Annotated in this window: 41 protein-coding genes, 9 pseudogenes and 1 riboswitch; of the genes and pseudogenes, 27 read left to right on the top strand and 23 right to left on the bottom strand. The window is 41.3% G+C overall.

Annotated elements, in window-relative coordinates; genetic code table 11:
- Positions 1-111 precede the first annotated feature (111 nt).
- The 18 genes and pseudogenes from E4T82_RS09870 to E4T82_RS09785 form a co-directional block, all read right to left on the bottom strand.
- Positions 112-963, bottom strand: a pseudogene (locus tag E4T82_RS09870) (site-specific integrase); the annotation flags it as partial.
- 10 nt (positions 964-973) lie between these two features.
- Positions 974-1,159: a DUF3173 domain-containing protein gene (locus E4T82_RS09865; RefSeq protein WP_135182654.1), complete on the bottom strand. Its 186-nt coding sequence runs from the start codon at positions 1,157-1,159 to the stop codon at positions 974-976.
- Positions 1,160-1,182: 23 nt separating this feature from the next.
- A pseudogene (locus tag E4T82_RS09860) lies at positions 1,183-1,305 on the bottom strand (phage tail tip lysozyme); the annotation flags it as partial.
- Positions 1,306-1,452: 147 nt separating this feature from the next.
- The gene (gene ltrA / locus E4T82_RS09855; protein ID WP_135182653.1) at positions 1,453-3,369 is read right to left on the bottom strand and encodes a group II intron reverse transcriptase/maturase; all 1,917 of its coding nucleotides are present in this window, start codon (positions 3,367-3,369) and stop codon (positions 1,453-1,455) included.
- A gap of 725 nt (positions 3,370-4,094) precedes the next feature.
- Positions 4,095-5,000, bottom strand: a pseudogene (locus tag E4T82_RS09845) (CHAP domain-containing protein); the annotation flags it as partial.
- Between the two features lie 297 nt (positions 5,001-5,297).
- Positions 5,298-7,175: pseudogene (locus E4T82_RS09835) on the bottom strand (conjugal transfer protein).
- A gap of 12 nt (positions 7,176-7,187) precedes the next feature.
- Positions 7,188-9,695: pseudogene (locus tag E4T82_RS09830) on the bottom strand (ATP-binding protein).
- A gap of 10 nt (positions 9,696-9,705) precedes the next feature.
- On the bottom strand, positions 9,706-10,116 hold the full coding sequence (locus E4T82_RS09825) for a conjugal transfer protein (RefSeq protein WP_135182652.1): 411 nt from the start codon (positions 10,114-10,116) through the stop codon (positions 9,706-9,708).
- Between the two features lie 104 nt (positions 10,117-10,220).
- A complete protein-coding gene (locus tag E4T82_RS13045) occupies positions 10,221-10,346 on the bottom strand; it encodes a hypothetical protein (protein ID WP_265588329.1) in 126 nt (41 codons plus the stop codon).
- 21 nt (positions 10,347-10,367) lie between these two features.
- Positions 10,368-10,898 carry a conjugal transfer protein gene (locus tag E4T82_RS12860; RefSeq protein WP_322783543.1) on the bottom strand — a complete coding sequence of 177 codons (531 nt, stop codon included), beginning with the start codon at positions 10,896-10,898 and terminating at the stop codon, positions 10,368-10,370.
- Between the two features lie 15 nt (positions 10,899-10,913).
- On the bottom strand, positions 10,914-11,351 hold the full coding sequence (locus tag E4T82_RS12855) for a hypothetical protein (RefSeq protein WP_228065140.1): 438 nt from the start codon (positions 11,349-11,351) through the stop codon (positions 10,914-10,916).
- Positions 11,352-11,362: 11 nt separating this feature from the next.
- Positions 11,363-11,923 carry a conjugal transfer protein gene (locus tag E4T82_RS09815; RefSeq protein WP_135182651.1) on the bottom strand — a complete coding sequence of 187 codons (561 nt, stop codon included), beginning with the start codon at positions 11,921-11,923 and terminating at the stop codon, positions 11,363-11,365.
- Entirely contained in the window at positions 11,913-12,149 is a 237-nt protein-coding gene (locus tag E4T82_RS09810) for a hypothetical protein (protein WP_135182650.1), read from the bottom strand. The genes E4T82_RS09815 and E4T82_RS09810 overlap by 11 nt, the downstream gene beginning before the upstream one ends.
- 13 nt (positions 12,150-12,162) lie before the next feature.
- Positions 12,163-12,546 (bottom strand): hypothetical protein, encoded by a 384-nt coding sequence (locus E4T82_RS13105; RefSeq protein ID WP_135182649.1) that lies wholly within the window; start codon positions 12,544-12,546, stop codon positions 12,163-12,165.
- A pseudogene (locus E4T82_RS09800) lies at positions 12,527-13,759 on the bottom strand (replication initiation factor domain-containing protein). Before E4T82_RS09800 ends, E4T82_RS13105 begins: the two are co-directional and overlap by 20 nt.
- Positions 13,760-13,816: 57 nt before the next feature.
- On the bottom strand, positions 13,817-14,071 hold the full coding sequence (locus E4T82_RS09795; protein WP_135182648.1) for a Txe/YoeB family addiction module toxin: 255 nt from the start codon (positions 14,069-14,071) through the stop codon (positions 13,817-13,819).
- Positions 14,064-14,330 (bottom strand): type II toxin-antitoxin system Phd/YefM family antitoxin, encoded by a 267-nt coding sequence (locus E4T82_RS09790; RefSeq protein ID WP_135182647.1) that lies wholly within the window; start codon positions 14,328-14,330, stop codon positions 14,064-14,066. The genes E4T82_RS09795 and E4T82_RS09790 overlap by 8 nt, the downstream gene beginning before the upstream one ends.
- 263 nt (positions 14,331-14,593) lie before the next feature.
- A pseudogene (locus E4T82_RS09785) lies at positions 14,594-16,006 on the bottom strand (FtsK/SpoIIIE domain-containing protein); the annotation flags it as partial.
- Positions 16,007-16,174: 168 nt separating this feature from the next.
- Here E4T82_RS09785 and E4T82_RS09780 point away from each other — a divergent pair.
- The 6 genes from E4T82_RS09780 to E4T82_RS09755 all read left to right on the top strand — a co-directional run bounded on the left by E4T82_RS09780 (position 16,175) and on the right by E4T82_RS09755 (position 20,422).
- Positions 16,175-16,624: a zinc-dependent MarR family transcriptional regulator gene (locus tag E4T82_RS09780; RefSeq protein ID WP_135182646.1), complete on the top strand. Its 450-nt coding sequence runs from the start codon at positions 16,175-16,177 to the stop codon at positions 16,622-16,624.
- Positions 16,621-17,325, top strand: a complete 705-nt coding sequence (locus tag E4T82_RS09775; RefSeq protein ID WP_135182645.1) for a metal ABC transporter ATP-binding protein — start codon at positions 16,621-16,623, stop codon at positions 17,323-17,325. Before E4T82_RS09780 ends, E4T82_RS09775 begins: the two co-directional genes overlap by 4 nt.
- Positions 17,318-18,139: a metal ABC transporter permease gene (locus E4T82_RS09770; protein ID WP_167753611.1), complete on the top strand. Its 822-nt coding sequence runs from the start codon at positions 17,318-17,320 to the stop codon at positions 18,137-18,139. Before E4T82_RS09775 ends, E4T82_RS09770 begins: the two co-directional genes overlap by 8 nt.
- 9 nt (positions 18,140-18,148) lie before the next feature.
- Positions 18,149-19,657, top strand: coding sequence for a zinc ABC transporter substrate-binding protein AdcA (locus E4T82_RS09765; RefSeq protein WP_135182644.1), 1,509 nt, complete (start codon positions 18,149-18,151; stop codon positions 19,655-19,657).
- A gap of 116 nt (positions 19,658-19,773) precedes the next feature.
- Positions 19,774-20,229, top strand: a complete 456-nt coding sequence (locus E4T82_RS09760) for a CopY/TcrY family copper transport repressor (protein WP_135182643.1) — start codon at positions 19,774-19,776, stop codon at positions 20,227-20,229.
- Positions 20,216-20,422, top strand: coding sequence for a heavy-metal-associated domain-containing protein (locus E4T82_RS09755; RefSeq protein WP_135182642.1), 207 nt, complete (start codon positions 20,216-20,218; stop codon positions 20,420-20,422). Before E4T82_RS09760 ends, E4T82_RS09755 begins: the two co-directional genes overlap by 14 nt.
- A 289-nt stretch (positions 20,423-20,711) precedes the next feature.
- Here E4T82_RS09755 and E4T82_RS09750 read toward each other — a convergent pair whose 3' ends face one another.
- The 3 genes from E4T82_RS09750 to tyrS all read right to left on the bottom strand — a co-directional run bounded on the left by E4T82_RS09750 (position 20,712) and on the right by tyrS (position 23,278).
- On the bottom strand, positions 20,712-21,569 hold the full coding sequence (locus E4T82_RS09750) for a methyltransferase domain-containing protein (protein ID WP_135182641.1): 858 nt from the start codon (positions 21,567-21,569) through the stop codon (positions 20,712-20,714).
- Positions 21,569-21,958, bottom strand: coding sequence for an HIT family protein (locus tag E4T82_RS09745; RefSeq protein WP_135182640.1), 390 nt, complete (start codon positions 21,956-21,958; stop codon positions 21,569-21,571). Before E4T82_RS09745 ends, E4T82_RS09750 begins: the two co-directional genes overlap by 1 nt.
- A gap of 63 nt (positions 21,959-22,021) precedes the next feature.
- Positions 22,022-23,278 (bottom strand): tyrosine--tRNA ligase, encoded by a 1,257-nt coding sequence (gene tyrS, locus E4T82_RS09740; protein WP_135182639.1) that lies wholly within the window; start codon positions 23,276-23,278, stop codon positions 22,022-22,024.
- A 125-nt stretch (positions 23,279-23,403) separates the two neighbouring features.
- Between tyrS and pbp1b the strand changes: the two genes are divergently transcribed.
- The 13 genes and pseudogenes from pbp1b (at position 23,404) to E4T82_RS09680 (ending at position 39,938) form a co-directional block, all read left to right on the top strand.
- Complete coding sequence (gene pbp1b, locus E4T82_RS09735; RefSeq protein WP_135182638.1) at positions 23,404-25,785, top strand: penicillin-binding protein PBP1B; 2,382 nt, start codon at positions 23,404-23,406, stop codon at positions 25,783-25,785.
- A gap of 396 nt (positions 25,786-26,181) precedes the next feature.
- A complete protein-coding gene (gene rpoB / locus E4T82_RS09730; protein ID WP_135182637.1) occupies positions 26,182-29,745 on the top strand; it encodes a DNA-directed RNA polymerase subunit beta in 3,564 nt (1,187 codons plus the stop codon).
- Between the two features lie 71 nt (positions 29,746-29,816).
- Complete coding sequence (gene rpoC / locus E4T82_RS09725) at positions 29,817-33,452, top strand: DNA-directed RNA polymerase subunit beta' (RefSeq protein WP_135182636.1); 3,636 nt, start codon at positions 29,817-29,819, stop codon at positions 33,450-33,452.
- A 115-nt stretch (positions 33,453-33,567) separates the two neighbouring features.
- Entirely contained in the window at positions 33,568-33,921 is a 354-nt protein-coding gene (locus E4T82_RS09720; protein WP_135182635.1) for a DUF1033 family protein, read from the top strand.
- A gap of 105 nt (positions 33,922-34,026) precedes the next feature.
- Positions 34,027-34,977 (top strand): annotated as a pseudogene (gene comGA / locus E4T82_RS09715) (competence type IV pilus ATPase ComGA).
- Complete coding sequence (comGB, locus tag E4T82_RS09710; protein ID WP_135182656.1) at positions 34,889-35,926, top strand: competence type IV pilus assembly protein ComGB; 1,038 nt, start codon at positions 34,889-34,891, stop codon at positions 35,924-35,926. Before comGA ends, comGB begins: the two are co-directional and overlap by 89 nt.
- Before the next feature lies 1 nt (position 35,927).
- A complete protein-coding gene (gene comGC / locus E4T82_RS09705; protein ID WP_135182634.1) occupies positions 35,928-36,242 on the top strand; it encodes a competence type IV pilus major pilin ComGC in 315 nt (104 codons plus the stop codon).
- Positions 36,202-36,630, top strand: a complete 429-nt coding sequence (comGD, locus tag E4T82_RS12545; protein ID WP_167753610.1) for a competence type IV pilus minor pilin ComGD — start codon at positions 36,202-36,204, stop codon at positions 36,628-36,630. The genes comGC and comGD overlap by 41 nt, the downstream gene beginning before the upstream one ends.
- Complete coding sequence (gene comGE / locus E4T82_RS09700) at positions 36,602-36,895, top strand: competence type IV pilus minor pilin ComGE (RefSeq protein ID WP_135182633.1); 294 nt, start codon at positions 36,602-36,604, stop codon at positions 36,893-36,895. Before comGD ends, comGE begins: the two co-directional genes overlap by 29 nt.
- Positions 36,882-37,316 carry a competence type IV pilus minor pilin ComGF gene (gene comGF, locus E4T82_RS09695; protein ID WP_135182632.1) on the top strand — a complete coding sequence of 145 codons (435 nt, stop codon included), beginning with the start codon at positions 36,882-36,884 and terminating at the stop codon, positions 37,314-37,316. Before comGE ends, comGF begins: the two co-directional genes overlap by 14 nt.
- Positions 37,317-37,326: 10 nt before the next feature.
- Positions 37,327-37,722 carry a competence type IV pilus minor pilin ComGG gene (comGG, locus tag E4T82_RS09690; RefSeq protein WP_135182631.1) on the top strand — a complete coding sequence of 132 codons (396 nt, stop codon included), beginning with the start codon at positions 37,327-37,329 and terminating at the stop codon, positions 37,720-37,722.
- A gap of 22 nt (positions 37,723-37,744) precedes the next feature.
- Entirely contained in the window at positions 37,745-38,698 is a 954-nt protein-coding gene (locus tag E4T82_RS09685; RefSeq protein WP_135182630.1) for a class I SAM-dependent methyltransferase, read from the top strand.
- A gap of 49 nt (positions 38,699-38,747) precedes the next feature.
- Positions 38,748-39,938 (top strand): acetate kinase, encoded by a 1,191-nt coding sequence (locus E4T82_RS09680; protein WP_135182629.1) that lies wholly within the window; start codon positions 38,748-38,750, stop codon positions 39,936-39,938.
- A 788-nt stretch (positions 39,939-40,726) separates the two neighbouring features.
- Here the strand turns inward: E4T82_RS09680 and E4T82_RS09675 are convergent.
- Positions 40,727-40,924 carry a hypothetical protein gene (locus E4T82_RS09675; protein WP_135182628.1) on the bottom strand — a complete coding sequence of 66 codons (198 nt, stop codon included), beginning with the start codon at positions 40,922-40,924 and terminating at the stop codon, positions 40,727-40,729.
- A 401-nt stretch (positions 40,925-41,325) separates the two neighbouring features.
- Positions 41,326-41,415: riboswitch (THF riboswitch) on the top strand.
- A gap of 37 nt (positions 41,416-41,452) precedes the next feature.
- On the opposite strand from E4T82_RS09675, the gene E4T82_RS09670 reads away from it, so the two are divergent.
- A complete protein-coding gene (locus E4T82_RS09670) occupies positions 41,453-42,016 on the top strand; it encodes a folate family ECF transporter S component (protein ID WP_209304580.1) in 564 nt (187 codons plus the stop codon).
- Between the two features lie 61 nt (positions 42,017-42,077).
- On the opposite strand, the gene pepA is transcribed toward E4T82_RS09670, so the two are convergent.
- Positions 42,078-43,151, bottom strand: a complete 1,074-nt coding sequence (pepA, locus tag E4T82_RS09665; protein ID WP_135182627.1) for a glutamyl aminopeptidase — start codon at positions 43,149-43,151, stop codon at positions 42,078-42,080.
- A 52-nt stretch (positions 43,152-43,203) separates the two neighbouring features.
- Between pepA and E4T82_RS09660 the strand changes: the two genes are divergently transcribed.
- The 7 genes and pseudogenes from E4T82_RS09660 (at position 43,204) to groL (ending at position 48,312) form a co-directional block, all read left to right on the top strand.
- Positions 43,204-43,488: a DUF4651 domain-containing protein gene (locus E4T82_RS09660; protein ID WP_135182626.1), complete on the top strand. Its 285-nt coding sequence runs from the start codon at positions 43,204-43,206 to the stop codon at positions 43,486-43,488.
- Positions 43,485-43,805 (top strand): thioredoxin family protein, encoded by a 321-nt coding sequence (locus E4T82_RS09655; RefSeq protein WP_135182625.1) that lies wholly within the window; start codon positions 43,485-43,487, stop codon positions 43,803-43,805. The genes E4T82_RS09660 and E4T82_RS09655 overlap by 4 nt, the downstream gene beginning before the upstream one ends.
- 3 nt (positions 43,806-43,808) lie before the next feature.
- The gene (gene ytpR / locus E4T82_RS09650) at positions 43,809-44,438 is read left to right on the top strand and encodes a YtpR family tRNA-binding protein (RefSeq protein WP_135182624.1); all 630 of its coding nucleotides are present in this window, start codon (positions 43,809-43,811) and stop codon (positions 44,436-44,438) included.
- A gap of 67 nt (positions 44,439-44,505) precedes the next feature.
- Positions 44,506-44,904: a single-stranded DNA-binding protein gene (locus E4T82_RS09645; RefSeq protein WP_135182623.1), complete on the top strand. Its 399-nt coding sequence runs from the start codon at positions 44,506-44,508 to the stop codon at positions 44,902-44,904.
- Between the two features lie 206 nt (positions 44,905-45,110).
- Positions 45,111-45,584: pseudogene (gene tnpA, locus E4T82_RS09640) on the top strand (IS200/IS605 family transposase).
- Between the two features lie 807 nt (positions 45,585-46,391).
- Positions 46,392-46,676 (top strand): co-chaperone GroES, encoded by a 285-nt coding sequence (gene groES / locus E4T82_RS09635; RefSeq protein ID WP_075105323.1) that lies wholly within the window; start codon positions 46,392-46,394, stop codon positions 46,674-46,676.
- Positions 46,677-46,689: 13 nt separating this feature from the next.
- Positions 46,690-48,312 (top strand): chaperonin GroEL, encoded by a 1,623-nt coding sequence (gene groL, locus E4T82_RS09630; protein WP_135182622.1) that lies wholly within the window; start codon positions 46,690-46,692, stop codon positions 48,310-48,312.
- Positions 48,313-48,820 lie beyond the last annotated feature (508 nt).

The raw sequence follows: 48,820 nt of genomic DNA, 5'->3' as shown, positions 1-48,820 counted from the left end.
GAATAACGAGATTTTTTGGTAGAATGAGTGTGGGACATGTTCATCGTCTTTCTATACTGAGTTGGGGAATTCTAGTATATCAGATGAACATGTCTTTTCTGTTGCACTTTATTTTACAACGCGGGATGAATTTATTCTTTCTCTTTCCTGTATCATTTTGGATAAGATATTAATTGTTTTGTTATCTATTGGTACATATCTTTCAGATGAGTCGTTTTTTGCATTTGTCCATTTCCATGTTGATGTATTATAGCGTTTATGAGTGTGTAGATAATACTCTTCAAAATTTGTGTCGCTATCCAGTAAACCGATTATTTCTCCGTATCTCATACCTGTTTTTGCTATGGAGTATAGAATATAGTTTACGACGGATTCTTCATATTTTAGATTAGATTCTAAATACCTTATTAACTTATGGTAGTCATCCACACTATGAATGTATTTGTCTTCTGGTTTTTGTCCCTCTTTCCCAGCGAATAGCTCTACAGTGCTTGTAAAATCATCAATTACAATTTTATCTGATTGTGCTAACTTGATGGTTTTTCTGATTACTGAGTTTATTCTACTTAGATAGTCGTAGCCAACTGTTTCTCCATAAACATTCATAACCCGTTGATATTCACTTGCCTTAATATCAACAATAGCTCTATCACCAAAAAGACGCTTTAATGTTTCACCATAAATTTGGTAGTTTTTCTTTGTTTCTTGATATAACTTTTTCTTTGGTCGAATTTTTAAATCATACCATGTTTGAAACCAATCATAAAGTGAAGTATATCTATCCAGTGTATATCCTTGTCTTAATTTTTGTTGAATTTCTAATGCCACATTTTGTGCGTCACGTTTCGTCTTAAATCCTGACTGGTGCGCTACAGTTTTTCCTTCATTATCTCTAATTTCAAAAAAGAAGAGACCTGATTTTTGGTCTTTTCTAATGAGTGGATTGAATTGTGGAATATACAAAAGAACCTCCTTAGAATTTTACATGGAGAATTTCTTCAACTACACTGACTGGTACAGCTCCTAATCGTTTGTTGTTATAGAATTGAAATCCCTGATTAACAAGAATCATCTTTGCTTCATGAATCACCTTTCTTGCTGTCCCCTCCTTTAAACCTTGCTTCATAAGGTCATTTTTTGTAATAAGTTGTTTTTCCATTTTTTTATTCTCCATTTCTATTTTTATTTCCCAATCACGTACGTAAATTGACTAGCAGTTGCTTTATCAAAGATTCGGTAAGAAACAATTCCAAGTCCTTTGACGTTTGATTCTGAAATTAAAATAGAACCGTCGGACTTTACCTGCTATAGCGATAGGTAAAACTTTGATACTATCTCCATCTTTTCCCCCGCTCCACACCGTGCGTGCGACTTTCACCGCACACGGCGTTCCATCAATAGTGTATTATCACGATTTTGCTTTATCGTGCTATATTAATATGATTAACTTGATTATTCTAAGTTCAAATTTTCTTTCAATAGTGGTGGATTTCCTACTAGTTCACGCAACTGATTTAATGTGGTCAGTCCTGTACTACTTAAATGCAAAACCTGAAAGAGATTTTTGATAACCTTCTCATTTATTGCGTGAATCAGGCGATGAATATCTCGTCCAACAATGATAAGATTCCTATAAGAGTCATCCTTTGTTTCTGACCAAGGTCTCTTATAGTGACAATGAATATCATCCATATTCAATTCCTGACCAGTTACAGCACATTTCCCTTTTTGAGCTACAAATAAAGAAATTCGATTATCATTGTATTCAACTGTTGCACGCTTATTTATAATCGTGTGTTCTCTCAACCATTTTACTTTCCAAGTTTCAACGGATTCCTGTTGTTTATGAACCAATTTTCTCCCCTCAATAGTATACTTATTCAGATTCTTATTTCTTCCTTTTAGTGTTCTCGTCTTGACATAGCTAATTGGAAGAATTGGATAACCCATTAAGTACCGAATATTTTGAGATTGGAGGTAGGGGAGAACCCCTTTATCTTTTCCCTTATATTCTCCTATTTTTGTCAGACCTTTCGCCTGCAATCGATTTTTAAAAGAGATATAAAGCTGATAATGAATTTCTTCTAAATCCTTACTCACATGTGTTGCCATACTGTAGTAGTTGTGAATGCCGATAACCATACTATTATACTTCTGTATTTCGCGAATAATTGTTTCCTTAACCCCTTTAATTTGTATCAATTTCATCTGTTGTTTCAGTTGATGCTTAATACGTTTCTTGGCTTTCGGTGCTATATGATGAGAAAAACAGACAAAACGATTATTCTTAGAAACCAACTTTAAAGTAATCCCAAGGAATTCACTGCTTTTCTTTCTCAGATTGGTAATTTGAGATTTTTCCTCTAAAATAGGAAGGCTAAGTCGCTCTTTTAGCCACAATTTTACAGCCATAAAGGTTCGTTCTGCTTCGTTTCTATTTCGACAAAAGATTTTAAAATCATCCGCATATCGAACAATGTAAACTTCTTTTAGTGTCGTTGAAGTTCGCAACTTTCTGTACACATGTGACTTGTGTCTTGTTCCCTTGGAATTATATTGAGGAACTAATTCCTTACAATCTCTTTCTTCCCATTGTCGTCCTATCCACCAATCAAATTCATTAAGGTTAATGTTGGCAAGTAGTGGAGATAAGATACCTCCTTGTGGTGTGCCCTTAGTTGGATAGGCCACTTTTCCATTCGGAAGAACGATTGGTGCTTTTAACATTTTTCGAATAATCACTAGAAGTTGTTTATCTCGAATGCCTAATGTCCAGATTTGACGCATTAACTTAGTATGATTCACTTCATCAAAGAAACCTTTGATATCAACATCTACAACATAAGTCATATGACTTCTATTCATACGATACATACAGTCCATAATAGCGTTATCGGCTGACCGTAGAGGTCTAAATCCATAACTATGTTTGTAAAATTTAGCCTCACATATTGGTTCCAACACTTGTAAGACACACTGTTGGGCTACTCTATCCCACATCGAGGAAATACCAAGTGGTCTTCTCTCACCATTTGGCTTAGGAATCTCTACTCTTCTGACCTTTCTAGGTCTATAATGTTGAAATCTTCTTTGAACTTTAGATATAAAGTCTTCTTGGGTTAGCTTTTCTAAATCTTTAATGGTAACACCATCTACTCCTTCGGTTTGACTACCACTATTTCGTTTAATGGTACGATAAGCGAGTAGTATATTCTCGGGAGATATGATAATGTTCATTAAATTCTTAAAGTTGAATCCATTTTGACTTTTGGAATATAAATCGTCAAATATTTCGGTCATACCATAGTATTCCGCATACCGTAGTTTTTGACGTTTTAATAGTTTGTCATCATTTTTTTGTTTCGTCATGGTCTATCACTCCTCTCTTTGGATTTGTGACCTTTTATGTCCTACAAGAATCCATGAAATGATAAAGTTCATAACAATACACTATTGACTAGTGGCTGTTCCTCCAGTGTCATTACAACACCTTCATAGGTCATGCCACCACTCTCACTAGAGATTAAGGAAAGTTATGATTTCCTTTCCAATGTTTCTTTGGTTGTGCAACCTCCACATCTCTAGCTTTCGACGTTCCCTTATCTTTATCAATACTAAACGTAGGCGCCTAGCTATACCCCTTCAACTTTGATATGCCTGTAACATAACAAGGAATTTCATATCGTAGATTCTTACTTTTCCTCAAGTTGAAACAACCTACGTTGCTATACGCATTTCTACGTACTCGCCTTCGGAGCGTACATTCGCTGGTTCGTCAGTGCTCATACACATTCTCACCCTATTTAGTTTTTTATGACTCCCGACCTATCAGATACATATCCCACCTCTGGAACATTTTCGATTCTTAAACGATTAAGAATGACGGTATCTTTCATCCGACTTCATCGAGCTTCACACCCTTATCTTTGCACTAGATAAACGCATGTCGGAGTATTAGAGAAATCGTTTCCGGGCGTTACCCCTTCATTCCAATTTTCAAGATAAGAGTTCTCCATTCTCTCAAATTTTACCTGATTATCAAGTTGATTTTTCAAGAACGTTTCTAACCTTTTCAGTTAGAAACGTCTCGCACCTACAAAACCAACATGCCCGTAAGTTGGGTCTGAACCTGCTAACCCCAGAGAGATACTAAGGGCAGTATGCTCTGTAGGTGTATTCGTAGTTTGATAGCCTGCTTTGTACTGCCACTCACCACCATTTCCCATATATGGGTCAAAGCTTATGCCTAACTCTTTGGCACGATTATAAACAAACCACGTGCATTGTCCCCAAGGATAAGTTGCAGACGTATAGTTAGAGGTATCAATCGCCTTAGTAAGGCTATAGCCATCAGGAACGCCTTCAGCTGTCACCCCACCACCATCACGAGTTGTAGAATTCGTTTTGGTAGGTGCTTTAGGTGTTCCGCCGTACTCATCAATGTAAGTGTCAAGCTTTTCCATAACCTCGGCTCTCTTCTTACCTGTACCAGAAGTATCTGTAAAATAAACACCCCCATTGTTGAAGTATCTAACGTACCTTGAGCATAGGCTTTGGCTTTTTCGTCTTGAATTTTAAAAGTCTCATTCTTATTTTGAATGATAGTTACTTTAGTCAAAGCTGTAATAGCTGTCTCATCATTATAGTTGGTCGCATTGTTTGGATTAGAATCAAATGCTCCGTAACCAAGCATATTAGCCCCTTTTTGAGTGGCGACATAAAGAACTTTCCATCAAAGCAATAGCTACAATTGCTCGAACATCTAAACCAGAAGATTGTGACCATTGTAAAAGCTTGCTCCCATTGATACGGCTTTTATCATAGTTCATGCCTAATGTCGCTAAAAAGCCATCTAGCTGTTCAGATGTAATTCCATATCTATGAGTTAATAGATTGTGGGTGTAGGCATTATCAGTTGACCAATGGTCAACATAGGTTACGCCGTTAACTGTAGAAGAATTAGAGTTAGAATTAGCTCCTATAGTGCCTGCAATAATCATGACTAATAAAAAAGGGAACATCAGAAAACCTAAGAGACTAAGTGCAAAGATTTTTTTCTTCATAACTTTCTCCTTTAATCTTTGATATAAGCCGCAAACATAACTGTTCCAAAACGCCATCTGATATTAATAATTAAATGATTATCTTGTAATAACTTGAGATAGCTTCTTTTTCAGATTCATTTACAGGAAACAAGAGGAGAAAGTCAACAGACCGTCTTCTCTTCTCATAAGCTTGTCCTACTGCATTATCCACCGTCTGCTGTAAGTTTTGTGTATATAGATTCTGATATTCATTTAGCATTCTCCTCTCAATCGTTCCAATTCTTCCATAATATGATTACGACGGTGGATATTGGTGCGTAGCTTATCGTCAGGGGTCATGGTTTTGCGGTAGTTACGGATAAAGGCATTTGACCCTTGATCTTGGTACATAGCTTCCTCATCTTTGTAGCTGTCTAGTTGTGTTTCCAACTTACTTACTTTGCGTTTCTCTTTCCAAGACAGACGCTTTCTACGACGTTCTTCAAACTCTGCTTGTTCAGGTGAAGAAGAATTCTCTGTGAATACCGTTTGTGTGGTGGAAAAGGATTGTTGATAATCGTTCTCCGGGGCTTCCGTTTTGTTTTTAAAATTGGTTTGTTCTTCATCAGAAGTTGGTTTTTGAGACTGTTTATAATAGGTATCTGAATGGTCAGCATTCTTATTATCAGAATAGAAGTCCTTCTGGTTAGGTATATCTGTTGTTGGTTGGTGCTTAGAAAAGAAGTTTTTGACGTGCTTCCCAGAGTTTGCAACAACCCCAGCACCTAACCCAGCACCAGCCAGAAAGAAATTTCCAGATTTTTGAGCCATCTTAAAGGCGTTATTTGTTTGTTGAGGTAATTGGGTAATGCGGTCTTTTCCTTCTGCAAGCATGGAATCAATTTCATTAACTATAATACGAGCACGTGACCCTAAAAGAAGTTCTAAGAGCTCACCTTGTATTTCCATAAAAGCAAATAGATAACTGTCTTAGCTATTACTGAAATCATGAGGGAGAATAGGAGCTTAAAGGTTGATAACGATGAAAAGGATTCGATTACCTTATCAAAACCACTAGTAATCACCTTTTCTATCATTTTTTCAAGGTAGAGAATGACTAGGGTTAATAGCCCTGTAATTGCTGGAAAGGCGAGCCCTCCAAACATGGACTTTAAAGACCCCAAAGAGAATAGCCTGCATCCTAGGAATAAAAGAAACCAGAAGGGCAATCGGAAACAGCAGAATCATGATAAGGACAAGGGCTTGGGCAATGAGGTTCAAGAGTTGAATTAAGACGATTGGAACAGCTAAAATAAAAGCTTCTAACATTTTAAAGAGCACATAGAAGAGTTTGATAGGGATATAATCTGCGACCGCAGAAACCCATCTGTTTTTTTCTTTATCACCATTGGCACCATCTCCTATATCAAGATATTTGTACCTATCGGAGGTAGAAACAGCTTTAAACTTTCCTAAATCGTCAATACTACCAAGAACCCTGGAATCATCAAAAGGTTCCTCTTTTCCTGTTTGACGGTCTTTGTATTTTCCATTTTCTTGTCCAGTGTTAACGAATAGATAGGCTTTATATGAAGTCTCGGCAATATAGCTGTCTGCTACAAAATTTCCAACCGACACGCTTTGGTTTTCTCTATAGGAAACAGAGATGGACGAAACTTTACTGAGAGCAGTTTGAGAAATATTATCAATGGTATTAAGCAAGTAAAGCCCACCAGAGGTTCCTGAAATTGTTCCGAACCAGCTAAATCCTAGGAGGACTACTAAAAGGACATGAAGGGTTTTTCGTGAAAAATTCCCTTTTGAGAAAGCAAATTGAAAAAAGAGATAAAATCCTAATCCCAGTAGAAAGAGGAATGCTAGGGAAGTTTGGGCGATACTTCCTGTGGTTGAACCTGTAAAACCTTGCCAGATGGCTTTAGCACCGTCATAAACGTACTGCTTATAGGTATCATAAAGGTTGATATTTTCTAATAGGCGAATGGTGATGGAAAAGAAACCGACAATCAGATTCAGTAAGAAAAATGGGAAGTTGACATGACCATTACCCAAATTCCCCCAGCTTGTTTCCTCCATATAGGACTTTAAAGCGAAAATGTCAATGCCTTTTAATTTTTCAAATGCTTCTTGCACAGTATCACCTCCTTATACCGCATATTTGTTTTCAAGATTAGAGGACACTGTTGCCTTCATTGGTTTTAAGAGAGGGTCAATGCCGTCAAAGATATTGTAAACGGAAATCATGTTAAGGTTTCCATAAACATCTTTATAAAGACATTGTCCTGAAATCATATTTTTGAGCCATTCTAAGTTTTCCTCATTAGCTGTTAGACCAACATGTTCCAAAATGTCAGGGAGTTCATTGTCTTCTTTAAAGGCGAAGAGTGTTCCAAAACCTGTGGTATCGTCATCACCCTCTGCGTCATGAACAGACTGGGTGATTAAGCACAGGATATTGTTATAAAAACGTCCAACACGACGCATGGACTGAATGACCGCACGACCTTCGGCGGATTTCATAAGCACCCAAGCCTCGTCAAAAAATTCAATGGTATCTTCGTTGCGATTCAATTCCCCAAAGCGGGTGCAGAAAGCTCCTAAGGCAAACATAAGAGCTGTTGAATTGATTTCTTTATCTTCTGGTGTAACATCTTGTTTATTATCCTTGTTATCAGGTAGAGATAGGTCTGCGACCTCTAAAACGGTCACCCGTTTGTCATAAGAAAGCCCTTGGACATTGCCGTTAGAAAAAGCTAATTCCAAGATAGAATTTTCTACGATAGAGGTCAGATACTCTCCGACTTCAAAAACATTATTATCTTGACTGCTAGTCAGCTCCTTAAGCACATGTTTTAGTCCCACAATTTCTCCTGCTTGACGTTGTGCCACAACTTTATTAATAGCCCGTGAAATAGCTGTCATTTGTTTCATAGATACTTGAATGCGCTTGTTAGAAAAGATAAGGTAGTTAAGCATATTTTTTGAAACGGAAACAGCGTCGTCTTTATCCAACATGACAATAGGGTCAAGTGTTCCGTGGTTAGATTTAACCTTACTATCAAGCGTGATAAAGTTAATATTTTGGATATGTTGGGCAAGTTTTGGATAGTGCTTGATAAAATTAGGATTTTGAGCAATTGTCTCAAAATGTTTACGGATTGACCGTTTAGGGTCAACGTACAAACATTTCACATTTGGAAGAGAGGTTAGAAGAAAGATAAGCTCTGCCAAAAAAGATTTCCCTTCCCCAGTCGCTCCTGTAATAAGAATGTGGGGATTTTTGGTTCGTTTTCCTGAAATCCCTTCTTTGTTTCCGACTGTTGCATTAAAGAGTACCATATTTTTTGAACCTTCTTGAGCTTTTTCAAGGTTTTCCCAGCGACCAGTCCAATTATCTACCCGCCAATATGCCCGCCAATCCGATTACCAGAAGATGTATTGGTAAAAGGCATGAGTTCTGCAAATCCTCTAGGTGTGACATAATGTACCCATGTTCTAGTCTTGTTTTGCAAGGGCTGGCTGTAAAGCAAGGATTGGAATAAATAAGGGGTATCGTGACTAGCTTCACTAATTTCAACGTGCATATCTTCAAAGTAGCTAAGAACAACTTGACGACGACGGCGTAGTTGGGATAGGCTAGAAGCAGAGATGATTAAATAGGCTCCGTATTCAATAATCTCTTCTTTTCCACCGACTTTTTTCATAAGGTCTTTTAGAGACATAGAGCCTAAAATAATTTCATCTTGTTGGACAGTGTCGGTGCTTTCGGCTTCATTCATGATATTACGGTAACGAGTATTAGAACGTCCCATACGTCCTTTTAAACTATTCTTATTCATGAACTCTGCCTTAATCCGTAGTTCTACAGGGAAGTTAAACCGTTGGACAAGCTCTCCCAGATAAAAATCGTTAAAAATGACAGGTATTTTCGCAATGGGCAGAATAGTCACAAAAGAAGAACCGTAGGGACTTTCTAGTTTGAGAAAACCATTTAACAAAGTATCTGTTACATTTACTAATGAACGATTAGCAGTCACTTCTTGTTTGAGGTGTGGAATGTAGCGGAGATACTGCATGCGTTGGTAGTAGAAGAGTTCTTCATTGGTCAAGCGTTGGGCACGTAAAGCTGATAGAGCTTGATAGACTGTCGCTTCACTAGCCAGATAGTTTTCATACCAATTGTTAGGAATATCGAGCTGAAACCCTAAGCTATTTGCCAGTAATTCAGTCATTTCTGAGTAGCGCTCAATAGCTAGTTCTTGAACACTTGTCCCTTGGTCTTCTTTGAAAAGATTAACCCCAATCAGCCAGTCAAACTGATAAGGGATTTCCATTTCGGTGGTTAAGCTAGTGATGGATTCCTCTAACAGTTCTTTTCCGAGTTCTTGACTATCTGGGGCAAGGGCTTTTGAGAATTCAGTCATTTTTTTCCAAGAGGTAATCTTTAGGAATCAGAGAAAGTTCAAAGGACTTATTTTTTGTCAATTTTTTAATCAGTTGGGTGATAGTCAGTTTGTGTTTATCTTTCTTCCCTTTATCGGTAATGGTAATAGGGGTGTTGGGGACACGGTAAAATGCCATGACTGCTTTATCAGTTTGCATGGCGAGGTTCTCATGTGTTTTGATAATCGGGTAGAGTAATTTTATAGCCATTTAGCCTCCTTTACAAGTCGGTTTTTTCAAAAATAATGTCGTCATAGGTGTGAACCCGTTCTCCTTGATAGATGGCTCTACGATTAAGACGGAAGTCAATCAGATAACGGATATAATCCAAGAGAAAGATGTGCAGTTTCTTTCCTTGAGGTTCGTATTCAGTATAGGATTTAGCCAACTTATAAGGAATGTACCAGTAAAGATACCACGAAATGGAATGTGTCCATTTACCAAGGGTAGTAAGGATTGGGCTTAGAAGCGTCAGCATGAGGATTAGCACAAGGGCGAAAACCACGAAAAAGGAGAGTTGCATAGGGGTCGCAAAGTACCACAGGCGCTTTCCTTTTTGGGTTTTGATTTCTTGAATCCAGTAGGGGGCATTTATCCCCCTAGCATAATCATAGAGTGGTTCTTTATCCATGGCTTACAACCCTGTTTCAATCCCAAAAAGACGGAGGAACCAGCCTAGAACACTAAGCAGTTATCGTCCGCCACCTGTGAGCGAAGCAATCACCGCATAGAAAATCAATGTAGAAAAGAGTCGCCCCAAGAACTATTTTTCCAAGCCATAAGAATCAGAAGAATAGCTCCAGCTGTGATAAACCAGAAACCATCACCTTGTAGCCATGTTTGAAGATTAGATGAAGTCATAAAATTTCTCCTTTGTTTTTATTATTTTGTATAAGCGTAATTAGTTGGTATTGTGTGATTCAACTGATTCACATAGTAAGATTTTCCCTTCTTAGAAAGGGTTAGGGTGAAGTTTTCAGAATGGGTACTGCCTGATACATCAAACGTTACTTGAGCATAGGCAATGATATTTTCTTTCTCTTCCTTATAGTAGGTGTAGTCCAAAGTCTTAAAGGTCGTATTTTCTAACATGGGTACACCATCAGAAATCAAATCTAAATTGCTTTGGTCAGTAGTATAGTTGATGAAAAAGAGTTCCAAGAACTTGTCGAGCTTTTCTTTGCTTTGGGTTGATAAATGGTCGTCGTTTCCAAGTTCAAGTGTAGTTTTTACCTCATCTGCTTGATTATCGGTCAAGTTTGAGAACCAAGGTAAGCCAGAAACATAGTATCCATTCCCTGTGTTAGTAAATGGGATATTAAAATCGATACTTAGCTTTTTCTCAACATTATCTTTCTCTTCTTTGACCAGCTGGATATAATGAACTTCATAGGTGGCCACATTGGCTTCTATCTTTAGTAGTCGAGACTAGTTTAGTTTACTTGGTGTTTTGGTTTGACCTTGTGAAAGAATATTAGGTTCGGCTCCATAAAATTCAAGAAGCTTTTTGGCTTGTGTTGCTTGACCATCAGAATCTTCTGGAATGGTGAAGTAGTAATAGACAAAATCATTGAGATAATACTGGAGGCGATTATCAACCGTTGGCGTCGTTGAAGCAGTAGGCGTAGTTTTCTTGGCTTTTGACACAGCATTTTCAAGGTTTGTCACTTTACTAGATAAAGTCATGGCTTGAATGCTACCTAAGAGCCCCACAAGCAAAACAAAAGCCAACCCTGATAGAACAGTAAGATTAACTGTTTTCTTATTAGCCTTCAGAAGCCTTGGACGTCCTTTCTTTTTAGGACGCCTAGTGTAATGCCCTAGGAAGTATTTGAATTGGTCACAGAATTGTTTTAGTTTAGTCATATGTTCCCTTTCTACTGATTTGCTAGTTCAATCAATTTATTTCCTTTGGCATAGAGTTGCTTATGTAATTTATTGATTTCCCCGTTGATGTAATAATAGCCTGATAGTTCTTTGCGAATAGGTTCAATAAAGCCAGCGGGTAGCTGTTGGGCTTCTTCGGATTTAAGCAGGCTATTCAGCTCGCCAGCTTTTGTCCATGATTCTTTATCGTTGTGCGATTTCATCAGTTCTCCGAGCTCTATTGAGATAGCTTTGATTTTCTTTTCCATTGGTGATAGTGTTGCCATGTGTAATTCCTCCATCAATTCCGGTTGTTTTTCTGAAACAATTTGTCTAAAAAGAGTGACAAGCTGTGTTGTCATATTTCGGTTGAAATCCAAGACTTGACCCTCTAAGGTGAAATAAGCGTGTTGGTAGTGGGGAGAGAAATCACCGTTAATAGTTTCCCGTGCAAAAGCATCTAAGAAATACTCTTTTTCTTCCATCAGGATAATGTAAAGATTCCAAAATTCATTTTTGTCGGGAAGGCAAGTGATTCCTTCATAGATTTTTTTATAACACTCATTCGTCATCTTCCACTAAGTCGTTGTATCCGAGAGCTCTAAAGATAAAATCATCATTAAACCAGAGCCAGTCGTTAATTTCAACTTGCGTTGGTGTGGTTCCTGAAAATAACTCTTCACAAAGGTTAGTTAACTCCTCTATATCGCCTCTTTCTTTTACGGTTGCTAGTGTTCGTGCGCCACCAGACCACGCTTGAAATTGGTCAATACTATTCAACTCTACTTTGTATTCCATAGTGTCGTCCTCCTTATATTACTAATTGTGCATAGCTAGTCATGACTACTAACTCAGCTATCCACCTGACATTTTCAGTCATGTCTTTCACGGTTCTTGTTGTTAGCTCATCAAAAAAAGGCTGTCTCGCTTCTTGACGTGTAGCCTTCTTAATAGCATTTTGTCTGTGGTCATCATTATCAAAGTTTTTATCTCTAAAGTGTTCTACGTACTTTAGTTCAGAGTCTTTCTTGGGTTGAACATAAAGTAGTCCCCAATAGTCAATCAAATCTTTCACTAGGTCAATGTCATAAAAGGAAAGATAGTAATTTTCATAGGTTTGTGGGAAGGCTTTAGTCTGGATAGGTCGATTGAATTTTTCGGGAATATTGAATGGTTTATATCTGTCCGATAACATAGTCAAACGCCACCCGTTTTGTTCACAAATGTCTTCTGCCAGCTTGGTGTGATTATTACTCAAATAGGCTTCGGAGATAATTTCAGAGAGTTCATCAGTTTGATAAACCATATCTGCAATCTTCATTAATTTCAAGGCGCTTGAGACTTGTTTAGTGACCCAATGCTTAGTTTTAGCATAGTCAATTTGACGTGGTCTGGTCACAAATTTAAAGCCTTCTTGTGTTCCTAACAGATTATCCCACTCATTATCATAATGTCCATGCCAATCTTTTACCTCGAAGTAATTGTTTAGGATTCTAGCACCAATTCGGGTCAAATCTTTTTCCGTAGTATACCATTCTTTGAAGACATCAAAGGCCTTGGTATCGTGAAGTTCAATCTCATAACGGTTTTTGTAGTTGTAAACCTCACGGATATAGGCGACAGACACATCTTTGAGAAGAGCTTGCTCGTAATCTTTTTGATAAAAACGAATCATTAAGCTGGATTGCCGACTACCAAAATTCAAGGTCAAACCTTGATTGATAAAGCGATTTTCTACTTTTTTAAGTCCTTCAATAGCTGTGAAAGTGCGTATCTTTTTCATGATGATTTTGTTGTCAAAGATACGAGCTTTTATATCGAATAAATCCAGATTCCCTGATTCTTTGTATAACTCATCAAGAGCAATATCAAATCGAGGAAAGGCTAAGAAATCTTCCAAAGGTCTGTCTTTACATGATGTTTTCTGCAAAGCAAAAAACATCATGTAAAAACGAAAACCAATCCTGACCTTGTTTGAGGAGAATCAATTCTAATTCTCGACAACCACTACCCGTCAAGTCAATAAGTGTTCCAGCCTCTACTTTCTTTTCAGTATCGGAGTAGAGGATACGGATAGAACCGTAAGTCACCATGTGAGAATAACTGTAGAGGCTTTTATCTTCCAGAAAGAAATCAGCTGGTTTAAGTTTTAAGACCTGTTCAATGACAGTCTTAAAGTCCAAAGTTTTGAAACGGATTTTCAACCAGTCCACGGTACTTTCGAGTTTTGTTTCAGATTTTCGGTTAAGAAAATGGGCTAAGTTTTCTTCAAATTCTGGGGTAATGTTTCGTTGTCCTTGTTCAATATTGCGATAGTTAAAGTAACTATAGCCGATAATGGCCGCCATTTTCTTTTGAGTGAATCCTAAATCAAGTCTGATACGTTTTAATTCAATGTTCGTCAGCAATCTTTTTAATCTCCTTTCAGTAAACAAAAAAAGCAATCAATTATCCGTTGATTGCTCTTATTTGTAGTGGTCTCTAAAAGACAAGAAGTAAACTTCATCTTGTTCCACCATATAAACTAATCGGTGTTCATCTGTAATGCGACGAGACCAAGCTCCTGAGTAACGGTATTTTAAAGGTTCGGGTTTTCCGATTCCCTCAAAAGGATTCCGTTTAATATCTTCAATGAGACGATTGACACGTTTAAGCGTCTTTTTATCTTCCTGTTGCCAAGATAGGTAGTCTTTCCAAGCTTGTTCAGTAAAGTTAAACATCTTCCACCTCTAGTAATTGGTGTTGAGCAACTTTCTTTTGCTTAACTTCTTCCATTCCTGATAGAACCTTGTCTGAAAGGTACTCGTTATTCATTAGGCGAATGCTTTCTTGAATACTATCCCAATTTTCTTTGGATAAGACCACAATATTTTCATCGGGGTTTTTATTGACAACCATTAGAGCCTCATATTCATCATTTACCTTCTTCATGTAATTCTTTAAATTATTTCTAAAATTTGAATAGACTACAGCTTCCATTTTATATCACCTCACTTTAGAACTATCCTTATTATAACACTTGACAAGAAATTGTACAAGTGTTTGTTTTCTGTGTTGATACTAGCTAGGCTAGTAGTAGGGACAAGAACAGCCTTTTAAGGACTTGTGTTAGTTTTACCCCCCCTATTAGTATCGGGAGGTTAAGCCCTTTTGGGGCGTGCCTAGGGCACACCCCAAAACGCCCGCTTGTCAGCTCGGTCGGGCAGGTCGGACGGGCGTAGCCCTGACCTTGACCTTCGTGCTTACGCTGGCTCAGGAGGTGTTTCAAAGTGTTGAAGGACAACTTGCTTATAGGGCAAGTCAGCCTGTTCTTTCTCTGTTACAATTTCCTCCAACAAAGCCCTATCTGCTTCATCTAGCAGAATACGGTTATCCTCTCTTCTGAATGTATAGTCCTGTTCTTCTATGTATTTCACAAGGTTTCGTAAGGTTGAAATGGGCACATCAAATTCTTTGGCAAAGTCATTCAGAGGAAGGAGGGGAGATTCTGCTTGTTCAACGGACAAGTCAGATGATGACGGTTGAGTAGTTTCTGTTGTTTCTAATAGTGGGTCATCTAAGACGGGTAGTTTCTTGTATTCCTCAAAGAAAGAAAAGCCTTCCTCAAAGGGAACAGTAGGTGAATAAAATTCTCTAGCCACCTCCCCACCGTTTGCAATATAACCACGACCGAAAATCTCCTCTCCGTCAATTTCATCAATCTTTTTGAAAACTTTATTTGCGTTAGCGTCCCCAAACATCATTTTATTACCAGTATCTTCTAAGTGACCAACAGAAATCCGTTTCATAAATTGGTCACGTAAAGACGTTTTGAGGTATTCTCCGTCAGGACGTTGCATAGCAACAATCATGATGACTCCAGATTGGCGACCTTTTAAAATCAATTCTGTTAGGTATTCGATAAAGTCTCCAGATGACTGGTAATCCCGTTCTAGTTTAGCCGCTAAGGCTGCCAATTCATCAATGACAATAAAACGAGGCTTCAGTCCGTAAGCATAATACTTTTTCCCTGCCTGATAGCCAGAGTGACTAGTCATGTAATCATAACGTTTATCCATTTCCTGCTCAGCACGCTTTAAATAAGCTAACATTTCTTGTTTATCCCAGTAAACCCGCCCTTTAAAGACAGGAATCTGTTTCAATCCAACAAAGTCAGAGCGCTTCGGGTCAAGAATTTCTGCATAACCAATTTGTGCCAAGACCCAAATCAAAATCATCAAGAGAACCGTTTTACCGCCACCCGTTCCACCACCAATCAGCAAGTGTGGGTGTTTATTGAAATCCCAATAGACATCTTTCATTAGATAGATGCTTTTTTCAGTCATCTTAACATCAAAGATAGATAAGCGACCTGAAAATTGGTCAATGGCAATGGTGTAGGACACGTAGCCTTTGGTAAATTGCTTATTCATAAAGTCTCCGTCAAACATAATTTCAAGAGGCTTTTCAAGAGCAATAAAACGGTCTTGGAATCGGCTACCTTGGAGCTGAAAACTAACAGTAACGCTAAAACGGTCACGTTTAACATAGACTTTAGGTAATGTTAATCGTTCAACTATCCCCTTATCAGTCTTGATTTTCTTAACCTTTACTAAGTTATTTTCTAACAGGAAATGTGACACAATTCGCAAGCTATCCAGCCGATTAAAATATATATCAATAATAAAATAGACAAGGTTTCTAAGCCTTGTCTATTTTTTGCCTAAGCGTTCAAATGCACATTTGCTAAATTTAAGGGGAATAAAGTAAAAAATACTTGATTTTTATATATTTTCATGATAAAATTAACTAGTTAATTAATCAGTTAAGGATTGGTATAGGAAATGGAACAATTAGCTCATCAGATTGATCGGAGTTTACATGAGATTATACTGAGTTCAGAGAATCAGTTAGAGATTTTGGTGGGATCTTGCCAGAGCGGGATGCGTCTGACCAATACGCAAGAACATATTTTGATGTTAATTGAAAACAATGCTTTTACGAATAAGGAGATTGCAAAGCAGCTAAATGTGAGTCAGGCGGCGATTACAAAAGCGATTAAGGCTTTGATTGCGCAGGATTTACTGGTGGCAGTTCGAGATAGTCGTGATGCGCGGATTGTACGGTATAGCTTGACAGAATTAGCAAAACCGATTGCCGAGGAGCATGCCCATCACCATGCCCAGACGCTTGCTTCTTATGAGGATTTGGTGGGACAGTATTCAGAAGAGGAGCAGGCGATTATCGGTCATTTTTTGACAGAGTTAGTAAAGAAGATTCGGAAGGAAGTATGAGATATATTACAGTAGAAGATTTATCATTTGTCTATGATCAAGAACCGGTCTTGGAGCATATTCATTATCATCTGGACAGTGGAGAGTTTGTAACTTTGACAGGTGAAAATGGAGCGGCAAAGACGACCTTGATGAAGGCAACATTAGGTATTTTAAAGCCTAAACGGGGAAAGGTGACGATTGCAGAGACGAGTATCAGTGGGAAAAAGTTGAGAATGGCCTATCTGCCTCAGCAGATTGCGAGTTTCAATGCTGGTTTTCCAAGTACGGTCTATGAATTTGTAAAATCTGGGCGCTACCCGCGGCAGGGTTGGTTTCGTAGGTTGACGAGCCACGATGAGGAACACATTCGGACGAGTCTAGAGTCTGTTGGGATGTGGGAGCACAATGATAAGCGGCTCGGTTCCTTGAGCGGTGGTCAGAAGCAACGGGCAGTGATTGCTCGGATGTTTGCTTCAGATCCAGATATTTTTATCTTGGATGAGCCGACAACAGGAATGGATAGTGGGACTAAGGCAGCCTTTTATGAATTGATGCACCACAGTGCGAAAAAGCATGGCAAGTCGGTTTTAATGATTACGCATGATGCAGATGAATTGCGTGACTATGCGGATCGAAACATTTATCTGGTTCGAGATCAAGCGTCTCCTTGGCGTTGTTTCAATGTTCATGACAAAGATGAGGAGGTGACGCATGGTTAATGTGTTTGATTTTTCAATCTTCCATTATGAATTTATGCAGCGGTCCTTCTTGGCGATTATGGCCATGAGTCTGTTTTCTCCAATCTTGGGAATTTTTCTCATTTTACGGCGCCAGAGTTTGATGAGCGATACGCTCAGTCACGTGTCGCTTGCAGGGGTGGCTTTTGGGCTTGTTTTAGGCATTTCACCGACGATTTCCACCATGTTGGTGGTCATTGTAGCGGCCATCTTTTTGGAATACTTGCGGACCTTATATAAGAGCTTTATGGAGATTGGGACGGCGATTCTCATGTCCACAGGTCTAGCGGTGTCCTTGATTGTCATGAGCCGTTCAGGTGGTAAGAGTAGCTTGAGTTTAGAGCAGTATTTATTTGGCTCCATTGTGACGATTAGCCAGGAGCAGGTGATTGCTCTGTTTGCGATTGCGTTGGTAGTGCTGGTTTTGACCTTACTCTTTTTACGACCGATGTATATTTTGACCTTTGATGAAGATACAGCTTTTGTAGATGGATTGCCAGTTCGTGCCATCTCTATTGCCTTTAATGTAGTGACAGGAGTGGCGATTGCGCTGATGATTCCGGCAGCAGGAGCCTTGCTGGTGTCCACGATTATGGTCTTACCAGCCTCTATTGCACTTCGCTTAGGGAAGAGCTTTAAAATGGTGATTGGTATTGGGATGGTGATTGGCTTTGTCGGCATGCTTTCTGGTCTATTCATGTCGTATTATGCGGAAACGCCAGCCAGTGCAAGTATTACCTTAGTTTTTATCAGTATCTTTTTGTTGGTGAATGTGGTTAATAAATTTAAAAAATAGGAGAAAAAGATGAAAAAAATTTTAGCATGTCTTGCGGGCTTATTAGCCTTGTTCTTGGTGGCTTGTGGTTCAGAAAGCACATCAAAAAATAAGAATATTCAGGTGGTGACGACCTTTTATCCAGTCTATGAATTTACCAAGCAAGTGGTAGGGGAAGAAGTAGATGTTTCGCTTCTCGTAAAAGCAGGGACAGAGCCCCATGATTTTGAGCCCTCGGCGAAAAATATCGCAGAAATCCAAGAAGCAGATGTCTTTGTCTATGAAAATGAAAATATGGAAACTTGGGTGCCAGATGTTTTGAAGTCGATTGACGACCAGAAAGTCAAGGTCGTTAAAGCGACGGAGGGCATGTTGCTCTTGCCTGGTGGAGAAGAAGAAGGGGAGCATGAACATGATAAAGAAGGTCATCACCATGATTATGACCCTCATGTCTGGCTCTCTCCAGAACGAGCTATCCGCTTGGTAGCAACTATTCGAGACAGCTTGGTTGCCAAGTATCCAGAGAAAAAAGAAGTGTTCGAAAAGAATGCTGCGGCTTACATCACAAAGCTGGAAATGCTACACGCAAGCTATCAAAAGAGCTTATCGGCTGCTAAGCAGAAATACTTTGTGACCCAGCATACTGCCTTTGCTTATTTGGCCTTGGACTATGGCTTGGAGCAGGTATCGATTACAGGTGTGTCAGCTGATCAAGAGCCGACCCCATCTCGCTTGGCTGAATTAACCAAGTATATCAAACAATATGGAATCAAGTATATTTACTTTGAAGAAAATGCTTCAAAAGCAGTAGCAGAAACCCTGTCAAAAGAAACAGGTGTGGAATTGGCGGTCTTAAATCCATTGGAAAGTCTGACCGATGAAGATGTGGAAAATGGAGCGGATTACATTTCTGTCATGGAAGAAAATCTGAAAGCCTTGGAAAAGACAACGAATCAGGTTGGAGCTGAGATTTTACCAGAAGAGGGGGCAGAAACAGAAAAGACCATCTATGCTGGCTATTTTGAAGATAGTGCTGTCAAAGACCGTACCTTGTCGGATTATGCGGGAGAATGGCAATCTGTCTATCCCTACTTGCTAGATGGCACTCTGGATCAAGTCTTTGATTACAAGGCGAAGTTGAGCGGTAAAATGACGGCAGAAGAATACAAAACATACTATGACAAGGGCTACAAGACCGATGTGGAGCAGATTCGTATTATCGATGATACCATGGAATTTGTGGTCAAGGGACAAGCTGAAAAGCATAGCTACAAGTATGTCGGCTATCAAATTTTGACCTACAAGAAAGGAAATCGCGGGGTGCGCTTCTTGTTTGAAGCAACAGATGCCGATGCAGAACGTTTCAAGTATGTGCAATTTAGTGACCATAATATTGCCCCAACCAAAACAGGACATTTCCATATCTTCTTTGGTGGAGATAGCCAAGAGAAATTGCTTGAAGAGCTTGATAATTGGCCAACCTATTATCCTGATGGAATGACAGGCCTTGACATTGGTCAAGAAATGTTGGCACATTAAAAGGATACAGAAAAAGACTGGACGACAAGGTTCAGTCTTTTCTCGCCTTCTCTGAGTAGGAATAGTTGACAAATTTTGACTACAAGCGTAAACTTTAGAATGAAGGAGGTATCGCTATGGAACAGATGATGTCGGCTGCGGAGTGGCAAGTGATGCGGGTGATTTGGGCGCATCCAGCTTCTACATCCAACCAGATTATTGCGGCCTTACAGGAAGGGTTTGATTGGCAGGCTACAACGATTAAGACACTTTTGGGACGCTTGCGCCAAAAAGCTTATTTGGAAATGAAAAAGGAAGGTCGTCAGTATCACTATTATCCTTTAGTGCAGGAAAAGGAACACGTGCAGCTGCAACTGCAGATCTTGCTAGATACCATGTGTTCGACCAAGAATGGAGCATTGGTCGGCCAGATCCTTGAAATGGGCAGTTTTTCGCGTGCTGATTTAGAGGAGTTGCGAGAGCGAATAGAGCATCAGCTCCCAACGGCACCAGAAAGTCTAGAATGTCATTGCTTGGCAGGTCAATGTACCTGTCACTGTCATGAAGGGAGCAAACAGCATGCAAGTAGTTAAACTAAAAAATCTATCCTGTCAACATTGTGTCAAACACGTTACGGAGCATTTCAAGGCTATGCCGGGTGTAGAAAAAGTGATGATCGATTTGGAGCACCAAGTAGCAAGCGTTGAGACAAGTATGCATCATTCTTTGGCTGATTACCAAGCCAGCCTAGCTGATACAGTGTATGAAGCCGTAGGGCTTGGGTAGAACAGTCAGACCGTCAGGCGCTGGACGAATTTGTTTAAACGATATAGTCTTTTGAATGAACTTTGATACATCGTCACTTTCGATTTGCTGTACCCAGTACTATCTGTCCGCGTCTCGGTTCTTTGTCAGAAAGTTCATTCATTTGACTATAAAATGTAACGAGGTTGGGACAAAAGTCCAACCCTAAGTATAAAAAAGCGAACAAAACTAGTTTTCTACCCCTCAGAATTCTATTTTGTTCGCTTTTTGTATCTAATTTATCAATTTGAAGATTTGATGATAAAGAATCTCAAAAATCAAAATCTTTTTGTCCCAGCCTTGTTCTTGCTTTCCCAACTAAAATATCAGCTGAGATAGTAATCTCTGATAAGCTTGACCAGTCAATAGCCCCTTTCTCCACATGAAAGAGGAGTGGTGTCATGGCAAGGAGTGCAGTCTGGCTTGATTTGGTCAAGTGATAGGTCTTCGTTGCAGAGATACAATCTTCTATCTCAAGCTGTTCCTTAAAATGATCCACAATATCTTGATTGCTGTAATCGGCTTTTTGCCCCTTCTCACGGATTTCTTTTAGGTGATGTGAGGTTGGAATGGCCTTAAACACCCTGCCTTTCGGAGCGAGGACGCGTCTGAACTCTTGATAGTGGGCAGGCGAGAAAATATCGAGCAAAATGTCCATGCTCCTATTCTTTATTGGCAGTTGCGCCAAATCTGCGACAAACCAGTTGATGGCTTGCCCTTGATTGCTTTTAGCAGCGAGTTGGACCGAATGTTTGGACAAATCAAAGGCGTAGAAATCTTTTTCAGGAAATGTCTCTTTTAGGTGGCGCGTGTAATAGCCCTCGCCACAACCGACATCAAGAATGTGACTGTGCTCTGGCAAGTCCTTTAGGAAATCGCTCAGGGTCTGTAGAATATGCTGGTAGTAGCCTGCTTCTAGGACCTGTTGTCGCTGCTGGAAATTTTCTTTGTCGTAGGTTTTTGATTGCCTGATGTGGGGAGCGAGATTGACATAGCCAAACTTGCTGATGTCAAAGCAGTGCCCTTTGGGGCACATCAAGCTCTGCTCCACAAGACGTAGCTGCTCTTGGCAAAGTGGGCAGATAAACTTGCTGGTAGCTTGTGCAAAACGTAAAAACTTTGAAGACATTAAAGAGACCTCAGGGATTGTTCTAAAGTGTGACGAGAGTAGGCGAGAGGCTTGAGGTCAATGCTGTCCCAAAAGCCATCGTCTTTGGTTCGTGGAATGAGATGGGAGTGGAAGTGTGTTCCCCTATCCATTAGCTCCTTATCATTACGAACGAGGGTCACACCGTCAATCGGAAGAGTTTCTTCCATCATTCGTATGACTTTCTGCTCCAGCTCGGCCAGTTCGTGAAGGCTAGGGAGTGGTAATTCAGCAAGGCTAGTAAAATGCCTTTTACTGATGATTAGTAGATGCCCTGTTTGAATCGGATCAATATCCCAAACTAGCTTGAAATGCTCGGCCTGATAGATAATCTGTTTTTCTAAAATATCGTGACAAAAGATGCAGTGCATGAGAGGTCTCCTTTCTGAATGTTTAGATAGGGAAAACTGGGACTAGGCCCAGTTTTTTGATGTTTAGTATGTTAGAACGAAGTATTTTTTCTTCCCGCGACGGATAACGGTTAATTCGTTTTCGATCTTGTCTCCGTCTGTCAGCATGTAATCAAGGTCTTGTACGCGATCGCCGTTGATGTAGATAGCGCCGTTTTGGACATCCTCGCGAGCTTGGCGTTTTGAGTTAACCACACCTGCTGTGACAAGAAGTTCCACGATATTGAGGTGATCATCTGCTGTCACCGTGTAATTTGGTACGCCATGAAGTCCTTGTTTGAGTTCTTTGACAGAAAGATTTTTGATATTGCCTGCAAAGAGTTGCTCGGTGATATTGAGCGCTTCTTGGTAGGCTGTTTCACCATGTACCAAAGTCACAACTTCACGGGCAAGGATTTTCTGCGCTAGGCGCTCATGTGGTGCTGCCTCAAATTGCTGACGGATTTCGTCGATTTCATCAAGTGGTAAGAAGGTGAAAATCTTCAAAAAACGAATGGCATCTGCGTCCATGACATTCATCCAGAATTGGTACATTTCGTACGGAGAAGTCTTGTCAGCGTTGAGCCAAACAGCGTTTCCTTCTGATTTTCCGAATTTCTTACCAGTTGCATCGGTAATGAGCGGGACGGTGATGACATGTCCAGTCTTATCTGCCTTGCGGCGGAGCAATTCTGTTCCGGCAGTCATATTGCCCCATTGGTCACTTCCTCCGATTTGGAGGGTAATGTTGTGCAAGCGATTGAGCTCGTAGAAGTCAAAACCTTGCATGATTTGGTAGGCAAATTCGGTGTAGGAAATCCCTGTTTCAATCCGTTTTTTGACAGACTCCTTGCTCATCATGTAGTTGACAGTGAAGTATTTTCCGACATCGCGCAAGAAATCAATAAAGCTGATGCTGCCGAACCAATCATAGTTGTTGGTCATGACAGCCTTGTTATCGCCAGTTTCAAAATCAAGAAAACGTTCCAATTGGGCCTGGATACTTTTCACCCAGCCATCAACGGTATCTTTAGTTTGTAGGCTACGTTCTGCGTCTTTAAATGACGGATCGCCAATCAAGCCAGTTGCGCCTCCCACGAGTGGATAGGGCTTGTGTCCAGCTAACTGCAAGTGACGGCAGACTAGGATTGGCACCAAATGTCCTAAGTGCAGGCTATCAGCTGTTGGATCGTAGCCTGAATAATAAGAGACTTGACCTTCTTCTAAGGCTTTTCGCAAAGCGTCTTCATCTGTAGTTTGAAAGACCAAACCACGCTCTTTTAGCTCATCAAAAATGTGCATGTCTCTTCTCCTTTTTAAGTTTTTTTCATTAGCTTCCATTGTACCATATTTTAAGATAAATCGCGTAGGAAATTTTCGTCAAAAGATAAAAAATATGATAAAATAGGGAAGATAAGGAGTTATCTATGACGACTAAATTACCCAAAGAAAAGAAAGAAACGAAAGAGATTGTTCCTTTGACAATCAGTGATATAGCCGGTATTGCTTTAAGAACCTTAAAACTATTAGTAGATTTTGGAGCTATAGTAGTGTTCTTGTTGGGAGTGCTAGGAGCGGGCCTTGGGCTGGGCTATGTTGCTAGTCTTTTTGATAGTGTAACGATGCCTGATTCGACAAAATTAGTGCAGCAAGTGACAGAAGTCAGCCGTATTTCGAAAGTTGTTTATTCAGATGGTAGTCTGGTTTCAGAAATTAGTTCCGATTTGTTGCGCTCTCCAGTCAATGGTGATGCGATTTCTGATAATGTCAAACACGCAGTCATTGCAACGGAAGATGCAACTTTTGAAAGTCATACTGGTGTCGTGCCGAAAGCGGTTTTGCGCGCGGCGCTCGGATCAGCTGGTGTTGGCTCATCAAGTGGTGGTTCAACCTTGACCCAACAGCTAATCAAGCAACAAATTGTGGGAGATGCGCCAACATTTAGCCGGAAAGCAAATGAAATCATCTCGGCTCTTGTTCTTGAACGTGCCATGAGTAAGGAAGAAATTTTAACAACCTATCTCAATGTTTCACCGTTTGGGCGCAACAATCAAGGACGCAACATTGCAGGCATTGAGGAGGCGGCGCGTGGTATTTTTGGGAAGTCTGCTAAAGACTTAACGGTTCCGCAAGCAGCTTTTATTGCAGGATTACCACAGAGTCCAATTGTGTATTCGCCTTATACCGCTAGCGGTGGTTTTAAATCCGAAGAGGATATGGCCTACGGGATTGAGCGTTCAAAAGATGTTTTGTTTAATATGTATCGCTCAGGCTATATCAATAAAGAAGATTACGAGACCTATCTTGCCTATGACATTAAGAAGGATTTTATCGCGCCAGCGCCGATTTTAAAAGATACAAAGGATTACTTGTATTATGCGGTCTTGTCAGAGGCAGAGGACATCATGTATCGTCACTTGATTAAGAGAGATCAGGTATCTAGTCAGGATTTGAAGAATGATGAGACGGTGAAAGCTTACAAAGATTTAGCAAAACAAGCCCTGAGCCAAGGTGGCTATACGGTGACGAGTACGGTTAATAAAAATATTTACGGGGCTATGCAGTCTGTTGTAGCTAACTATGGCGAGGTACTCGATAGCGGTGGTGGCTTGGTGGAGACAGGAAGTGTTCTCCTAGACAATCGAACAGGAGCTATTTTAGGATTTGTAGGAGGTCGAGATTACAGCTCAAACCAGAATAACCATGCCCTGAATACCAAGCGATCTCCGGGGTCTACTATTAAGCCTTTTCTAGCTTATGGGGTCGCTATTGACCAAGGGCTAATGGGTTCAGCTAGTGTCCTATCCAATTATCCAACGACCTTCTCTGATGGAACACCTATTATGCACGTAAATAGTAGGGGGACAGGGATAATGACGTTACAAAATGCCTTGAATGTGTCAGCCAATATCCCAGCCTTTTGGACTTACAAAATGCTGCGAAATGCGGGCGTTGATGTTAAATCCTACATGGATAAGATGAACTATGATATTGATTTGTACGATATTGAAAGTCTGCCATTAGGGGGTGGAGTTGAAACAACAGTTGCCGCTAACACAAATGCCTATCAGGCTCTTGCAAATGGTGGTGTCTACAATGAAAACTATATTGTAGAGAAAATTACGGCTCATGACGGAACGGTAATCTATCAACATGAGGCAAAACCTGTCCAAGTTTACTCCAAGGCGACATCCAGTATCATGATGATGTTGTTGAGAGGAGCCTTGGCCTCAGGAGAAACCTCTACATTTTCTAGTCGCTTAGCTGGGATTAATCCACAGGCTTCAGCTAGTGATTTGGTTGGGAAGACAGGGACGAGTAACGATACAGTAGATGTCTGGCTCATGTTAGCAACGCCAAAGATTACCTTGGGGACATGGGCTGGTCATGATGACAACACAGGTATGGAGTTCCTGGCGGGCTATCACAACAATTCTGCCTATGTTGCTTATCTAACAAGTGCCATCTATGAGACGAGTCCAGAGTTATTCGAAGGACGATTCGAGTTGGATGCTAGCGTGATTGCATCAAGTGTCCTAGCTTCTACTGGAACGCGACCAGCTACCGTTCAGGTAAACGGTGTGCCAATTACGCCAGGCGGAGCGATGACAACCAGCTATTGGGCTAAGAATGGTGCCCCAATTACCGACTACAAGTTTATGATTGGTGGGACAGATGGCGACTATACCAAAGCATGGAGTACCTTTGCTCCTCCTGCGCCACCTAAACCAAAACCAAAATCTTCCTCAAGTAAAACTTCGTCGTCATCAGACACTAAGCCGTCTTCAAGTAGTGAAGCCAATCGCTAATATTGAAATAGGAACAAAGGAGTTAGCTAGTCGCTAGCTTCTTTGTTTGCTTGTCCAACCCAAGTTTTGCCTATGACTGTTTGTCAAGTGCTATCTCAAAAACCAACGCCGACCTAACTGGAAAAGAAAGAAAGGGAAAAGGCTTGAAAAATCAAGGGAAATAGTGTATAATAACTCTATATTATTTGTCGTGCGTCTTGTTTGAAATATTGTCCAAACAAGGCTTACAGCAGTTAAATCATACTTGGTTAAGGAAGATTTAGCTGCTCTTTTTGTGCTCATTTTTAGTATTTTTTAGGAATTGTTACCAATTCTTAAAGATTCTAAAAATTCTGACAAAGCGACAGTGTGTGGTCTGGAGAATCAGACCTAGAGAAAAAAGAAGGAGCTAAAAACTTGGCAGGACATGAAGTTCAGTACGGCAAGCACCGTACTCGTCGTAGTTTTTCAAGAATCAAAGAAGTTCTTGATTTACCAAATTTGATTGAAATTCAAACCGACTCATTCAAAGAATTCTTAGATCACGGTCTTAAAGAAGTTTTTGAAGATGTACTTCCAGTATCCAACTTTACAGATACAATGGAATTGGAATTTGTTGGTTATGAATTAAAAGAACCAAAGTATACCCTAGAAGAAGCGCGTATTCATGATGCGAGTTACTCAGCGCCAATCTTTGTAACCTTCCGCTTGATTAACAAAGAAACAGGCGAAATCAAGACACAAGAAGTCTTCTTTGGTGAGTTTCCAATCATGACTGAAATGGGAACCTTTATCATCAATGGTGGTGAGCGGATTATCGTTAGTCAGCTCGTGCGTTCGCCAGGTGTTTATTTCAATGATAAGGTTGATAAGAACGGTAAGGTTGGCTATGGTTCAACTGTTATCCCAAACCGTGGTGCTTGGTTAGAGCTTGAAACCGATTCAAAAGACATCGCCTACACACGGATTGACCGCACCCGTAAAATTCCTTTTACAACCCTTGTTCGTGCCCTTGGATTTTCAGGTGATGATGAAATCTTTGACATCTTTGGTGACAGTGAATTGGTACGCAATACCATTGAAAAAGATATTCATAAAAATCCGGCGGATTCACGTACGGATGAAGCCCTCAAGGAAATCTATGAACGCCTTCGTCCAGGTGAGCCTAAGACAGCAGAAAGCTCACGTAGCTTATTGACAGCGCGTTTCTTTGACCCACGTCGTTACGACTTGGCGCCTGTTGGTCGTTACAAGATTAACAAGAAATTGAATCTCCGTACTCGCCTGCTCAACCAAACCTTGGCTGAACACGTGATTAATGGCGAGACAGGTGAAATCGTCCTTGAAGCAGGAACTGTCTTAAACCGTGATGTGCTTGAGTCAATCGAAGATCAATTCGATGAATTGAACTTGGTGGAATACATTCCAAATGATGCGGCAGTTTTGGTAGAGCCAGTCTTGCTCCAAAAATTCAAGATTGTCGCACCGACTGACCCAGACCGTGTCGTGACAGTTATCGGAAATGCGAATCCAGCAGAAAATGTACGTACTATTACTCCAGCGGATATCCTAGCTGAAATGAGCTACTTCCTCAACCTTGCAGAAGGTCTTGGACGCGTTGATGATATTGACCACCTTGGAAATCGTCGGATTCGTGCCGTAGGTGAATTGCTTGCCAACCAAGTGCGTATCGGATTAACCCGTATGGAACGCAATCTCCGTGAGCGCATGAGTGTACAAGACAATGAAGTCTTGACTCCGCAACAAATCCTCAATATCCGTCCTGTAACGGCTGCAATCAAAGAATTCTTTGGTTCATCTCAGTTGTCACAGTTCATGGACCAACACAACCCATTGTCAGAGTTGTCCCACAAACGCCGTTTGTCTGCCTTAGGACCTGGTGGATTGACACGTGACCGCGCCGGCTACGAAGTTCGTGACGTGCATTACACTCACTATGGACGGATGTGTCCGATTGAAACGCCTGAGGGACCAAACATCGGTTTGATCAACAACTTGTCTTCTTATGGGCATTTGAACAAGTACGGTTTCATCCAAACACCATACCGCAAGATTGATCGTACAACAGGTACAGTTACAAATGAAATCGTCTGGTTAACAGCCGATGAAGAAGATGCCTATATCGTAGCGCAATCAACTTCTCCACTCGATGAAAACAACCGTTTTGTCGACAAGATTGTCATGGGACGTCATCAAGGGAATAACCAAGAGTTCCCAGCAGACTCTGCGGATTTCATGGACGTGTCGCCTAAACAGGTAGTTGCCGTTGCGACCGCATGTATTCCGTTCCTTGAAAATGACGACTCCAACCGTGCTCTCATGGGTGCCAACATGCAACGTCAGGCCGTTCCGTTGATTGATCCAAAAGCTCCTTATGTAGGAACTGGTATGGAATATCAAGCTGCCCACGATTCAGGAGCAGCAGTTATTGCCCAGCATGACGGAAAAGTTACTTATGCAGATGCCGACAAGGTTGAAGTACGCCGTGAAGACGGTTCACTTGATGTTTACCACATCCAAAAATTCCGTCGTTCCAACTCAGGAACAGCCTATAACCAACGGACACTCGTTAAAGTGGGTGATATCGTTGAAAAAGGTGACTTTATCGCGGACGGTCCTTCTATGGAAAATGGAGAAATGGCGCTTGGTCAGAACCCGATTGTTGCCTACATGACATGGGAAGGGTACAACTTCGAGGATGCGGTTATCATGAGTGAACGCTTGGTGAAAGATGATGTCTACACCTCTGTTCACTTGGAAGAATATGAGTCAGAAACGCGCGATACTAAGTTAGGCCCTGAAGAAATCACGCGCGAAATTCCAAACGTTGGTGAAGATGCTCTGAAAGACCTAGATGAAATGGGGATCATCCGTATTGGTGCGGAAGTAAAAGAAGGTGACATTCTGGTTGGTAAAGTGACTCCAAAGGGTGAGAAAGACTTATCAGCAGAAGAGCGCCTCCTCCATGCGATCTTTGGTGATAAATCTCGCGAAGTTCGGGATACCTCACTTCGAGTGCCTCACGGTGCTGATGGTGTCGTTCGTGATGTGAAAATCTTTACCCGTGCGAATGGTGATGAGTTGCAATCGGGTGTCAATATGCTGGTTCGTGTCTACATCGCTCAAAAGCGTAAGATTAAGGTTGGAGATAAGATGGCGGGACGCCATGGAAACAAAGGGGTTGTCTCTCGTATTGTACCAGTAGAAGACATGCCTTACCTTCCAGATGGTACACCAGTTGATATCATGTTGAACCCACTTGGGGTACCATCTCGGATGAATATCGGACAGGTTATGGAGCTTCACCTTGGAATGGCTGCCCGTAACTTGGGTATCCATATTGCAACACCAGTCTTTGATGGAGCAAGTTCAGAAGATCTCTGGTCAACCGTTAAAGAGGCTGGTATGGATAGTGATGCTAAGACGATTCTCTATGATGGTCGTACGGGTGAACCGTTTGATAACCGTGTATCTGTTGGGGTCATGTACATGATTAAACTCCACCACATGGTTGATGACAAACTTCACGCGCGTTCTGTCGGACCTTACTCACTCGTTACCCAGCAACCGCTTGGAGGTAAGGCGCAGTTTGGTGGACAGCGTTTTGGTGAAATGGAGGTCTGGGCACTGGAAGCCTACGGTGCTTCAAACGTTCTTCAAGAAATCTTGACTTACAAGTCAGATGATGTCAATGGTCGTTTGAAAGCCTATGAAGCGATTACTAAAGGAAAACCAATTCCAAAACCGGGTGTACCAGAATCATTCCGCGTCTTGGTCAAAGAATTGCAATCACTTGGTCTTGACATGCGTGTCCTTGATGAAGATGATCAAGAAGTAGAACTTCGTGACCTTGATGAGGGCGAAGATGATGACATCATCCACGTAGATGATTTAGAAAAAGCGCGTGCAAAGGCCGCAGCTGATGCAGCGGCAGCATTTGCAGCCGAATCAGAAGAATAAGGATGAGTGGAAACAGGAGCCTTCCTGTTTCTGGCTGATTCTCTTGTTAGAAATGAAGAAAGGGATTATTAGTGGTTGACGTAAATCGATTTAAAAGTATGCAAATCACTTTAGCTTCTCCCAACAAAGTCCGTTCATGGTCTTATGGGGAAGTTAAAAAACCTGAAACAATCAACTATCGTACGCTCAAGCCAGAGCGTGACGGGCTCTTTGATGAGGTCATCTTTGGTCCGACAAAAGACTGGGAATGTTCGTGCGGAAAATACAAACGCATCCGTTATAAAGGAATCGTTTGTGACCGCTGTGGTGTAGAAGTCACCCGCGCTAAAGTCCGCCGTGAGCGGATGGGGCATATTGAGTTGAAAGCGCCGATTTCTCACATTTGGTATTTCAAAGGGATTCCAAGCCGTATGGGCTTGACCCTCGATATGAGCCCACGTGCCCTTGAAGAGGTCATCTACTTTGCGGCTTATGTGGTGATTGATCCAAAGGATACACCGCTTGAGCACAAATCGATCATGACCGAGCGTGAATATCGTGAAAAATTACGTGAATATGGCTACGGTTCATTCGTTGCGAAAATGGGGGCAGAGGCGATTCAAGACCTGCTCAAACAAGTGGATTTACCAACGGAAATTGCAGCCTTGAAAGAAGAATTGAAGACAGCTTCTGGTCAAAAACGGATCAAGGCAGTTCGACGTTTGGATGTGTTAGATGCCTTCTACAAATCTGGCAACAAGCCTGAATGGATGATTTTAAATATCTTGCCAGTTATTCCACCGGATCTCCGTCCAATGGTGCAATTGGATGGTGGACGTTTTGCAGCATCTGACTTGAATGAATTGTACCGCCGTGTTATTAACCGGAACAACCGTTTGGCGCGCTTGCTAGAGTTGAATGCACCAGGTATCATCGTACAAAATGAAAAACGGATGCTCCAAGAAGCAGTTGACGCCTTGATTGATAATGGTCGCCGTGGTCGTCCGATTACAGGACCAGGTAGCCGTCCGCTCAAGTCTCTCAGCCACATGCTGAAAGGAAAACAAGGTCGCTTCCGTCAGAACTTGCTCGGAAAACGTGTGGACTTCTCGGGACGTTCGGTTATCGCTGTTGGTCCAACCCTTAAAATGTACCAATGTGGTGTGCCACGTGAAATGGCGATTGAACTCTTCAAACCATTTGTCATGCGTGAAATTGTTGCCCGCGATATTGCAGGGAACGTAAAAGCGGCTAAACGCTTGATCGAACGTGGGGATGACCGGATTTGGGACATCCTTGAAGAAGTGATTAAAGAACACCCAGTGCTTCTGAACCGCGCACCGACCCTTCACCGTCTCGGAATCCAGGCCTTTGAGCCAGTCTTGATTGATGGTAAGGCGCTTCGCTTGCACCCGCTTGTTTGTGAGGCCTATAATGCGGATTTCGACGGGGACCAAATGGCGATTCACGTACCTTTATCAGAAGAAGCACAGGCAGAGGCACGTATCCTTATGCTCGCGGCAGAGCACATCTTGAATCCGAAAGACGGAAAACCGGTTGTAACACCGTCTCAGGATATGGTCTTGGGGAACTACTACTTGACCATGGAAGATATTGGTCGTGAAGGCGAAGGAATGATCTTCAAGGATATGGATGAAGCCGTTATGGCTTACCGCAATGGTTATGTGCACTTACATACCCGTGTCGGAATTGCAACAGATAGCCTTGACAAGCCTTGGACACCATCCCAACAACACAAGATTATGATGACCACTGTTGGTAAGATTTTGTTTAATGCGATTATGCCAGCGGGCTTGCCATATCTCCAAGAGCCGACCAATGCCAACTTGACAGACGGCACGCCAGACAAGTATTTCTTGGAGCCGGGATCTGATATTAAGGCTGCGATTGCAGAGCTTCCAATCAATCCTCCATTCAAGAAGAAAAATCTTGGAAATATCATCGCTGAAATCTTCAAACGTTTCCGCACAACGGAAACATCTGCCCTCCTTGACCGCTTGAAAGACCTTGGTTACTACCATTCGACTCTCGCAGGTTTGACGGTGGGTATCGCAGATATTCCAGTGATTGATAATAAGGCAGAAATTATCGAAGAATCTCACGAACGTGTTGAACAGATCAAGAAACAATTCCGTCGTGGTATGATTACAGATGATGAGCGTTATGCAGCCGTTACGGATGAGTGGCGTTCAGCTAAAGAGAAATTAGAAAAACGGTTGACAGAGTCACAAGATCCGAAGAACCCGATCGTTATGATGATGGACTCTGGAGCCCGTGGTAACATCTCCAACTTCTCCCAGCTCGCCGGAATGCGTGGGTTGATGTCCGCTCCGAATGGACGTATCATGGAGTTGCCAATCTTGTCCAACTTCCGTGAAGGATTGTCCGTTCTTGAAATGTTCTTCTCTACTCACGGTGCTCGTAAAGGGATGACTGATACGGCCTTGAAGACAGCCGACTCTGGTTACTTGACACGCCGTCTTGTTGACGTTGCCCAAGATGTCATCATTCGTGAGGACGATTGTGGGACGGATCGTGGTTTGGATATCCGTTCGATTACTGATGGCAAGGAAATGATTGAGCCGCTTGAAGAACGTTTGCAAGGTCGTTATACTAAGAAAACCGTGAAACATCCTGAAACAGGTGCAGTTATCATTGGTCCAAATGAATTGATTACCGAAGATATTGCCCGTGACATTGTCAATGCAGGTGTCGAACAAGTAACGATTCGTTCTGTCTTTACATGTAACACCCGTCACGGTGTATGTCGCCACTGTTATGGTATTAACTTGGCAACAGGTGATGCGGTTGAAGTAGGGGAAGCAGTGGGTACCATTGCCGCCCAGTCTATCGGTGAGCCGGGTACTCAGTTGACCATGCGTACCTTCCACACGGGTGGGGTAGCCTCTAACTCAGATATCACCCAAGGTTTGCCTCGTGTCCAAGAAATCTTTGAAGCCCGCAATCCAAAAGGGGAAGCGGTCATTACAGAAATCAAGGGTGAGGTAACAGCAATTGATGAAGATGTAGCTACCCGTACTAAGAAAGTCTTTGTCAAAGGTAAGACTGGCGAAGGCGAGTACGTGGTACCATTTACCGCCCGTATGAAAGTACAGGTCGGCGATCAAGTGGCGCGCGGTTCAGCTCTTACAGAAGGGTCAATCCAACCGAAACGCTTGCTTGAAGTACGTGATGTCCTGTCTGTTGAAACCTACTTACTGTCTGAGGTCCAAAAAGTATACCGCAGCCAAGGGGTAGAAATCGGAGACAAGCACATTGAGGTAATGGTTCGCCAGATGTTACGGAAAGTCCGTGTCATGGATCCAGGGGATACAGACCTACTCATGGGTACTCTCATGGATATTACAGACTTTACTGACGCCAATGCAGATGTGGTGATTGCAGGTGGAATCCCAGCGACAGCTCGTCCAGTCCTTATGGGAATTACCAAAGCCTCTCTTGAAACCAATAGTTTCTTGTCTGCGGCTTCCTTCCAAGAAACCACTCGTGTTCTGACTGATGCAGCAATTCGTGGGAAACGTGATAACCTTCTCGGCTTGAAGGAGAATGTTATCATCGGTAAAATCATTCCAGCAGGTACTGGTATGGCACGTTACCGTAACATTGAGCCACAGGCTGTCAATGAAGTTGAAATCATTGAAGATACCGTTGCTGAAGAATTAGCAGAAGAAATGGTAACAGAATAAGAACAGAAAGCATATCTCAAAAGAGGTATGCTTTTTTACGAACAAATTTCACAAGCTAAATCTTTTTCTCCTGTTTGAAAATCCGCTATAATATGGACATAGAGGAGTATGAGAGATGTATCAAGTGATTCGAATGTATGGGGATTTTGAACCATGGTGGTTCTTAGACGGCTGGGAAGAAAATATTATTAGCAATGAAACCTATGATAATTATGAAGAAGCTTTGCGGTCCTACCAACGACAATGGGTCTGCTTATCCGAGCGATTTCCGATGAAGAAAAGTCGGGATGGATTGGTGACGGCCTTCTGGAATCCAGAAGATCAATATTGGTGCGATGATTGTGACGAATATTTACAAAATTATCATTCCTTGCTTCTCTTAGAAGCCAAGGAAAATTTACCAACCGGCTTACAACGCAAGGTTAGGAAGAAAAGACCACGTTTTTGCAAAATGAAAAATAACGTTTAAGAGAAAGTTCGATGTTCGTGCGTCGAGCTTTTTCTTTATTCAAAAAATTTTTTAGAAATGTGAAAAAAGAGAATCATTTACGAATAAAGAAAGTGAGGAGGAGATATGGTTCAAAAAATAGCACAAGAAATGATTCGAAAGGCAGTAGAAAAACGGGTCAGCGATCTTTATTTACTGCCTAAAGAAGTCACTTACCAAGTCTATGAGCGCATTTTAGATGCGAGGAAGCTAGTCAGTGAGTTGGATGAGGCGACCTATTCGGCAGTGATTAGTCATTTTAAATTTGTGGCAGGTATGAACGTTGGTGAAAAGCGGCGTAGCCAGCAAGGAGCCGGTGATTATGACTATAGCGATGGAACTGTGTCATTAAGGTTGTCGACGGTTGGGGATTACCGTGGGAAATAAAGTCTAGTGATTCGTCTTTTGTATGATCAAGAAGAGAAACTCCATTTCTGGTTTGATGCGTTGGAGCATGTGCAGGAGGCGATAAAAGGGCGGGGCTTGTATCTATTTTCGGGTCCGGTTGGTTCTGGTAAGACCACTCTGATGTATCATTTGGCAGGGCTGAAATTTGCCGACCAGCAGATTGTCACCATTGAAGATCCGGTAGAAATGAAGCGAGATGAGATGCTACAATTACAGCTCAATGAAGCCATTGGCTTGACCTATGACAATCTAATCAAGCTGTCTTTACGGCATCGGCCAGACTTGCTGATTATTGGAGAAATCAGGGATACAGAAACAGCGCGGGCGGTCATTCGTGCTAGCTTGACAGGGGTAACGATTTTTTCAACTGTTCATGGCAAGAGTATTTCAGGTGTCTATGCCCGCATGTTGGAGCTGGGAGTGAGTCCTGATGAACTGCATCATGCCTTGCGGGGGATTATGTATCAACGTTTAATCGGAGGAGGAGGAATCGTAGATGTGGCAACGAAAGCTTACCAAACCTATTCGCCAGCGCGGTGGAATGAGCAGATTGACCAGCTTTTTGCGACAGGACATATCAGTGCTCGTCAGGCGCAGGCCGAAAAAATTGTCCTTGGTTCGTCAACGTAAAATAATTGAATTATTTACCAACCTGCTGACAAGCGGCTTTCATCTAGTAGAAATTGTTGATTTTCTAAAAAGGAGCCAATTGTTGGCAGATAGTTATACTAGTCTTTTATATCAGGGCTTGTTGGCAGGGAAATCTTTTGCAGTTCTTCTTTCAGATTTACAATTTTCAGATGCAGTTGTAACTCAGATAGCCCTGGCAGAAGTGCATGGTAATCTGGAGTTGAGTTTGACCCATATTCAAGATTATTTGGGAAATCTTGTAAAAGTGCGGAAGAAGCTGGTTGAGGTAGCGACCTATCCGGCTATCTTATTGCTATTTTTGCTTGGAATCATGATAGGCTTAAAAAGCTATCTCTTACCCCAATTAGAGACGGGAAACGGCGCAACAACAATGATTGGTTTTCTTCCGCTTGTCTTTTTAGTGTCGGTTGTTATTGGCCTTGTTTTAGCAGTCCTTTTGAGCTATTGGTATCGGAGGTCTGAGAAGATAAAGATATTCAGCTTGTTGGTGCGCTTGCCCTTCTTAGGGAGATTGCTTCAGTTGTATCTGACGGCCTATTATGCGCGTGAATGGGGGAATCTCATCGGTCAAGGTCTTGAAATGACTCAAATTGTTGATTTGATGCAACATCAGCAGTCAGATTTGTTTCGCAGGATTGGAAGGGAGCTGGGTTTGGCTTTAGAAAGGGGTGTTGCCTTTGAAGAACATATAAAACACTATCCTTTTTTCAAGAAGGAGTTGAGTCTCATGATTGAATATGGCCAAGTCAAAGACAAGCTGGGATATGAACTACGGTTGTATGCGAACGAGTGTTGGGAGGAGTTTTTTGCCAAGTTAAATGCTGCCATGCAGTTGATTCAACCGATGGTGTTTCTGTTTGTAGCTGTCATCGTCGTCTTAATTTATGTAGCGATGATATTGCCAATTTATCAAAATCTGGAGGTTTAAAATGAAAAAATTGAAAAAGATAACAGTAAAAGGTTTTACATTAATAGAAATGCTCATTGTCCTACTCATCATCAGTATTCTTTTACTCTTGTTTGTCCCAAATTTAAGCAAGCAAAAAGAAAATGCTAAGCAGACAGGAAATGCAGTGGTTGTGAAGGTTGTTGAAGGACAAGCTGAATTGTATGAATTACAAAACGAAGGAGAAGCAAGCCTGTCTCGGCTGGTGGAGACGGGAGCGATTACGGAAGCGCAGGCGCAAGCCTATAATGAATACTATGCGAAAAATACAAACCAGTCTCGTACAGTCAAGCCTTAGAGCCTATACCTTGTTGGAAAGCTTGGTAACCTTGTTTATGATTAGTTTTGTGACCATTCTACTATCTAGCTCGGTTCATAGGATATTTACAGGTGTAGAAGAGCAAGTGTTTTTTCTTGAATTTGAAAGGATGTATAAGACGAGCCAACAGCTAGCTATATCTTCTCATAGGCCAGTGGTCCTTGATTGTACGGCATCTACGATTTCAAATGGGTATGAACGATTGAAATTACCCTCTACCGTGCAGCTTCGGCAGGAACAACAAATCCTGGTTGACCATCATGGCGGAAATTCCTCTTTAGTAAAAATTGAATTTTTAACAACAGAGAAGAAAATCAGCTATCAATTATATTTAGGGAGTGGGAACTATAAAAAAACAGAAAAATAAAGCCTATATTTTATTAGAAAGTTTGGTCGCATTAGCTGTCTTTGCAATGATTACCAGTCTGCTCCTGACAGGGGTGCTTCATAGCAGAAGGTGGCAAGAAAAGCAGTGGCAAAAACAAGAGGTCTTGTTGTTAGCCAAGATGGCCATCCAGTCAAGGCAAGAACGCCTTGCTCTGAATGGCAATGTCGTAACAGTTCAGCGAGGTAGCCGTTATATTCGTGTCTACTATCAAGGTGAGGAGGTTTTGAATATTGAAAAAGAGTAAGGTGGCGGCTTTTACGCTCTTGGAGTGCCTTTTAGCCTTGCTAGTTATTTCAGGCGGTCTACTCGTATTTGATGGCTTGGCCAAGCTTGTTCATCATGAAATTACTTATCAGGATACCAGCTTGGAAAAGAAGTGGCTGGTCTTTGCGGACCAATTGCGGTATGAATTAGCCGACGTGCGTCTAGTTAAAGTAGAAAATGACCATCTGTATGTCGACAAATCTGGTCAACAACTATCTTTTGGTAAATCAAAGGCGGATGATTTTCGTAAGACGAGCGACAAGGGTCAAGGCTATCAGCCTATGTTATATCAGGTTGCGTCTGCTAAAATCTACCGAGAAAAAACTTTTGTTCAGATTGATATTACTTTTGAAAATGGTTGGGAGAGAAGTTTTGTTTATCGTTTTGAAGAAAAAGTGTAGGGGAGGAATGATGGTATATGCCTTGCTTATGGTCGCTATTTTTAGTTTATTGTTGCAGTTTTATTTACATGCTCAATTGTTAGAAGCACGAGTTGCTTCGGCTAATTACGAAAGTACTGAGGCCTATTTAATGGCTGAATGGACAGCTGATATTGCGCGGGAGGAAATAACAGCAAAGAGCCGAACGACAGAAACTCCTTTGGAGCCTTCGGGGATGGAAGGAGAGTTAAAAGGAGGAAATGTGAAGCCTAAGAAAGTCCCAAAGAGCATTAAGATAGCGGGAGCTATCCGCTTTTCTAAAGGACAATCGCGCTATCGGTCAGAGAACAATCTGCTCCTTGTGACCGTTACGACGACAGAGGGCCATGATTTCTCTTATTCATTTCCTTTATCTAGCGAAAAATAGCCTTTTTTGATATGATAGGAATATGAACTTTGAAAAGATCGAACAGGCTTATGACCTGCTATTAGAAAATGTCCAAACAATCCAGAATCTTCTGGGAACGAACTTTTATGATGCCTTGATTGAGCAAAATGCTGCTTATTTGGCGGGAAGTCATGAGAATGAAGTGGTTGCTACGAACATTGCTAGCTTGAAGCAATTACAGCTGACAGCTGAGGAGTGGCGCCGTGCCTACCAATTTCTTTTTATCAAGGCCAATCAGACAGAGCCGATGCAGTACAATCATCAATTTACACCAGACAGTATCGGATTTATCCTGACATTTTTACTGGAGCAGCTCGTGACTGAAGAACAGGTGACGGTCTTAGAGATTGGCTCGGGAACAGGTAATTTGGCACAAACGATTTTAAATCATAGTCAGAAAGAGATTGATTACTTAGGGATTGAAGTGGATGATTTGCTGATTGATTTATCGGCCAGCATTGCAGATGTAATGGATAGTAGCGTTCACTTTGCACAAGGAGATGCTGTTCGTCCGCAAATTTTAAAAGAGAGCCAAATCATTATTGGTGATTTGCCAATTGGTTATTATCCTGATGACCGGATTGCTCAACGCTACCAAGTGGCTAGTCCAGATGAACATACCTATGCCCACCATCTGTTGATGGAGCAGTCCCTGAAATACTTGAAACAGGATGGCTATGCTATCTTACTTGCGCCAAATGATTTGTTGACCAGTCCTCAAAGTCCTCTGCTAAAAAACTGGTTGAAGGAACATGCAAGCGTGGTAGCGGTGATAACCCTACCTGCAACTTTATTTGGAGCCCAGTCTATGGTGAAAACGATTTTTGTGTTGCAGAAACAAACGAATGTTTCAGTAGAGACTTTTGTCTATCCCTTAACGAATCTGCAAAGTCCTGAGGAATTACAGGCTTTTACAGAGAATTTTAAAAAATGGAAACAAGATAATGCAATTTAAGTGAAAATTTGATATACTAGTTAGGAAAACGCTTAAAAAGGGGAATCTTATGTCAAAAACAATTGCGATTAACGCAGGTAGTTCTAGTTTGAAATGGCAACTCTATCAAATGCCAGAAGAAAAAGTATTGGCGAAAGGGTTGATTGAGCGAATTGGGTTAAAAGATTCGATTTCAACTGTTAAATTTGATGGTCATGCTGCCAGCCAGACACTCGATATTGCTGACCATGTACAAGCTGTAAAAATTTTATTAGATGATTTATTGGCACACCATATTATCGAGGACTTTTCAGAAATCACAGGTGTTGGGCACCGCGTGGTAGCTGGTGGTGAATTTTTCAAAGATTCAGTCTTAATTGACGATGAAGCACTTGCTAAAATTGAGGAGTTGTCAGCACTAGCACCTCTTCATAATCCAGCGAATGCGGCTGGTATTCGTGCTTTTAAAAACATCTTGCCAGATATTACCAGCGTGGCGGTTTTTGACACAGCATTCCATACAACGATGCCAGAAGTAGCGTACCGTTATCCAATTGCAACTAAGTATTACGAAGAAAATCAAGTCCGCAAATATGGAGCACATGGTACTTCTCATTATTATGTGTCCCGTGAGGCAGCAAAAGCCCTAGGGAAGCCAGTTGAAGAATTGAAATTAATCACTGCTCATATTGGAAATGGTATTTCTATCACCGCTATTGATGGTGGAAAATCAGTTGATACTTCAATGGGCTTCACTCCGCTAGCTGGTCCAATGATGGGAACTCGTTCTGGAGATATTGACCCTGCGATTATCCCTTATCTTATCGAAAATGTTGCAGACCTGAAAGATGCTGCGGATGTTGTGAGTATCTTGAACAAGCAGTCTGGTATCTTGGGAATTGCAGAAGTCTCAAGTGATATGCGTGAGGTAGAAGCTGGTCGTGAAGCTGGCGATGCCAAATGTACCCTCGCTTTTGATATGTTAATCAATCGCCTTCAAAAATTCATTGGACAATACTTTGCAGTACTGAATGGAGCAGACGCCCTCATCTTCACAGCTGGTATCGGTGAAAATTCTGTAGCAGTCCGTGAAGCGGTGGTGAAAGGCTTGTCTTGGTTTGGTATGGCATTAGACCCTGAAAAGAATGTCTTTGGAGCAGAAGGGGACATTTCAACACCTGACTCTAAGGTTAAAGTTTTGGTGATTCCAACAGATGAAGAACTCGTTATTGCGCGTGATGTAGAACGCTTGAAAAAATAAGGTTAGAACCTGTCAGGAGTCAATTCTTGTCTCTGTCTCCTTTGCTAAAATAAAATAGCCCCACTAATACTCTTTGAAAATCAAAAGGTTACTTTGTCAGCTTATCTTGATGCACTCCAGCTCTATCTTCGATTGCAGGGGGGCTAGTTTTGCTAGCCCTATTTCCAACCTTCCACAATTCTCAATTGTGGAAGGTTGTCTATTTTTGATTTTCTTTGAGTATAAAGTAGAACCAGGACAGTCGGTTTGGTTCTTTTTTACAAAATAAAATTGGTCAAAAAAGTCATCAATTAAGTTTGTGCTATCGAACAACTAAAAGTAGTCTATCCTCTAGATTATTGGAGAGAGTATTAAAAGCAGACCAAAAGACTGAAACATTCAAAAAAGAGGCAGGAATACAGTTCCTGCCAGAGACCTTGAGTTTTTTATGAGTTACTCCGCTCATCCTATGAATTCTCTATAAGTCAAATGAATTTACGAACCAAATAGAACCAAATAGAAACTCTAGGAATGAAACGATATATCCTCTAAAGAGAGGGAGAACGAACAAACCGATAAGGAGACCTAAAGTAAATAATAGCATTTTTTTATTCTTCCATTTCATTTATTGACACCTACCTGAATAATCTATAACAACTCATGGACAAGTAAGTGGCCCACTTTGCGGAACTATAACTTAGCTCCATTTCTCACTTGTTGTAAAATATAACTGTGAACCCTGCCTAGTCCCCAAGCAACCCAGTCAGATGGAGCTTTTCCAGTTGTATACTTTATTGTTCCATCAACAACTATACCTGCAAAAAGATAGCGAATGCTCCACGCTTATTTCTTCTTTTTGGCAATTCTTCATTGCTAGAAACCATTTCACTTTCAATCTCGGAAAGTTCTACTGTTGTTACCTCATCTGCTCTTGCTGTTGATACAAACACAGGTAAGGTAATGTTAATAAAGATAGATAACAATGATAGAAAAACAATGCCTTTCATAATTTTTTCATAGTCTCTGCCCCTTCCTAAGCTTAAAAACTAAATGTGAAAAATACGGCAAGTTCTCTAATAGCTTGATTTTATTCAATGTCCTTTCTAATAAGCTATTCTTAAAGTTTCTTTCAGTTTCATTGTATACTTGTTATTTGAAAAAAACAAGTCTTTTTTATTAAAATATTTATGTTATAACAAATAAGTTAGGTGTTTTATACTTAACAAAAACCAAAAACTAATATGTACCCGTTGTGCTAGTTAAATTCTAGCTAATACTCATCAAAAATTAAAACTTTAATCTAACCATTTTCTTCTGACAATTTCCTGTAAGCATGCGGAAAAACATGCGGAAATACTCTAGTCAAATTCATGTAGATATGGTAGAATAAAAAAGCAAAGTTGATTTGCACAGAGTAGGTGGTTTGCGTTAAGTGTGTATGGATGGGATGTTGCCATACAACGAAGCGAAAGCGCGGTAAACCATTGCATCCGCTGTCGATGAACCGACAGCTCCAATTGATAAAGGAGCAGAATATGTTTTCAAAAAAATCTCCTAAATTAGGAGTTCAGTTACTGGTTGTCTTAGCGATGTTAATCGCTATTCGTTATATCTTGGGGCAATACTTTTCATTTTGGCTTATTCCCCAGACACTAAAAGTCAGTCTGTCATTTATTGCCAATACGCTTATTGGAATGTTAGCAGGACCATGGATTGCAATCATTGTATTTGTGGTGAATGATGTGCTGACTGCTCTAAACTCAGGCTATCCATTTATTATTTGGTTTACCCTACTAGAGGCGGTACAAGGTTTTCTATACGGTTACTTCTATTACGGGAAAACAATAGACATTCATTGTAAAAAGGATTGGCTCTATGTATTGGTAGCGACCGCTGTGATTATGGGAATTGGAACCTTCTTTTTAACCCCTATTCTCAACCAGATTTACCAACATGTCCCTGTTGCGGTTCAATTCTTTGCTCAAGGGCGTATTTTTAAAATTTTAGAAATTCCATTTAGAGTAGTTGTGACCATGCTTCTCTTGCCACAGCTACAGAGAATCCCAGAAGTTTGCAAGCTAATGGGTATTAAAAAATAAGAAAAAAGCAACAATTCATCCCATTGTTGCTTTTTTATGTCCTATCCCTGACCTGTAACTATTAGTATGATTTGATTAACTCAAAGGTTGAACGATCGAGTTTTTTAACAATTGCTTGTAGGAAGGCTTGTGCTTGTAAGAAATCATCCATATTGTAGAGTGTTTGATGTGAATGGATGTAACGCGCACAAACTCCGATTGTAGTAGACGGGATACCATGATTTTTCATGTGAGCAGCCCCTGCATCGGTTCCGCCTTTTGCGCAATAGTATTGGAATTTGATGCCAGCTTCTTCTGCGGTTGTCAGTAAGAAATCCTTCATATTTTTCAACATGATATGGCCTGGGTCGTAAAAGCGTAAGAGCGTACCGTCTCCGATATTGCCTTGCTCTCCAAAGATGTCACCGGCAGGGGAGCAATCCACTGCAAGGAAAATATCTGGATTGAACTTGGTCGTAGAAGCGTGCGCACCGCGCAAACCGACTTCTTCTTGGACGTTGGCCCCTGCAATCAGTTGATTTGGTAGTGATGTACTTGATAGATTTTCAAGTAATTCAGTCACCATGAGAACTCCAAAGCGATTGTCCCACGCTTTTGAAATCACATTTTGACCGTTTGCAGTCAGGATGGTTTCGTTTTTCGGAATGAGGATATCACCGGGACGAACACCGAAGGCCTCAGCTTCTTCTTTGGAAGCAAATCCAGCATCAAAAATCACATCACCGATAGCAGGAAGTCCAGCGTTTCCATTGCTGCCACGAGAGAGGTGAGGAGGCATAGAGCCTGAAACGGCGGGGATTTGACGACCGTCTTGCAAGTGGAGAATGAAGGCTTGACTAGATACCACCAGTGGATTCCACCCCCCGATTTCAACCACTCGGAAAGTTCCGTCTGCCTTTATTTGGCTAATCATAAATCCAACTTCATCCATGTGGGAAGCAACCATGATGCGAGGTGCATTTTCCTGGCTAGTATCCTTGATACCGAAGATTCCTCCCAGGCCATCGGTTTCAATCCGATCCACATGTGGAGTGATTTTACGGCGAATATGGTCGCGGACATCGTGTTCGAAGCCGGCAATACCTTGTAGTTCGGTAACTTCTTTGATTTTTTCAAATAAATTCGAATATGGCATAATTGATCCTCCTAGCTACTATTTTAACATGAATTATGGTAAAATGTTGGTTATGAAGAAGAAAAAAGTAGCCTTACTAGCAGGTGTAGTTGGAGCAGGTGTCCTCGCAGCTAGTGCGCGATTTGCGATGACAGTGTATGAGGAGCGAAAAAAAGCCAAGGCCCTTCAGCAAGTGCGGGCGTTTTTTGCGGAATACGGAGAGATTGCCACGGTCTTTATTGATGAAACGGCGTCCAGTAAGGAGCGTCTAGTGGGCGGTGTCATCATGGAGGACGAGCGGGTCTATTTGTTCGAAAACGAAGCTAGTGCCATTTGGTATGAGGAGGAGTTGGCATGATTATTCCAAAGAATCTTGAAGAATTAGCCAATTTAGCAGAACAAGAAGGAAAACAAGTCCTTTTCTTTTCAGCAGAATGGTGCGGAGATTGCCGTTTTATCAAACCATTTTTGCCAGAGATTGAAGCGGATAATCAGGATTTTCAATTTGTCTTGGTAGACCGTGATGAGCATCTGGAAGTGGCTCAGGAGTGGAATGTATTTGGAATTCCAAGTCTAGTCGTGCTTGAAAAAGGCAAGGAAATCGGTCGCTTTGTCAATCGTGATCGCAAGACCAAGCAGGATATCAATGAATTTTTAGCAAGTGTGAGAGGATAAAAGATGATTTTTACATATAATAAGGAACATGTTGGCGATGTCCTCATGGTGATTGTTTCAGATAGCAAGGATAAAAAGCTAGATGTTGAGCGCAAGAGTAATGTAGCCCGTGTCTTTCAGCTAGACAATCAAGAAACCGTTGCATGGAATATTTTTCAAGTGTCTAACCTGATTGATATTGCAGGACGCGGTCAGGTCTTCTTAAGAGACGAAGAGGTGGCAGTTCTTAATCAAGAATTGCAAAAAGAAGGCTTTGCAGAAAGTTTGGTTAACGATAATGAGCCGAAATTTGTCGTTGGAGAAATTGTCGAGATAGTTGTTCATCCAGACAGTGACCACTTGCATATATGCCAGGTTAAAATAGCAGAAGACAAGCTCGTTCAAATTGTTGCAGGTGCGCCAAATGTGGCTTTGGGCTTGAAGACCATTGTTGCACTTCCAGGCGCCATGATGCCAAACGGTAGCTTGATTTTCCCAGGCGAGTTACGTGGCGAAAAGAGTTTTGGTATGATGTGTAGTCCTCGTGAGTTGCAGCTGCCAAATGCGCCACAAAAACGTGGTATTATTGAGTTGGATTCAAGTGAGGTGACTGGGACACCTTTTGATCCCGTAAAACATTGGCAAGTATCATAAAAAATAAAAAAGTTGGTTCGGCCAGCTTTTTTATTTTTTTTCGAATAGAGAAGTAGGAGGATAAAAAATGTATAATAAAGTCATTTTGATTGGTCGTTTGACGGCCAAACCGGAAGTAAACCAGACAACAAGTGGAAAACAGCTCACTCGCATCACGGTAGCCGTCAATCGGCGATTTAAAACTGAAAATGGTGACCGCGAGGCTGATTTCATTACAGCTGTCTTTTGGGGAAAATTAGCGGAAACTTTAGCATCCTATGGTGGAAAAGGAAGTTTGCTTTCCATTGATGGCGAGTTGCGTACGCGGAAATACGAAAAAAATGGTCAAAATCAATACGTGATAGAAGTTCTTGGTCAGTCTTTTCAATTGCTAGAAAGCCGTGCCCAACGTGCCATGCGAGAGAACAACATAGGAGAAGACCTTGCAGATTTGGTCTTAGAAGATGGAGAAGAGCTACCGTTCTAGAGAGGTGTATTGTTCTATCGTCATTTAGTTTATCTTTTATACTCATTTAGTTTAACTTTTATTATGGCTTCGAGCTAGTTTTTCTCGAAGAGAAAAACAAGAAAACCACCAGCTATGCTGGTGGCAGATAAGGCTTTGAGCCTCCATTTCTTTTTCCTGATATAATCTAATTGTTCAGGTTAGACAAAACAAAGGAGGGAAAAGAAATGACAAAAACCAGTTATAGTTTATCACACACCAAATGGATGTGCAAATATCATATTGTTTTCACGCCTAAGTACCGAAGAAAAGCCATATACTACAAAATTAGACAGGATTTAATCGAGATTTTCCGTCATCTATGCCAATATAAAGGAGTTGAAATTATTGAAGGACATGTGATGGCTGATCGTGTTCATATGTTAGTTCTCATTCCCCAAAAACTTTCGATTTCTGATTTTATGGGATACCTTAAAAGTAAAAGTGCCTTAATGATATTCGATAAACATGCGAATTTAAAATATAAGTATGGAAATCGCAAGTTTTGGGCAAGAGGGTATTACGTCAGTACGGTAGGATTAAACGAAAAGACTGTTGCGAAGTATATCCGCGAGTAGGAAAAGACAGACATTGCTCTTGATAAGTTGAGTGTTAAAGAGTATGAAGATCCATTTTCAGATGGAGGTTTTAGAACAAGATAAAAGCCCGTTGTTACGGGCATTAGTCAAGTAATAGAAGCTAACCTGAACGAAGTTCAGCGAGCGTCTTTAGACGCCGCTGGAGGGAAACGGCTTATAGCCGGTGTACAAGCCACCTGTTTTCACGGGTGGCCATGATTACTTCGGGAGTTGAGGAAACTTTGTTTCTTGATTTCCACTTCCAATAATCTACTGGATTATTGGAACTCGCTTTGCCGTATCCCAGTACATTAAGATACGAGGGTGTATAAAAATCTGTATGAAAATAGGAATCTTGACGAGTGAAAAGCTCCAGTGGAGGTTTTCAGCCTATCTTCAAAGGTATACTATACCCAAAAGTCATAAACTTCGTTTGTCCTATTTGTTAGCCACCAACAGTCTATCCGTAGACTATTGGTGCTAGGAAAGATTGCACCTAAAGGTAGCCCTATCCGTAAGCGAACAAAGTTCGCAACAGCTAACGTCCCCCTAAAGGCGTTCGTAGTTGTAACTAGCTAAAGCTAGACCAGCTACCTATCTTTTTCACTAAGATTTTAGCCCGAGTTCAGTTATGCCTGCAGCTGTTGACACGAGTTACACTCGTTTTATTTCCAATCTCCAACAGTCTCCCAGACTATTGGAGCGAGTACTAAAAGTAGACTAAACGACTATAAAATACTCGTTCCTTGTTTACCTATCGGTCTCGGGTCTGATTTCTGAAAAGGTAAGGAAATCCCCTTGACTATTTTTGACCAAATGATATAATGAAAACAGAGATTAGCGCTCATATATGTAGAGTGCTAAAACAGAATGTATTTTTGGAGGTATAATATGCTAAAGCCATTAAGTGACCGAGTGGTCGTGAAAGTAGAAGAACAGGAAGAGCAGACAGTCGGCGGATTTGTTCTTGCTGGGCATGCGCATGAAACAACTAAAACAGCACAAGTGCTTGCTGTTGGTGAAGGAATCCGCACATTGACAGGCGAATTAGTGCCTTCTAGTGTAAAAGTTGGTGATAAAGTTTTACTTGAACACCATGCAGGTATTGAAGTAAAAGATGGTGACGAAAAACAATTACTGGTTCGTGAATCAGAAATCTTAGCAATTGTAGAGTAAAGGAAGTGAGGAAATGGTAAAAGAGATTAAATTTTCATCAGATGCCCGTAGTAGCATGGTGCGAGGAGTTGACATCTTAGCAGATACAGTAAAGGTTACCTTGGGACCTAAAGGACGTAATGTCGTGCTTGAAAAAGCTTTTGGCTCACCATTGATTACCAATGATGGTGTGACGATTGCTAAAGAAATTGAATTGGAAGACCATTTTGAAAATATGGGTGCCAAGTTGGTGTCAGAAGTTGCTTCTAAGACCAATGACATCGCAGGTGACGGAACAACAACAGCAACTGTTTTGACTCAAGCTATCGTCCGTGAAGGCATTAAAAACGTAACAGCAGGGGCAAATCCGATCGGCATTCGTCGTGGAATTGAAGTGGCGGTCCGTGCTGTGGTAGAGGCTCTTAAGGCAAATTCTGTGCCTGTTGCCAATAAAGAAGCTATTGCCCAAGTAGCGGCTGTATCCTCACGCAGCGAAAAAGTTGGAGAGTACATCAGTGAAGCCATGGAAAAAGTCGGCAAAGATGGCGTGATTACGATTGAAGAGTCAAAAGGTATGGAGACGGAGTTAGATGTTGTAGAAGGGATGCAGTTTGACCGTGGATACCTTTCTCAATACATGGTAACAGACAATGAGAAAATGGTAGCAGAGCTTGACAATCCATATATCTTGATTACGGATAAAAAGATTTCAAATATCCAAGAAATCTTACCATTACTAGAAAGCATTCTCCAAAGCAGTCGTCCGCTCTTGATTATCGCTGATGATGTGGATGGGGAGGCTCTTCCAACCCTTGTCTTGAACAAAATTCGTGGAACTTTCAACGTTGTAGCTGTCAAAGCACCAGGATTTGGGGATCGCCGCAAAGCTATGCTTGAGGATATTGCAATCTTGACAGGTGGTACAGTCATTACAGATGATCTCGGTCTTGAATTGAAAGATGCAACGATTGAAGCGCTTGGTCAAGCTTCTAAAGTTAGTGTTAATAAGGATACAACGGTTATCGTTGAAGGTGCGGGTGATGTAGCAGCGATTGCTCATCGCATCGGTGTCATTAAAGCGCAAATTGAAACAACAACATCAGAATTTGATCGTGAGAAATTGCAAGAACGCTTGGCGAAATTGTCAGGCGGTGTCGCAGTGATTAAGGTCGGAGCAGCGACAGAAACAGAGTTGAAAGAAATGAAACTCCGCATCGAAGATGCTCTCAATGCCACTCGTGCCGCTGTTGAGGAAGGTATTGTCGCAGGTGGTGGAACAGCTTTTGTCAATGTTATGGATGCCGTTGCAAGCATTGAGGCGGAAGGCGATGAAGCAACAGGACGCAACATTGTCCTTCGTGCTTTGGAAGAGCCAGTTCGTCAAATCGCTCTTAACGCAGGCTTTGAAGGCTCTATTGTGATTGACCGCTTGAAAAACTCAGAAGTTGGAACAGGTTTCAATGCAGCAACAGGCGAGTGGGTCAATATGATTGAAGCAGGAATTATTGATCCTGTGAAAGTCACACGCTCTGCCCTACAAAACGCAGCCAGCGTTGCAAGCCTCATTTTGACAACCGAAGCGGTTGTCGCAAACAAACCAGAACCAGCTGCTCCAGCTCCAGCAATGGACCCAAGTATGATGGGTGGAATGATGTAGGAGTACACTAAAAATCCAGAGTGGATTGAAAAAGTCCATATAGGACTGGATCGTTTTTCGAGTGTTTATCTTGTGAATGGAGAGTGGGACAAAAGTCCTGCTCTTTTTGTTTGGAAATGTATAGTGGATTGAGAAAGGAATAGGATAAGGAAAGGAGCTGCAGATAGAACTGGCGTTCATCCGATGTCCTATTCCTTTCTCAATTCACGATATTTCCAGTTACAAACTCCTAGAACTAGTATAATGTCAGCTATGATAGGCCCATTTCTAACTCAAGCGTCTCAGATTTCATTCCACCACAAACATTCATTTTAGACTAACTTCCGCTTTGGAAAGGGAAGTGGAACTTACTTTGATAAATTATACGTCGTGAAGTTCCAGCACGTCAAACGCATGAAGAAAAGATAGTTTTCAGAAAACTATTTACATAGTGACAAAATCAATCAAAGTAGTAAACTAGAGAAAGTGATAACTACGATGATTGATTTTCTTGTTTCACTAGAAGCCC

It is taken from the genome of Streptococcus cuniculi, assembly GCF_004570575.1.
Taxonomy (GTDB): Bacteria; Bacillota; Bacilli; order Lactobacillales; family Streptococcaceae; genus Streptococcus; species Streptococcus cuniculi_A.
Note: the sequence above shows the minus strand (reverse complement) of the source record. Positions and strands in the feature narration are given on the sequence as shown.

Excerpts from the sequence above, each read along its gene's own strand:
- E4T82_RS09825 (WP_135182652.1), bottom strand. The coding sequence starts at position 10,116 with ATGGATAAAGAACCACTCTATGATTATGCTAGGGGGATAAATGCCCCC.
- E4T82_RS09660 (WP_135182626.1), top strand. The coding sequence starts at position 43,204 with ATGAAGAAGAAAAAAGTAGCCTTACTAGCAGGTGTAGTTGGAGCAGGT.
- comGB (WP_135182656.1), top strand. The coding sequence starts at position 34,889 with ATGAGCAGATTGACCAGCTTTTTGCGACAGGACATATCAGTGCTCGTC.
- comGC (WP_135182634.1), top strand. The coding sequence starts at position 35,928 with ATGAAAAAATTGAAAAAGATAACAGTAAAAGGTTTTACATTAATAGAA.
- ytpR (WP_135182624.1), top strand. The coding sequence starts at position 43,809 with ATGATTTTTACATATAATAAGGAACATGTTGGCGATGTCCTCATGGTG.
- E4T82_RS09760 (WP_135182643.1), top strand. The coding sequence starts at position 19,774 with ATGGAACAGATGATGTCGGCTGCGGAGTGGCAAGTGATGCGGGTGATT.
- tyrS (WP_135182639.1), bottom strand. The coding sequence starts at position 23,278 with ATGCACATTTTTGATGAGCTAAAAGAGCGTGGTTTGGTCTTTCAAACT.
- E4T82_RS13105 (WP_135182649.1), bottom strand. The coding sequence starts at position 12,546 with ATGTTATCGGACAGATATAAACCATTCAATATTCCCGAAAAATTCAAT.
- E4T82_RS12855 (WP_228065140.1), bottom strand. The coding sequence starts at position 11,351 with ATGACTAAACTAAAACAATTCTGTGACCAATTCAAATACTTCCTAGGG.
- pbp1b (WP_135182638.1), top strand. The coding sequence starts at position 23,404 with ATGACGACTAAATTACCCAAAGAAAAGAAAGAAACGAAAGAGATTGTT.
- groL (WP_135182622.1), top strand. The coding sequence starts at position 46,690 with ATGGTAAAAGAGATTAAATTTTCATCAGATGCCCGTAGTAGCATGGTG.
- pepA (WP_135182627.1), bottom strand. The coding sequence starts at position 43,151 with ATGCCATATTCGAATTTATTTGAAAAAATCAAAGAAGTTACCGAACTA.
- E4T82_RS09795 (WP_135182648.1), bottom strand. The coding sequence starts at position 14,071 with ATGTTTAACTTTACTGAACAAGCTTGGAAAGACTACCTATCTTGGCAA.
- E4T82_RS09865 (WP_135182654.1), bottom strand. The coding sequence starts at position 1,159 with ATGGAAAAACAACTTATTACAAAAAATGACCTTATGAAGCAAGGTTTA.
- E4T82_RS09720 (WP_135182635.1), top strand. The coding sequence starts at position 33,568 with ATGTATCAAGTGATTCGAATGTATGGGGATTTTGAACCATGGTGGTTC.
- E4T82_RS13045 (WP_265588329.1), bottom strand. The coding sequence starts at position 10,346 with ATGACTTCATCTAATCTTCAAACATGGCTACAAGGTGATGGTTTCTGG.
- E4T82_RS09645 (WP_135182623.1), top strand. The coding sequence starts at position 44,506 with ATGTATAATAAAGTCATTTTGATTGGTCGTTTGACGGCCAAACCGGAA.
- comGD (WP_167753610.1), top strand. The coding sequence starts at position 36,202 with ATGCGAAAAATACAAACCAGTCTCGTACAGTCAAGCCTTAGAGCCTAT.
- E4T82_RS09810 (WP_135182650.1), bottom strand. The coding sequence starts at position 12,149 with ATGGAATACAAAGTAGAGTTGAATAGTATTGACCAATTTCAAGCGTGG.
- E4T82_RS09655 (WP_135182625.1), top strand. The coding sequence starts at position 43,485 with ATGATTATTCCAAAGAATCTTGAAGAATTAGCCAATTTAGCAGAACAA.
- E4T82_RS09755 (WP_135182642.1), top strand. The coding sequence starts at position 20,216 with ATGCAAGTAGTTAAACTAAAAAATCTATCCTGTCAACATTGTGTCAAA.
- E4T82_RS09680 (WP_135182629.1), top strand. The coding sequence starts at position 38,748 with ATGTCAAAAACAATTGCGATTAACGCAGGTAGTTCTAGTTTGAAATGG.
- E4T82_RS09815 (WP_135182651.1), bottom strand. The coding sequence starts at position 11,923 with ATGACGAATGAGTGTTATAAAAAAATCTATGAAGGAATCACTTGCCTT.
- groES (WP_075105323.1), top strand. The coding sequence starts at position 46,392 with ATGCTAAAGCCATTAAGTGACCGAGTGGTCGTGAAAGTAGAAGAACAG.
- E4T82_RS09775 (WP_135182645.1), top strand. The coding sequence starts at position 16,621 with ATGAGATATATTACAGTAGAAGATTTATCATTTGTCTATGATCAAGAA.
- E4T82_RS09750 (WP_135182641.1), bottom strand. The coding sequence starts at position 21,569 with ATGTCTTCAAAGTTTTTACGTTTTGCACAAGCTACCAGCAAGTTTATC.
- E4T82_RS09780 (WP_135182646.1), top strand. The coding sequence starts at position 16,175 with ATGGAACAATTAGCTCATCAGATTGATCGGAGTTTACATGAGATTATA.
- E4T82_RS09745 (WP_135182640.1), bottom strand. The coding sequence starts at position 21,958 with ATGCACTGCATCTTTTGTCACGATATTTTAGAAAAACAGATTATCTAT.
- E4T82_RS09770 (WP_167753611.1), top strand. The coding sequence starts at position 17,318 with ATGGTTAATGTGTTTGATTTTTCAATCTTCCATTATGAATTTATGCAG.
- E4T82_RS09675 (WP_135182628.1), bottom strand. The coding sequence starts at position 40,924 with ATGAAAGGCATTGTTTTTCTATCATTGTTATCTATCTTTATTAACATT.
- E4T82_RS09670 (WP_209304580.1), top strand. The coding sequence starts at position 41,453 with ATGTTTTCAAAAAAATCTCCTAAATTAGGAGTTCAGTTACTGGTTGTC.
- comGG (WP_135182631.1), top strand. The coding sequence starts at position 37,327 with ATGGTATATGCCTTGCTTATGGTCGCTATTTTTAGTTTATTGTTGCAG.
- E4T82_RS09685 (WP_135182630.1), top strand. The coding sequence starts at position 37,745 with ATGAACTTTGAAAAGATCGAACAGGCTTATGACCTGCTATTAGAAAAT.
- E4T82_RS09765 (WP_135182644.1), top strand. The coding sequence starts at position 18,149 with ATGAAAAAAATTTTAGCATGTCTTGCGGGCTTATTAGCCTTGTTCTTG.
- E4T82_RS09790 (WP_135182647.1), bottom strand. The coding sequence starts at position 14,330 with ATGGAAGCTGTAGTCTATTCAAATTTTAGAAATAATTTAAAGAATTAC.
- ltrA (WP_135182653.1), bottom strand. The coding sequence starts at position 3,369 with ATGACGAAACAAAAAAATGATGACAAACTATTAAAACGTCAAAAACTA.